Here is a 57,671-nt window from a genome sequence, read left to right as displayed (position 1 = left end):
GGGTCGACGGGGACGTAGGCGCCGCCGGCGAGGAGCACGGCGAGCTGGGCGACGACCAGTTCGGCGCAGCGGTCCAGCGGCAGGGCCACCCGGTCCTCGGGCGCCAGCCCGCCGGCCACCAGCCGCCCGGCCAGCGCCTCGGCCCACGCGTGCAGTTCGCGGTACGTCAGCTCCCGGTCGCCGTCCTGGACGGCGACCGCGTCCGGGGTGCGGCGGGCCTGCTCGGCGAACAGGTCGACGGGGCTGCGCGGGACGGCCGGGCGGGCGGTGGTGTTCCAGGCGGCCAGCAGCTCGCGGTCGGCCGGGGTGAGCAGGTCCAGGTCGGCCAGGTCGGTGTCGAAACCGTCGGCGAGGGCGGTGAGCAGCGCGGCCAGCCGGCCGGCGGCGCGCTCGGCGGTGCCGGGGTCGAACAGGGCGGGGTCGTAGGCCAGGTCGAAACCGAGCCGTTCGTCGAGGTGGGCGCGCAGGCACCAGGCGAAGGTGGTGGCGTCGTCGGCGCGCACCTCCGCCACCCGGACGCCGGTGCGGGCGGTCGCCGACTCGTCCACGGGGTAGTTCTCGAACACCACCATGCTGTCGAACAGCGGCTCGCCGGGCGGGACCTCGGCGACGGCCTGGATGCGGGGCAGCGCGAGGAAGTCGAAGCGGCGGGCGTCGCTCTGCCGTTCCTGGAGGTCGCGCAGCCAGGGCAGCACCGGCCCGGCGGGGATCCGCACCCGGGTCGGCACGGTGTTGACGAACATGCCGATCATGCCTTCGACGCCGGGCAGTTCGGCCGGGCGGCCGGAGACGGTGGTGCCGAACACGACGTCGTCCCGGCCGCCCGAGCGGGCCAGCAGCAGCGCCCAGGCGCCCTGCACCACGGTGTTGACGGTGAGTCCGGCGCGGGCGGCGCCCTCCCGCAGCCGCCGGGACACCCCGGCGTCCAGCTCGTGGCGGACGGCCGCGGCGGAGCGGGCGCGGTGGGCCTCGGCGGGCGTGCGGTCGTACGGCAGCGGGGTGCGGGCGGTGAACCCGGCGAGCGCGTCGGCCCAGTGCCGTTCGGCGGCCGTCTCGTCCTGCGCGCCGAGCCAGTGCAGGAAGTCCGCGAAGGGCCGCCGCACCGGGGGTGCCTCCTGGGGACCGCCGGTGAGGGCCGCGTAGCGTGCGCAGACCTCGGTGAGCAGCTGCCCGGTGCTCCAGCCGTCGAGCACGATGTGGTGGGTGGACCACAGCAGCAGCACCTCGTCGCCGGGCAGGGCGGCCAGGGTGAGCCGGGTGAGCGGCGCGGTGGTGAGGTCCAGGCCGGCGGCGCGGTCCTCGGCGAGCAGCCGCTCGGTGCGCTCGGCGCGCTCGGCGGGCGTGAGGGTGCGCCAGTCGAGGTGGGTGACGGGCAGTTCGGCACGGCGGTGGACGAGCTGGACGGGGTGGGGCAGGCCGTGCCAGTGGACGCTGGTGCGCAGCGCCGGGGTGCGGTCGGCGACCTGCTGCCAGGCGGTGGCGAAGGCGTGCGGGTCGGCCACCCCGGACAGCCGTACGGCCGTGCGGTCGAAGTAGGCGTGCTCGGTGTCGACGAGGCCGTGGAAGAGCATGCCGGACTGGAGCGGGGTGAGCGGCAGCACGTCCTCGATGTGCCGGCCGGTCCCGACGAGCCGGTCCAGCTGTTCCTGGCCGAGTCCGGCGAGGGGGAAGTCGGAAGGGGTACGGCCGCCGGCCCCGGGGTCCGCGCAGTGCGTCACGATCTCGCGCAGGGCGGCGAGGGTGTCCTCGGCGAGCCGGCGGACGGTGGCCTCGTCGTGGACGGCCGGCGGGTAGGTCCAGCCGAGTTCGAGGCGGCCGTGCTGGACCACGCCGGTGATGTCCAGCAGGTAGGGGCGCGGCTCGTCGGGATCGGTGTCGCGGCCGGCCGGGGGCAGCGCGCCGCGGAACAGGCCGTCGGTGCCGTCGGCGTCCCACTGGCCGTGGTAGTTGAAGCCGATCCTCGGTGCCGGGGCGCCGGCGAGGGGGCTGCCGGGCACCAGGTGGCGCAGGGCGCCGTGGCTCAGGCCGCGCAGCGGGACCGCGCGCAGTTGCTCCTTGACCGAGCGGAGGGTGTCGTGCCAGCCGGCGTCCGGGGCGACGCGCAGCGCGAGCGGGTACTCGGCGGTGAACCAGCCGACGGTCCGCGACAGGTCCACGTCCTCGAACAGTTCCTCGCGGCCGTGGCCCTCCACGCCCAGCAGGACGGTGTCGCGTCCGCACCAGCGGGCCAGGGTGCGGCCGAGGGCGCTGAGCAGGACGTCGTTGACCTGGGTGCGGTAGGTCTCCGGGACCCGGCGCAGCAGGGCGTCGGTGGTGGCCCGGTCCAGGGTGACGGTGAGGGTGGCGGCGGTGCCGTGGGTGTTCGGGCCGGGGCGGGTGGCGGGCAGCTCGGCGGGGGCCGTGCCGGTGCGGGTCCAGTACGGCAGGTCGGCGTCCAGGGCGCCGGAGCGGGTGTGCCGCTCCAGGCGGGCGGCCCAGTGGCCGTAGGGGGTGCCGGCGGCGGGCAGGTCGGCGGGCCGGCCGGCCGCCGCCGCCCGGTGGGCGGCCTCCAGGTCCGCGAGCAGGATGCGCCAGGACACCCCGTCGATCACCAGGTGGTGCGCGGTGACGACGAGCTGGCCGGGCCGCTCGGGGCCCCGGTCGAGGAACAGGACGCGAACGACCCGCCCGGCGGTGGGATCGAGGCCGGCCTGTGCCTCCTCCGTCAGCCGCTGGGCCTCCCCCTCCAGTGCCGGGTCGTCCAGCGCGGCCACGTCGTGCCGGGTGAACACGCCGTCCGGGGCGTCGGGCAGCGCCTCCTGGCGCCAGCCGTCGGAGGTGTGGCGGAACCGGGTGCGCAGGGCGGCGTGCCGGCGGACGACCGCCCCGGTGGCCTGCTCCAGGTCCGGGGAGCGGGTGCCGGCGGCGAGCTGCAGGCGCTGGGTCATGGTGAACCGCAGCGGCCGTGCGGGGTCGCGGCCGTCCAGGTACCAGTGCTGGATCGGGGTGAGCGGTGCCTCGCCGGGCTCCTCGGTCGCGGCCTGCCGGGGCGCCGACTCCTTGGCGCGCAGGGCGAGTTCGGCGACGGTCTGGTGCCGGAAGACGTCCTTGGTGGTGAGGGCGAGTCCGGCCTGCCGGGCGCGGGAGACGATCTGGATGCTCAGGATGGAGTCGCCGCCGAGGGTGAAGAAGTTGTCGCGGGCGCCGACGCGTTCCACGCCGAGCACCTCGGCCCAGATGGCGGCCAGGCGTTCCTCGGTGCCGGGCCGGGGGGCGACGTAGGGGGTGGTGCTGTCGGGCTGCGCGGGCGGGGCGGGCAGGGCGCGCCGGTCGGTCTTGCCGCTGGTGGTGCGGGGAATGCGGGCGAGCGGGACGAACGCGGCGGGCACCATGTGGTCGGGCAGGGCGCCGCGCAGCGCGAGCCGCAGGGCGTCGGCGGACGGGACGCGGCCGGCGGCGGGCACGACGTAGCCGACGAGCATGAGCCGGCCGGCGTGTTCGCGGGCGGCCACCGCGGCGTCGGCGACGTCGGGGTGGTCCAGCAGGGCGGCCTCCACCTCGCCGGGCTCGATGCGGAACCCGCGTATCTTGACCTGTTCGTCCACCCGGCCCAGGAACTCCAGCAGCCCGTCCCGGTCCCAGCGGGCCCGGTCCCCGGTGCGGTACATCCGCTCCCCCGGCGCGCCGAACGGGTCGGCGAGGAAGCGGGCGGCGGTGAGGCCGGGCCGGTTCAGGTAGCCGCGGGCGACCTGTGCCCCGGCCAGGTACAGCTCGCCGGGCACGCCGGGCGGCACCGGCCTGAGGGCGCCGTCGAGGACGTAGGCGCGCAGGCCCCCGCCGGGGCGTCCGATGGCGGGGCGGTCGGGCCGGTCGGCGGCGCGGCCGTAGACGGCGTCGACGGTGCACTCGGTGGGCCCGTACATGTTGTACACGGCGACGCCCAGCTCACGGTCGGCGCGCACGAGTTCGCGCCAGTCGGCCGGGGTGACGGCCTCGCCGCCGACGAGCAGCAGGCGCGGGTGGTGGCGGCCGGGGGCGAGCAGTCCGGCGGCGGTCAGTTCGCGCAGGAACGTCGGGGTGACGTTGACCAGGTCCAGGCGGTGTGCGGCGACCTGGTCGCAGAACGCCTGGGGGTCCAGGCGGACGTCCTCGTCCATGAGGTGCACCTCGTGGCCGAGGGCGAGCAGCAGCGGCCCCTCCCAGGAGGTGTCGAAGGAGAAGGAGGCACTGAGCGCGGCGCGCAGCCGGTGTCCGTCCGCGGTGTGCGGGGCGAGCAGGCCCTCGCGGTGGTCGTGGCAGAGGTTGACCAGCTGCCGGTGTTCGACGGCGACGCCCTTGGGGCGGCCGGTGGAGCCGGAGGTGTAGACGAGGTAGGCGGTGTGCCCGGGCAGCAGGGGCCGGATGCGGTCCGCGTCGGTCGGGTCGTGGTCGGGCAGCCGGTCCCAGGGCACCTCGCCGAGGCCGGTCAGCAGGGTGTGCGGGCGGGCGTCGGCGAGGAGGAGGTCCTGCCTCGGCCCGGGGAGCCCGGGGTCGACGCAGAGCAGGGTGGCGCCCGCCTTGAGGACGGCGAGCAGGGCGACCATCAGGTCGGTGGTGCGCGGCAGCCGTACGGCGACCACGTCCTCGGGGCCGGCGCCGCGGGCGATGAGGTGGTGGGCGAGCCGGTTGGCGCGGGCGTTGAGCGCGGCGAAGTCCAGGGTGGTGTCGCGGGCGGCCAGGGCGGTGTGGTGGGGGGTGCGGGCGGCCTGGGCCTGGAAGAGGGCGGGGAAGGTGGTGTCCGGCGCGGGCAGCGGGGCGCCCCGGCCGTGGCGGAGCACCTGGCGCCGTTCGTCGCCGGTCATCAGCGGCAGCCGGCCCACCGCCTGCCCGGGGTCCTCGGCGGCGGCCTCCAGCAGGACGCGCAGCCGGGCGGCGAGGCGTTCGGCGGTGTCGGTGTCGAACAGGCCGGTGTTGTACTCCAGGTGGCCGGTGAGGCCGCCGTCGGTCTCCACGAAGTCGAAGGCGAGGTCGAAGGCGGCGGTGCGGACGGGCGGGGTGACCGGCCGCACCGTCAGGCCGGGCAGCCGGGGCGGTTCGGCGCCGAGGTTGTGCAGGGCGACCATGACCTGGAACAGGGGGGTGCGGCTGGTGTCCCGTTCGGGCTGGACGGCGTCCACGACGCGTTCGAAGGGCACCTCCTGGTGGGCGAACGCCTCCAGGACGGTGGTGCGCACCTCGCCCAGCAGTTCCCGGAAGGGCAGTTCGGGACGGACCCGGGCGCGCAGCACCAGGGTGTTGACGAACATGCCGACCACGTCGTGCAGTTCGGGCCGCTCGCGGCCGGCGGTGACGGTGCCGACGGTGACGTCCTCCTGGCCCGCCCAGCGGGCGAGGAGGACCTGGCAGGCGGCCACCAGGGTCATGTAGAGGGTGGCGTCGGCTTCCCGGCCGCGTTCGCGCAGCCGCTCGGTGAGCGCGGCGGGCAGGGTGAAGGTCAGCAGGGCGCCGGTCCGGGTGCGCACGGCGGGGCGGGGCCGGTCGGTGGGCGGCTCCAGCGGGGTCACGCCCTCCAGGGCCTCGCGCCAGTAGGCGAGGTCGGACTCGGCGTGTTCGGCGCGGGTGCGCTGCCAGGCGGCGTAGTCGGCGTAGCGGACGGGCAGGGCGGGCAGGGCGGGGCGGCGCCTCTCCAGGGCCGCGGTGTACAGCTCGCCCAGGTCCCGGGCCAGCACACCGCCGGACCAGCCGTCGGTGACGATGTGGTGGACGGCGAGGACGAGGACGTGCTCGTCGTCGGCGAGCCGGGCCAGGCGGGCGCGCAGCAGCGGCCCGCCGGACAGGTCGAAGGGGGTGGCCGCTTCGCGTTCCAGCAGGGCGTCCAGGGCGCCGTCGTCCGCGAGGTCGTCCACCGGGAGGTCGACCGGCCGGGGCGGGTGGACGAACTGCCGTGCGCGGCCGTCGTGTTCGGCGAAGGTGGTGCGCAGCGCCTCGTGCCGGGCGACCAGGCCGTCCAGCGCGGTGCGCAGCGCGGTGGTGTCGAGCGGGCCGCGCAGCCGCAGCGCGGACAGGGTGGTGTGGTCGGTGCCGCCCGGCTCGAACCGGTCGAGGAACCACAGGCGCTGCTGGGCGTACGACAGGGGGGCCGGGGCGTCCGGGTCGGCGGCCGGGATGGTGTCGGCGGCGTCGGCGGCGTCGGTGGTCCGGGGTTCGCCCAGCGCGGCGGCGAGCGCGGACAGCGTGGAGTGGGTGAACAGCAGCCGGGGCGAGACGTCGGTGCCGAAGGCGGCGCGCAGCCGGGAGGTGACGCGGACGGCGAGGATGGAGTCGCCGCCGAGGGCGAAGAAGTCGTCGTCGGCGCCGACCTCGCCGGTGTCCAGGACGTCCGTCCAGGCGGCGGCGACCAGCCGCTCGGCCCGGGTGCGCGGCGGGGTGCGGGTGGCGTCGGCGGCGAAGCCGTCGGGGCCGGGCGCGGGCAGGGCGCGCCGGTCGAGCTTGCCGTTGACGGTGAGCGGCAGCGCGGTCATCGGCACATAGGCGGCCGGCACCATGTGCGCGGGCAGCAACGCCTCCAGGTGGGCGCGGAGTTCGGCGGCCGGCGGGGGTGGCACGGGGCGGTCGCCGGTGCCGGTGCCGACGACGTGGGCGACCAGCCGGCGGGTGCCGGCGGCGTCCTCGTACACGCCGACGGCGGCCGCGCCGACCTCCGGGTGGCGGTGCAGGGCGGCCTCGATCTCGCCGGGCTCGATGCGGTAGCCGCGGATCTTCACCTGCTGGTCGGCGCGGCCCAGGTACTCCAGGGTGCCGTCGGCCCGCCAGCGGGCCCGGTCGCCGGTGCGGTACATGCGGCTGCCGGGGCGTCCGAACGGGTCGGCGGGGAAGCGGGCCGCGGTGAGTCCGGGGCGGTTCAGGTAGCCGCGTGCCAGGCCCTCGCCGGCGACGAACAGCTCGCCGACGGCGCCGGGCGGCAGCGGCTGGAGGCGGTCGTCCAGGACGTAGAGCCGGAGGTCGGGGATGCCGGTGCCGATGGGGCTCGCGGTGCCGGCGCGGGCCGCGGCGGCGTCCAGCGGGGCGTAGGTGACGTGCACGGTGGTCTCGGTGATGCCGTACATGTTCACCAGGCGGGGCGCGGTGTCCGCGTGGCGGGCGTACCAGTCGGCGAGCCGGGCGACGTCCAGCGCCTCGCCGCCGAACACCACCGTGCGCAGCGCCAGCCGGGCGCCCACCTCGGGCCGTTCGGCGTCGGCGCGGATCAGCGGGTAGAAGGCGGAGGGGGTCTGGTTGAGGACGGTGACCCGTTCGTCGGCGAGCAGGCGCAGGAAGTCCTCCGGCGAACGGGCGGTGTCCTCGGGGACGATCACCAGCCGGCCGCCGTGCAGCAGCGGGCCCCACAGCTCCCACACCGAGAAGTCGAAGGCGTAGGAGTGGAACAGCGTCCACACGTCGTCGGGGCCGAAGCCGAACCAGGGCCGGGTGCGGGCGAACAGGCGGACGACGTTGGCGTGCGGGACGACGACGCCCTTGGGCCGGCCAGTGGAGCCGGAGGTGTAGATGGCGTAGGCGGGGCTCTCGGGCAGCGCCCGGCGGGGCGGGCCGGCGGCCGGGCGGCGGGCCAGGTCGGCGCGCACGTCCGGGTCGTCCAGCAGCAGCCGGGGCACGCCGGTCGCGGCCGTGGCCTGCCGGGTGGTCACCAGCGCCACCGGCCGGGCGTCGTCCAGCAGGTGCCGGAGGCGGTCGGCGGGCAGGGCGGGGTCGGCGGGCAGATAGGCGGCGCCGGTCTTGAGGACGGCGAGGACGGCCACGACGAGGTCGGTGGAGCGGGGCAGCGCGAGGGCGACGAACGTCTCGGGTCCGGCGCCGAGTTCGGCGAGCCGGTGCGCGAGCCGTCCGGAGCGCGCGTCCAGGGTGGCGTAGTCGAGCCGTTCGCCGCCGCAGGTGACGGCCTCGGCGCCCGGGGTGCGGGCGGCCTGGGCGGCGAACAGGGCGTCCAGGGTGGCGGCGGGCCGGCCCTCCTCGGTGCCGTTCCAGTCCGTCAGCATCCGGCGCCGCTCCTCGGCGGTCGTCCAGGCGAGGGCGTGCGGCGGCCGGTCCGGGTCGTCGGCCAGCTCGGTGAGCAGCAGGCACAGCCGGTCGGCGAGGGAGCGTACGGTCGGGGCGTCGAACAGCTCGGGGTCGTAGGCGAGGTCGAAGCCGAACCGCTCGCCCTGGTAGGCGCGCAGCACCAGCGGGTAGTTGGTGGCGTCGCGGGAGGAGACGTCGGCCAGCCGGATGCCGGTGGTGGCCGAACGTGCCTCGTCGAAGGGGTAGTTCTCGAAGGCGACCATGCTGTCGAACAGCGGGCTGCCCGCGGGTACGTCGCTGAGCGCGGTCAGCTCGGCGAGGGACACGTCGGCGAACCGCCGGGCCTCGGCCTGCTCCTCCTGGAGCCGCCGCAGCCAGTCGGCGGCCGTGCGGTCGCCGTCCACGCGGACGCGGGTGGGCAGGGTGTTGATGAACATGCCCACCATCGACTCGGCGCCGGGCAGGTCGTCGGGGCGGCCGGAGACGGTGGTGCCGAACAGCACGTCCGGCTCGCCGGCGTAGCGGGACAGCAGCAGCGCCCAGGCGCCCTGCACCACGGTGCCGAGGGTGAGCCCGGCGCTCCGGGCGGTGCGGGCGAGCCGCGCGGAGACCTCAGGGGACAGCCCGGCCGTGTGCACGCCGGCCGAGCGGGTCTCGTGGCCCGGGCGGCGGACGCGGTCGGCGGGCAGCGGGGTGGGCGTGGCGAACCCGGTGAGGACGGCCCGCCAGTGCTCGCGCGCGGCCGAGGAGTCCCGGCCGGCCAGCCAGTGCACGTAGTCGCCGAAGGGGCGGCGCGCCGGGGGCCGGGGCGGGGTGCCGGTGGTGAGCGCGGCGTACTCCTCGAAGACGTCGGTGAGCACCTGGGCGAGGCTCCAGCCGTCCAGGATCAGGTGGTGGGAGGTCCACAGCAGGTGCAGCCGGGCGTCGGGCAGCCGGACGAGGGTGAGCCGCATCAGCGGTGCCGTGCCGAGGTCCAGGCCGCGCGCGAGGTCGTCGGCGCGCAGCCGCTCCAGCCGGGCGGCCCGCTCCCCCGCGTCCAGCTCCCGCCAGTCCGCCTGCTCCACGGGCACGGTGACGTGCCGGTGGACGACCTGGAGCGGCACCGGTACGCCCTCCCACACCACGCGGGTGCGCAGGGCCGGGGTGCGGTCGGTCACCCGCTGCCAGGCCAGGGCGAGGGCGTCGGGGTCCGTGACGCCCTCCAGCAGGAGGGCGGCCTGGTCCACGTACACGTCGTCCGGGCCGCCGACCAGCCGGTGGAAGAGCATGCCCTCCTGGAGCGGGGTGAGCGGCAGCAGGTCCTCCACGTCCCGGCCGTCGCCGGCCAGGCGGTCCACTCCCGCCTGGTCCAGGCGGGCCAGCGGGAAGTCGGAGGGGGTACGGCCGCCCGCGCCGGGTGCGGCGCAGTGTTCGGCGATGGCGGCGAGCGCGGTCACCATGCCGTCGGCCAGCCGCCGTACGGTGCCGGCGTGGTGCACCTGGTCGCTGTAGTGCCAGGTGATCTCCAGTTCGCCGTCGGCGACGAGGGCGGACACGTCCAGGAGGTGGTCCAGGGGCGCGCCGGGGTCCATGTCGGTGCCGGGCACGTCGGCGACGGGCGTGAAGTCCCCTCCGGCGGACGCCTCCCACTGGCCGTGGTAGGTGAAGCACACCTGGGGCAGCGGGAGTCCGCCGAGCGCCCGCGCGTCGGGCAGGGGCGAGCCGAGGTGGCCGAGGGCCTGGTAGCCGAGGCCCCGGCGGGGCACCGCCCGCAGGCGTTCCTTGACGGCCTTGAGGGTGGTCCCCCAGTCGTCCGGGCCGGCCGGGGCGAGGGTGACGGGGTACTGGGTGGTGAACCAGCCGACCGTGCGGGACAGGTCGGCGCCCTCGGCCAGGTCCTCCTCGCGGCCGTGGCCCTCCAGGGCGACGGTCACCCGGTCGGCGCCCGTCCAGTCGGCCAGCACCCGGCCCAGCGCGCTCAGCAGCACGTCGTTGACCTGGGTGCGGTAGACGCCCGGCACCCTGCGCAGCAGGGCCTCGGTGGTGGCCCGGTCCACCCGGGTGCGGACCGTGCGCACGGATCCGGCGAGCGGGGTGCCGGGCAGGTCGACGGGGAGCGGGGTGCGCGGTTCGGCGGTCTCCCGCGTCCAGTGGGGCAGGTCGTCGTCCAGGCCGCCGGCCCGGACCCGTTCGGCGAGGTCGCGCGCCCAGGCGGTGAACGGGGTGTGTTCGGGCTCCAGTCGCGGTTCCCTGCCCAGCGCGGCCTGCCGGTAGGCCGTCTCCAGGTCGGCGAGCAGGATCCGCCAGGAGACGCTGTCGACGGCCAGGTGGTGTGCCGCCAGGAAGAGTCGCGGGCGGTCCGGGCCGGTGAGCAGGGCGGCGCGCAGCAGGGTGCCGGTGGCCGGGTCCAGGGCGGCGCGGGCGGCGCGGGCCGCCTCGGCGGGCGGGGTGCCGGGGGCGCAGCGGGTCAGCAGTCCGCCGGCCGGGCCGGTGCCGGGGTGCTGCCGCCAGGTGTCCCCGGTGCGGGTGAAGCGGGTGCGCAGGGCGGGGTGGCGGGCCACCACGGCGTCCAGCGCCCGTTCCAGTGCCTCCGCGTCGAGGTCGTGGGGCAGGTCGAGCAGCATCGACATGGCGAAGTGGCGCAGCGGCCCGTGGGTGGCGAAGAACCACTCCTGGACGGGGGTGAGCGGGGCGGGCCCGTCCTCGTGCGGGCGCCGGGGCGCGGGCACGGCGGCGGTGCGGCGGGTCGCGGCGGCGGCCAGGCCGGCGACCGTCTGGTGCCGGAAGACGTCCTGGGAACCGATGCCGAGGCCGGCGGCGCGGGCCCGGGAGACGGCCTGGATGCCGAGGATGGAGTCGCCGCCCAGCTCGAAGAAGTTGTCGGTGACGCCCACCCGGTCCACCCCGAGCACCTCGGCCCAGATGCCGGCGAGCGTCTCCTCCTCCGGGGTGCGGGGCGCGGTGAACTCCCTCTCCCGCACCGGGTTCTCGGGGGCGGGGAGGGCACGGCGGTCGAGTTTGCCGCTGGTGGTCAGGGGCAGCGAGTCCAGCGGGGTGAAGGAGGACGGCACCAGCGCCTCGGGCAGCACCCGCAGCAGGGCCGCCCGCAGGTCGGCGGGGGCGGGGCGGGGCGCGCCGGGCGCCGGGACGACGTAGGCGGCCAGACGGGTGTGGCCGTGCGGGTCGCGCACGGCGACGACCGCGGCGCCGGCGATGCCGTCCAGCGCGAGCAGGGCGGCCTCGATCTCGCCGGGTTCGATGCGGTGGCCGCGCACCTTGACCTGGTCGTCGGCGCGCCCCAGGTAGTCGAGGCGGCCGTCGGCGGTCCAGCGGGCCAGGTCGCCGGTGCGGTACATCCGCTCCCCCGGCGCCCCGAACGGGTCGGGGAGGAAGCGGGCCGCGGTCAGGCCCGGCCGGCCGGTGTAGCCCCGGGCGAGCTGCGGGCCCGCGAGGTACAGCTCGCCGCCCACGCCGGGCGGCACCGGCCGGAGCCGGGCGTCCAGCACATAGGCCCGCAGGCCGGGCAGGGGGCGGCCCACCAGCGGGCGGTCGCGGTCGTCGATCCGGCAGGACAGCGCGTCGACCGTGCACTCGGTGGGGCCGTAGAAGTTGTGCGCCGTCACGTCCGGGTGGGCGGCCAGCTCCCGCCACAGCGCGGGCCCGACGGGCTCGCCGCCGAGCATGAGGACGCGGGGGCGGTGCCGGGGGTCGGTGAGCAGTCCGGCGGGCAGCAGCTGGCGCAGGTAGGAGGGGGTGACGTCGAGGAAGTCGATCCGGTGCTCGACCACGTACTCCACCAGCGCGGCCGGGTCCATCCGGGTGACCTCGTCGACCAGGTGCAGCGGGTGGCCGTCGGCCAGCAGCAGCACGCCTTCGAGGGAGGTGTCGAAGGAGAAGGACGCGGTGAGCGCGACCCGCAGCGGGCCGCCGCCCGCCTCGGCGACGAAGCCGGACCGGTGCGCGGCGAGCAGGTGGGCCGCCGCGCGGTGCGGCACGGCGACGCCCTTGGGGCGGCCGGTGGAGCCGGAGGTGTGGATGACGTACGCGGTGTGCTCCGCGTCCAGCGGGGCGCGCCGGTCGGCGTCGGTGGGGTCGGTGTCGGGGGCGGTCGCGGGTACGGCGCCGAGGGCGGCCTCGTCCAGGACCAGGGCCGGGCGGGCGTCGTCCAGCAGGTACCGGACGCGCTCCTCGGGCAGCGCCGGGTCCAGCGGCAGATAGCCGGCGCCCGCCTTCCACACGGCGAGGATCGCGGTGATCATGTCGGCGGTGCGCGGCAGCCGCAGCGCGACCAGCCGCTCGGGGCCGGCGCCGAGCGCGATGAGGTGGTGGGCGAGCCGGTTGGCGCGGGCGTTGAGGGTGGCGTAGTCCAGCCGTTCGCCGCCCGCGACGAGCGCGAGGGCGCCGGGGGTACGGGCCGCGCGGCGCTGGAAGATCTCCGGGTGGGTGGCGTCGGGCAGGGGCTGGAGCGGGCCGGCGCTCCAGTCGCGCAGGATGTGCCGTGTCTCGTCCCGCGAGAGCAGCGGCAGGCTGTCCAGCGGGCGGTCCGGCGCCTCGGCCGCGCCCTGGAGCAGGCGCAGCAGTTGTCCGGCCAGCCGCTCGGCGGTGCCGGCGTCGAACAGGTCGGTGCGGTACTCCAGCAGCCCGGTCAGGCCCGCGCCGTCCGGCACGAACTCGATGCTCAGGTCGAAGGTGGCCGCCCGCCGGGGCACGGCGACCGGGGTGGCGGCGAGCCCGCGCGGGGCGGTGGCGGCGGGCGGGGCGGGGTGCAGCAGCACCATCACGTCGAACAGCGGGTTGCGGCCCGCCTCGCGGGGCGCGCCCACCGTCTCCACGATCCGCTCGAACGGCGTGTCGCCGTGGGCGAAGGCGTCGCCCACCGTGTCGGCGGCCTTCGCGAGCAGATCGCGGAAGGACGCGGAGGCGTCCACCGGGGTGCGCAGCACGACGGTGTTCACGAAGAACCCGACGGTCCGTTCGAGGTCGGTGCGGGGCCGGCCGGGGGTGAGGGAGCCGACGGCGATGTCGTCCTGCCCGGACCAGCGGGCCAGCAGCGCCTGGACGGCGGCGACCAGGGCGGTGTGCAGGGTGCTGTGCCGCTCGGCCGCGAGGTCGCGCAGGCGGGCGGTCAGGGGGGCCGGGACGGTGAAGGCGTGGACGGCGCCCTCGCCCGCCTCCTCGCCGCGCCGGGGCCGGTCCAGGGGCAGTTCGGGTGCCACCGTCCCGGCCAGCCTGGCCTTCCAGTGGGCGAGTTCGCGGTCGAGGCGGGGGCCGGAGAGCTGGGCGCGCTGCCACACCGCGAAGTCCGGGTACTGCGTCGGCACCGGGGGCAGCCGGGGGGCGGTGCCGCGCGCCAGGGCGTCGTAGGCGGCGCACAGTTCGTCCAGGACCACGCCCATCGACCAGCCGTCGGTGACGATGTGATGGGCCGTCAGCAGCAGCACGTGCGCGGCCGGTGACTCGCGCAGCAGCAGGGCGCGCAGCAGCGGGCCGTGCCGCAGGTCGAAGGGGCGGGAGTACTCGGCCAGCAGGTCCGCGTCCAGGTCGCTCGTGTCCCGGACCGGCAGCGTGACCGGGGCCGCCGGGTGGACGCGCTGCGCCGGACGGCCGTCGGTCTCCTCGAAGGTGGTGCGCAGGGCGTCGTGCCGGGCGACGACGGCGGCGAGGGCCGCGCGCAGCGCCTCGTGGTCCAGCGCGCCGGTGAAGCGGACCGCGACCGCGCTGTTGTAGCGGGCGTCGCCGGGCCGCAGCCGGTCCAGGAACCACAGGCGCTGCTGCGCGAACGACAGCGGCAGCGGCCGGTCGCGGTCGGCGCGCGGGATGCCCGGCCGGGCGGCCGGCGCGGTGCCGCCGGCGGCCCGGCCGGCGAGGCGCCGCCGCAGCGCCTCCCGCATCTCCTCGGGCAGTGCCTCGGCACGGTTTCGCCGGGAGGAACCGGAGGAAGCGGCGGGCCGGGCCGGGCGGGCGGCGCCGGAGGAGGAGTCGGTGGGGCCAGAGGAGCCGGAGGAGGGGGAAGGGGTCGAAGACGTCATGGTCGTCGGATCCTCACCGTTCGTCGTGGTCGGGGCCGCCGTACGCGGCGTCTTCGTGGCTGGGCCCGCCGTGTGCGGGGTCTTCCTCGCTGTGCCCGCCGTACGCGGGGTCCTCGTCGGGATCGCCGTACGCGGCCCCTTCCTCGGGATCGCCGTACGCGGCCGCCTCGAGTTCGCTCAGCACCTGCTCCTCCACGAGTTCCGCGAGGGCGGCGATGGTGCGGGAGGCCAGGACGTCGCGGGGGGTCAGCGTGACGCCGAACGCGTCGTTGGCGCGGGAGGCGATGAGCAGGGCGCGCAGGGAGTCGCCGCCGAGGAGGAAGTAGTCGTCCTCGGCGCCCGCGGGCGTCTGGAGGGTCTCCTCCCAGATGGCGGCCAGCGCCTCCTCGGTGGGGGTGCGGGGCGCCACGTACTCCGCCGCCTCCCGTTCCTCGGCCGGGGCCGGGGCGGGCAGGGCGGCCCGGTCGGTCTTGCCGTTCTCGGTGAGCGGGAAGCGGTCCAGCACCACGAACGCCGACGGCACCATGTATGCGGGCAGCGAGCGGGCGGCCAGCTCGCGCAGGCGGGCGGCGGTGGGCGGCTGGGCGCCGGGGGCCGCGAGCAGGTGGGCGACCAGGCGCGGCAGGCCCGGTTCGTCCTCGCGTACGGTCACCACCGCGTCCAGCACGCCCGGGTCGCGGGTGAGGACCGCCTCGACCTCGCCCGCCTCGATGCGGTGGCCGCGCAGCTTGAGCTGGTGGTCGGTGCGGCCCAGGTAGTGCAGCTCGCCCGCGCCGTCGCGGCGCACCAGGTCGCCGGTGCGGTACATGCGGGTGCCGGGCGGCCCGAACGGGTCGGCGCGGAACCGGGCGGCGGTCAGCCCGGGCCGGCCGAGGTAGCCGCGGGCCAGCGCCGGTCCGGTCAGCCACAGTTCGCCGGGGACGCCGTCGGGGACCGGCCGCAGCCGGGCGTCGAGGACGTAGGCGCCGGTGGCGGGCAGCGGGCGGCCGATGGGCGGCGCGGTGCCGTCCGGCTCCAGCGGGGCGGACCAGGTGGCGACGACGGTGGCCTCGGTGGGGCCGTAGGAGTTGACCATGCGGTGGTGCGGGGCCCAGCGGGCGACGAGTTCGGCTCCGCACGCGTCGGCGCCCACGATCAGGGTCTTCAGGTCCGGCAGGGTGCCGGGGGTGTCGGCGGGCAGGGTGGCGAGGGCGGCCGGCGGCAGCAGGGTGTGCGTGACGCGCTCGGCGCGCAGCACGCCGGCCAGTTCGGCGCCGAGCAGCGGGCCGGGCCGGGGGACGACGAGCCGGGCGCCGTGCGGCAGGGACATGCACAGCTCCAGCACGGAGGCGTCGAAGCTGGGCGTGGCGAAGGCCAGCACCCGGTCGCCGGGGGCGACCCGGTAGTGGGCGGCCTCCGCCGCGCTGAACGCGGCGATGCCCCGGTGGGTGACGACGACGCCCTTGGGGGTGCCGGTGGAGCCGGAGGTGTAGATGACGTAGGCCGGGTCGTCCAGGTCGAGCGGGCGGGTCCGGTCGGCGTCGGTGGGCCGGTGTCCCGGGGTGCCGTCCGGGGGCGCGGTGAGCAGGGCGGCGATCTCCTTGGCGTCCAGGGTGAGGGCGGGGGCGGCGTCGCGCAGCATCAGGGCGATCCGCTCCTCGGGGTAGGCGGGGTCCACCGGCAGGAACGCGGCGCCGGTCTTCGCCACGGCGAGCTGGGCCAGCACCATGTCCGCCGAGCGGGGCAGCAGCAGCGCGACGAGGTCGCCGGGTCCGGCGCCCCGGGCGATGAGCCGGTGCGCCAGCCGGTTGGCCCGTGCCTCGGCCTCGGCGAAGGTGAGCAGGGTGCCGGGTGCCTGGAGGGCGGGGTCGGCGGGCCGGCGGTCGACGGCGGCCTCGACGAGGGCGGGCAGGGTGGTGGCCGCGACCGGTGCGGACGCGGGCCGGGACGGGCCGCGCAGCAGCCGTTCCCGGTGGGCGGGCGGGAGCACGTCGAGGTCGTCGAGGCGGGCGGTGCCGTCCGTGGCGGCCAGCGCGTGCAGGGTGTGCAGCAGCTGGCCGGCCATCGAGTCGGCGGTGGCCTGCTCGAAGTACCGCGGGTCGTAGCCGAGTTCGACGGTGAGCCGGTCGCCGGGCGAGACGACCACGGTGATCGGGTAGTTGGTGGCCTCCCGGGCGTCCAGGTCGCGCAGTGCGAGCCCGTGCGCGCCCGCGGTGGCGTCGCCGACCGGGTAGTTCTCGAAGACCACCAGGCTGTCGAACAGGGAGGTCGCGGGCGGGAGTCCGGTGTAGGCGTGCAGCTGGGACAGGGGCAGGTGGTCGTGGCGGCGGTCCTCGGCCCGCGCCTCCTGGAAGGCGCGCAGCCAGGTGTCGCAGCGGGCGGCGCCGTCCACCTCGGTGCGGGCGGGCAGCGTGGTGATGAACAGGCCGGTGATGGTGTCGGCGCCGGGCAGTCCGGCGGGCCGTCCGGAGACGGTGGTGCCGAAGCAGACCTCCCGCTGCCCGCTCCACCGGGCCAGCAGGAGCGCCCAGGCGCCCTGCACCAGGGTGTTGAGGGTGAGGCGGTGGCGGCGGGCGAACTCCGTCAGGCTCCGGGACCGTCCGGGATCGAGCCGCCGGGACAGCCAGGTGCCGGAGCGGGCGGTGGTGCCGGGGGCGGGCCGCCGGTCGTACGGCAGCGGGGTCGGGGCGCCGAGGCCGGCCAGGGCGCCGCGCCAGTGGTCCTCGGCGGCGGCGGTGTCGCGGGCGGCGAGCCAGGCGGCGTAGTCCGCGAACGGCCTGCGCCCGGGCAGCGGGGGCCGCTCGCCCCGGGTGAGGGCGGCGTGCGCGGCCATGACGTCGGACAGGACGTGGAAGACGCTCCAGCCGTCCAGCAGGACGTGGTGGAAGGTCCACACCACCCGGACCGCGTCCGGGCCGAGGCGGACCAGGGCGAGCCGCAGCAGCGGGGCCCGGTCCAGGGCGAGGCCCCGGGCCCGCTCGTCGGCGAGCAGCCGCTCCAGCTCCGCCGCGTGCCGCGCGGCCGGCAGGGCGCTCCAGTCGTGCCCGGTGACCGGCAGGGTCACGTGCCGGTGGACGATCTGGAGCGGCACCGGTACGCCGTGCAGGGCGATCGAGGTGCGCAGCACGGGGGTGTCGTCGACCACGTGCTGCCAGGCGGCGGCCAGGGTCGCGACGTCCTGGGCGCCGTCGGCCACGAAGGTGATCTGCTCGACGTACAGGCCGTGTCCGGCCTCGTCCAGGCCGTGCATCACCATGCCTGCCTGGGTGGGGGTGAGCGGGTAGACGTCCTCGACGTCCGCCCCGTCGCCGACGAGCCGGTCCACGGCCGCCTGGTCCAGCGGTGCGAGCGGGAAGTCGGAGGGGGTGCGGCCGCCCGCGCCGGGTTCGGCGCAGTGCCGGACGATCGCGCGGAGTTCGTCGGTCAGCTCGGCCGCCAGCCGGACCACGGTCTCCCGCCGGTGCAGCCCGTTCGAGTACGACCAGGTGAACTCCAGCCGGTCGTCGGTGACCTGGCCGAGGACGTCGAGGAGGTGCGGCCGCTGCGCCGAGCGGTCCATGCCGCCGGTGAGGCCGCCGTGCGGTGCGTGCAGCAGGCCGCCCGGGGCGGGTGCCGCGTCCGGCCGGCCCAGGTAGTTGAAGCAGACCGGCGGCAGGGCGGGCAGAGCGGGGCCGGCGGTGGGGTGCAGGTGGCGCAGGGCGCCGTAGCCGAGTCCGCCGTGCGGTACGGCCCGCAGGGTCTCCTTGACCGACTTCAGCACGGCGCCGGTGCCGGCGTCCCGGGGCACGTCCAGGGCGACCGGGTACATCGCGGTGAACCAGCCGGTGGTCCGGGCGAGGTCGGTGTCCCCGAACAGGTCCTCGCGGCCGTGGCCCTCCAGGGTGACCGCCACCCGGTCCCGGCCGGTCCAGCGGGCCAGGACCCGGCCGAGCGCGGTGAGCAGCACGTCGTTGACGCGGGTGCGGTACGCCTCCGGCACGTCCTGGAGCAGCCGGCGGGTCTCCTCGGCGTCGAGGCCGGCGGTCACGGTGTCCTCGTCGGCGACGGTGTTCGCGCCGCCGGGACGGTCGACGGGCACCTCGGTGCCGGTGTCCAGCCCCTGCCAGTACGGGAGTTCGCCGTCGAAGCCGCCCGCCCCGGTGTGCGCGGCGAGCCGCCGCGCCCAGTCGCGGAAGGAGGTGCTCTTCGGGGCGAGGGCGGGACGTCCGCCGTCCCGCAGGGCGCGGTAGGCCGTGTCCAGGTCCTCCAGGAGCAGCCGCCAGGACACGGCGTCCACGACGAGGTGGTGGGCGGACAGCAGCAGCACCGGGCGGGCCCCGCCGGCGGGGCGGCACAGCGCGGCCCGCAGCAGCGGCCCGCGGGCCAGGTCGAAGCCGGCGCCGAGGGCACCGGCCACCGTGTCCGGGTCCGCGCCGTGGTGCACCTCCAGGTGCGCCTCCCGGTCGCCGGGGGCGGTGCCGTACTGCCGCCACTTCCCTTCCGGGGTGCGCTCGTAGCGCATGCGGAGCGCGTCGTGGTGTTCCAGTACGGCGGTCAGGGCGGCCCGCAGCAGTGTCTCCTCGGGGTCCGCGGCCAGCTCGTGGGCGACCGTCTGGCTGAAGTGGGCCGCGTCGCCGGTGAGGGTGGACAGCAGCCAGTGCTGGACGGGGGTGAGCGGGGTGTCGCCGGTCACCGGGCCCTGCTCGGCGGTGACGGCCGAGGCCGGCAGCCGTTCGGCCGCGGCGGCCAGCTCGGCCAGGGTCTGGTGGGTGAACAGGTGCCGGGGGGTCAGCGCGAGACCGGCCCGGCGGGCGGCGGAGACGATCCGGATGCCGAGGACGGAGTCGCCGCCGAGCGTGAAGTAGTTGTCGTCCGCGCCGACCTCGGGCACGCCCAGCACCTCGGTCCAGATCGCGGCGAGGGTCCGCTCGGCCTCGGTGCGCGGCGGCCGGCCGGCCGTCCCGGCGGCCGGCGCTCCCCACGCGGGCACGGGCAGCGCCCGCCGGTCGAGCTTGCCGGTGGCCCCCAGCGGCAGCCGCTCCAGCGGTACGACGAGCGCGGGGACGAGGTGGTCGGGCAGGCTCCGGGCGAGGAAGGCACGCAGTTCGGCGGGGTCGGGCAGGCCGCCCGGGTCCGGCGAAGTGGTCGTCCCCGGTGTTCCGGGGCCGTCCGCCGGGGCCGGCGTGCGAGGCACCGCGTATCCCACTAGGCGGCGGTGGCCGTCGTGTTCGAGGACGCGGGCCGCCGCCGCGGCCACGGCCGGGTGGCGGGCCAGGGCGGCCTCGACCTCGCCGAGTTCGATGCGGAAGCCGCGCACCTTCACCTGGTCGTCGCCGCGGCCGAGGTAGACGAGGTCGCCGTCGGCCGTCCAGCGGACCAGGTCGCCGGTGCGGTACATGCGGCCGCCCGGCGGACCGAACGGGTCGGGCAGGAAGCGGGCGGCGGTCAGGCCCGGGCGGCCGAGGTAGCCGCGGGCGACACCGGTCCCGGCGAGGAACAGCTCGCCGGGCACACCGGCCGGCACCGGCCGCATCCGCTCGTCCAGGACGAGGGCGCGGGTGCCGCCGATCGGCCGGCCGATCGGCGGGTCGCGGTCGGGGTCGGCCGGGTCGCAGGTGAAGGCGGTGGCGTAGACGGTGGCCTCGGTGGGGCCGTAGATGTTGCGCACCTCGCTGCCCGGGACGGCGTCGCGGACCCGGCGTACGGTCCGGGCGGGCAGCCCCTCCCCCGCGAGGACGACGGTGTCGGCGGTGATCCGTACGGCGTCCTCGGCGAGCAGCCGGTCCAGCGCCGAGGGCACCGCGCTGAGCAGTCCGGCCCGCCAGGGCCCGGGGCGCTCGGCGAGGGCCAGCAGGTCGCGGACGATCTCCACGCAGCCGCCGGACAGCAGCGGCGCGAAGATCTCGAAGACCGACACGTCGAAGTTGAGCGAGGTGGAGGCCACCACGTGGTGCAGTCCCCGGCCGGCGAACTCGGCCGCCGCCCAGTCGGCGAGGGCGAGGACGGAGGCGTGGCTGACGACGACGCCCTTGGGGCGGCCGGTGGAGCCGGAGGTGTGGATGACGTAGGCCGGGTGGCCGGGCAGCAGGGTGCCGTGCCGTTCGTCGTCGCCGACCGGGGTGTCCGGCGCGCCGGGGTCCGCGTCCTCCAACAGGATCCGGGTGAAGGGTCCTTCGGGCAGCCGGCCGGCGGTCCCGGCGGCGGTGATCACGGCGTCGGGCCGTACGTCCTCGAAGAGGAACGCGACCCGCTCGGCCGGGTACTGGGGGTCGACGGGCAGGTAGCCGGCGCCGCTCTTGAGCACCGCGAGGAGGGCCGTGACCAGGTCGGCGGTGCGGGGCAGGCAGAGCGCGACGAAGCGTTCGGGGCCGGCGCCGGCGGCGATGAGCCGCCGGGCCAGCCGGCTGGAGCGGGCGTCGAGTTCGCGGTAGGTGAGCAGGTGGTCGCCGTGCCGGACGGCCGGGGCGCCGGGGGTGCGTTCGGCCTGCCGCCGGAACGCGTCGGGCAGGGTGCCCCGGGGTGCCTCGGCGGTCCGCCCGCCGAACCGGGCCACCAGCGCCCGCTCCTCGGCCGGGTCCAGCAGCGGCAGTTCGGCCAGGCGGCGGTCGAGGCCGGCGGCCATGCCGGTCAGCAGGGCGCGCAGGGACTCGCCGAGCGCGGTGACCGTCGTGGCGTCGAAGGCGGCGGGGTCGTAGTCCAGGTTCACGGTGAGGGTGTCGCCCGGCGCGACGACCACGCTGAGCGGGTAGTTGGTGGGCTCCAGGTCCCGTTCCTGCTCCATGGCGAGGCCGTGCCGGGCGAGCGCGCCCGCGTCGAAGGGGTAGTTCTCGAACACCACGAGGGAGTCGAACAGCGCGGTCCCGCCCGGCACTTCGCTCCAGGACTGCACCTGGGCCAGCGAGACGAAGTCGTGGCGGCGGGCCTCGGACTGGGCGGCCTGGAGCTCCTCCAGCCATTCGGGCAGCCGGCGGGATCCGTCGACGCGGACCCGGGTGGGCAGGGTGTTGATGAACAGGCCCACCATCGAGGTGACGCCGGGCAGTTCGGCGGGCCGGCCGGAGACGGTGGTGCCGAACACCACGTCGGTGCCGCCGCCGTAGCGGGACAGCAGCAGCGCCCACGCGCCCTGCAGCACGGTGTTGAGGGTGAGCCCGGCGCGCTGGGCCGTCTCCCGCAGCCGCGCGGAGACGTCCGGGCCGAGGGTCATGCGCACGGAGCCGGAGGAGGAGGCGCGGTGGGCCCCGTCGGGGCGCCGGTCGCGGGGCAGCCCGGTGGGGGCCTGGAAGCCGGCCAGGGTGGTGCGCCAGTACCGCTCGGCGCGGCCGGTGTCGCGCCCGGCGAGCCAGCGCAGGTAGTCGGCGAAGGGCCTGCGTTCGGGGGTGTGCGGGCGGCGCCCGGAGACGAGGGCGGCGTACCGCTCGCAGACCTCGTCGAAGACCTGGGCGGCGCTCCAGCCGTCGAGCAGGACGTGGTGGAAGGTCCACACCAGGCGGACCCGGTCCGGGGACAGCCGGATCAGGGCGAGCCGCATCAGGGGCGCGGCGCCGAGGTCGATGCCCCGCTCGCGGTCCTCGGCGAGCAGCCGGTCCAGTTCGCGTGCGCGGCGCTCCCCGGGCCAGGCGGACCAGTCGTGGTGGGTGACGGGCACGGTGGCCCGATGCCGGACGACCTGGAGCGGTTCGGGGGTCTCCTGCCAGACCAGGCGGGTGCGCAGCACCGGGTTGGCGTCGGCGGTGTGCTGCCAGGCCGCGGCGAGCGCGTGCGGGTCGGTGACGCCGGCCAGCACGAGCTGGACCTGGTTGACGTAGGTGCGGCCGGCCGGTTCGAGCAGGCTGTGGAAGAGCATGCCCTCCTGCATCGGCGTGAGCGGGTAGACGTCCTGGACGTCCCGGCCGTCGCCGGCGACGCGGTCCACGGCGGTCTGGTCGAGCCGGGCCAGCGGGAAGTCCGACGGGGTACGGCCGCCCGCGCCGGGGCGGGCGCAGTGGGCGACGATGTCACCGAGCGCGGTCAGCATGCCCTCGGCGAGGGCGGTGACGGTCTCCTCGCGGTGCCGTCCGCTGCCGTAGTACCAGGTGATCTCCAGCCGGTCGTCCTCCACGCGGGCGACGACGTCCAGCAGGTGCGGCCGTTCGGCGTCCGGCGCCTCCGCGCCGCCCAGGCCGCCGGGCACCGCCCGGACCAGGGCGGCGTCCTCGGCGGACCAGTCGAAGCGGCCCAGGTAGTTGAAGCTGATGCCGGGTTCGGGGGCGTCGGTGAGGCGTGGGTCGCCGAGGAGGTGGCGCAGCACGCCGTAGCCGAGCCCCCGGCCGGGCACGGCCCGCAGCTGTTCCTTGACCGCCTTCAGGGCGGTGCCCCAGTCCCCCGCCGGAACGGTCAGGGCGACCGGGTACAGGGCGGTGAACCAGCCGACCGTGCGGGACAGGTCGACGTCCTCGGCCGACCGGTCCTCGCGGCCGTGTCCCTCCAGGCCGACGGCGACGGTGGCGCGTCCGGTCCAGTCGGCGAGGACCCGGCCCAGCGCGGTGAGCAGGACGTCGTCCACGCCGGTGCGGTAGACGCCGGGCACGCGGCGCAGCAGGGCGTCGGTGCGCTCGCGGTCGAGCCGTACGGTCACCTCCCGGACATCGGCCGTGGTGTTGCCGCCCGTGCCGTCCACGGGCAGCGGGTCGGCCGAGACCCGGGCGGTGCGCTCCCAGTGGGCGAGCTGGCCGCCGACGTCGAGGCCGCGCAGTCGGCGGACCCACTCGGCCGCGGAGGTGGTGCGGGCGGGCAGCCGTACGGGCTCTCCGGCGGCGGCCTGCCGGTAGGCGGTCTCCAGGTCCTCCAGCAGGATCCGCCAGGAGACGCCGTCGACCACCAGGTGGTGGGCGACGAGCAGCAGCCGGGCGGGCCGGCCGTCGTCGGCGGTGAACAGGCGGGCGAGGAACAGCGGACCGTTCCCGAGGTCGAGTCGGGCGTGGGTCGCCGCCGTGACGGCTTCCTCCTCCCGCCGGTCGTGGCGTCCGAGCAGTTCGGGGACCGGGCCGTCGTGGGCGGCGATGTCCTGCTGCCAGGCGCCGTCGCCGGCGCGGCGGAACCGGGCGCGCAGGGCGTCGTGGTGGGTCCACAGGGCGGTGAGGGCGCGGCGCAGGGCGTCCTCGTCCACCGGTCCGGGCGTCTCCACGACGACGGACTGGTTGAAGAAGGCGGGGTGCGCGGGTGCCGCGTCCAGGAACCAGTGCTGGATCGGGGTGAGGCCGGCCGGTCCGGCGACCGGTGCGGTGCCGGCGACGGCGGGTGCCGCGCCGCCGCCGGCGGTGGCCAGTTCGGCCACCGTGGGGTGCCGGAACAGGTCGCGGGGGGTGAGGGCGAGTCCGGCGGCGCGGGCCCGGGAGACCACCTGGATGCTGAGGATGGAGTCGCCGCCGAGCATGAAGAAGTTGTCGTCGACGCCGACGCGTTCGACGCCGAGCAGCTCGGCCCAGATCCCGGCGAGGATCCGCTCGGTGCCGGTGCGCGGCTCGCGGTGGGTCCGCTCGCCGCCCGCCGACCAGTCGGGGGCGGGCAGCCGCCGCCGGTCGACCTTGCCGTTGGCCGTCAGCGGCAGCCCGGGGACGGTGACGAACGCGGCGGGCAGCATGTAGTCGGGCAGTCCGGCCGCCAGGTGGGCCCGCAGATCGGCGGCGGAGGGCACCTCGGCGCCTTCGGCCGGTACGAGGTGGGCGGCGAGCCGCTTGCGTCCGGCGTCCTCGTACAGGGAGACGACGGCCTCGGCGACGGCGGGGTGGGCGGTGAGCCGGGCCTCGATCTCGGCGGGTTCGACGCGGAAGCCGCGGATCTTGATCTGGTCGTCGGCGCGGCCGACGAAGTGCAGTTCGCCGTCGGCGCTCCAGCGCACCAGGTCGCCGGTGCGGTACATCCGGGTGCCGGGCGGGCCGTAGGGGTCGGCGACGTAGCGGGCGGCGGTCGCGCCCGGTCGGCCCGCGTAGCCCCGGGCCAGGCCCGCGCCCGCGATGTACAGCTCGCCGGGGATGCCGGGCGGCTGGGGCTGGAGGGCGGGGTCCAGGACGTAGACGCGGGTGTTGTCCAGGGGGCGGCCGATGGGCAGGACGGCGGGCAGCGGGTCGCCGGAGCGGAAGACGCGGCGGGTGGCGAAGGTGGTGGTCTCGGTGGGGCCGTAGCCGTCCACGACGGTCAGGCCGGGGCAGGCGTCCAGGACCCGGCGGACCACCGCGCCGGGCACGGCCTCGCCGCCCGTCCACACCTCGCGGGCGCCGCGCAGGCAGCCGGGGTCCTCCTGGGCCAGCAGCCGGAACAGGCCGGCGGTCAGCCACAGGCAGCGCACGCCCCGCTCGGTGACGGCGCGGCGGACCTGGGCGGCGTCGAGTCCGGTGGGCGGGGCGAGGACGGCCGTGCCGCCGCGCAGCAGCGGCACCCACACCTCGTAGGTGGCGGCGTCGAAGGCGTGCGGCGAGTGCACCAGGACCCGGTCGTGCCCGGCGAAGGCGCGGTCCAGGGCGAGCGCGACGACGTCCCGCTGGCGCACCGCGACGCCCTTGGGGGTGCCGGTGGAGCCCGAGGTGAACATCAGGTACTGGACGTTGTCGGGGTGGACGGCGGACACCGGCGCGCCGTGCGCGACGGAGGTGTCGTCGACCCGCAGGACGCCGTCTGCGGGCAGCAGCTCCCGGGCCGTCCGCTCCCGGCCGGCGTCGGTGAGCAGCAGGTCCGCGCCGGCCTCGGCCAGCGTCCGGCGCAGCCGTTCGGCCGGGGCCCTGCCGTCCAGCGGCACGTAGACCCCGCCGGTGCGGACCAGCGCGAGCTGGGTGACGATCAGGTCCGCGGACCGGTCCATGAGCACGCCGACCGGGCGTTCCGGCCGCACTCCGAGCCCGGCCAGCCGGCCCGCCAGCGCCTCGGCCCGGGCGTCGAGTTCGCGGTAGGTGAGCCGGTCGTCCCCGGCCTCCAGGGCCACGGCGTGGGGGGTGCGGCGCACCTGCGCGGCGAAGAGGGCGGCGACGGTGGTGTCGGGCAGGTCGGTGGCGGTGTCGTTCCAGGCGCGCAGCACCTGCGCGCGGCGGTCGGGGGTGAGCAGCGGCAGCCGGGCGGGCGGGCGGAGGGAGCCGGCGGGCAGGTGGGTGAGCAGCACGGTCAGGTACTCGGCCATGCGCTCGGCGGTGCCGGTGTCGAACAGGGCGGGGTCGTAGCCGAGCCGCAGGGCGAGCTCCGGGCCGGGGTAGGCGGTGAGGCTCAGCGGGTAGTTGGTGGTCTCGACGCCCTCCAGGCCGCTGAGGCGCAGCCCGTGGGCGGCGGCGAGGCCGTCGTCCACCGGGTAGTTCTCGAAGACGACGATGCTGTCGAACAGCCCGGTCCGTTCGGGGAGTTCGGTGAACGTCTTCAGCCGGGTGAGGGGCAGGTGGTCGAAGCGGCGGTCCTCGCTCTGGTCGTGCTGGAGGGCGCGCAGCCAGTCCAGCAGGGTGCCGTGGCCGGGGACGGTGACCCGGGTGGGCAGGGTGGTGATGAACAGGCCGGTCATGGTGTCGGCGCCGGGCAGCTCGGGCGGCCGGCCGGCGACGGTGGTGCCGAACACCACCTCTTGTCGGCCCGCCTGCCGGGCGAGCAGCAGCGCCCAGGCGCCCTGCACCAGGGTGTTGAGGGTGAGTCCCGAGGTCCGGGCCAGCTCCTGGAGCGCCCGGGTGGCGGCCGGGGGCAGTGTGCGGCGCACGGCGTGGGTGGACTCGGCGCGGTGGGCCTCGCGCGGCTCGCGGTCGTAGGGCAGCCGGGTGGCCTCGGTCAGCCCGGACAGGCGTCGCCGCCAGTGTCCCTCGGCCTCGGCGGGGTCGCGCTGCCCGAGCCAGGCCACGTACTCCCGGTGCGGCGCGCGGTGCGGGAGGGCGTCGGGGCCGGTTCCGGCGTGGTGGGCGAAGACGTCCGAGAGGACCTGGAACATGCTCCAGCCGTCCAGCAGCAGGTGGTGGAAGGACCACACCACGCGCACGGCGGTGCCGGACAGGCGGATCAGGAGCAGGCGTTGCAGCGGGGCCCGCCCGAGGTCGATGCCCCGCGCGCGGTCCCGGGCGAGGACGTCGTCCAGCCGGGTGCGGCGCTCGTCCCCGGTCAGGTCGCGCCAGTCCAGGTGGGTGACCGGCAGGCGCGGGTGGGCCTCCACCACCAGCAGCGGTTCGGGCACGTCCTGCCAGACGACCCGGGCGCGCAGCGTCTCGGTGCGGTCGGTCACGTGCTGCCAGGCGGCGGCGAGGGCGCCGGGGTCGGGCACGCCGTCCAGGACGAACGTCAGCTGCTGGAGGTAGACCGCGCGGTCGTCCTGGGACAGGCCGTGGAAGAGCATGCCCGCCTGGGTCGGGGTGAGCGGGTACACGTCCGCCACCGCCGCCGGGTCCGGGCCGGTGATCCGGTCGACGGCGGCCTGGTCGAGCCGGGCCAGCGGGAAGTCGGACGGGGTGCGGCCGGCGGCCTCCGGCCGGGCGGCGTGGCGGGCGAGGTCGGCGAGCGCGTCGGCGAACCGCCGGGCGAGACCGGCGACCTCCTCCTCCCGGTGCGGTCCGTCCGCGTAGAACCAGGTGAACTCCAGCCGTTCGTCCGTGAGCCGCCCGACGACCTCCAGGGCGTGCGGGCGGGCAGCCGCCGGGTCGGCGTCCAGCTCCAGGGGGCGTACGGTGCCCCGGTAGAGGCCGTCGGGGTCCTGCGGCAGTTCCATCCGGCCCAGGTAGTTGAAGCTGATCCGCGCCCGCGGGGCGGGTGGCGGCGCCTCCCCTCCGGCGAGCCGGCGCAGGGCGTCGTACCCGAGGCCGTGCCGGGGTACGGCGCGCAGCTGCTCCTTGACCCGCTTCAGCACGGTGTCCCAGCCGGCGTCCTCGGGGACGGCGAGCGCGACGGGGTACCGGGTGGTGAACCAGCCGGCCGTGCGGCTGATGTCGAGGTCGGGGAAGAGTTCCTCGCGGCCGTGTCCCTCGACGTCGACCAGCACCCGCTCCAGGCCGCTCCAGCCGCACAGGGCCCGGCCGAGGGCGCCGAGCAGGACGTCGTTGGCCTGGGTGCGGTAGGTGTCGGGCAGGGTGCGCAGCAGCGCCGAGGTGTCCTCGGGGCTCAGCCGCACGGTGACCGCGCGCTGTTCTGCGTAGGTGCCGGCGGGGCCCGTCGGCGGCGGGGGCGCGGTCGCGGGCAGGGCCCGGGCCCAGTAGGCGCGTTCGTCGTCGAAGCCGCCGTCCGCCGCGTGGGCGGCGAGCCGGCGGGCCCACTGGCGCAGCGGCGAGGACTTGGCGGGCAGCGCGGCGGCGCCGTCGCGGCCGGCCCGGCGGGCCCGGTAGGCGCGGTCCAGGTCCTCCAGCAGCAGCCGCCAGGAGACGCCGTCGACGACCAGGTGGTGGACGGCGAGGTGCAGCACCGGGGACGGGCCGGTGCCGGTGTCGTGCAGGACGGCCCGCAGCAGCGGTCCCCGGGCGAGGTCGAAGGGGCCGAAGTGGGGGGTGTCGGTCTCCGGACCGGTGTGCCGGTCCAGGCGCAGGCGGGGCACCCGCTCCTCGACGCTCCAGACGGGGGCGCCGTCCGGGCCGTCGGCGGTGAAGCGGGAGCGCAGGGCGTCGTGGTGGGCGACCAGGTCGTTCAGCGCGTCCTGGAGCGCCGCCGGGTCCAGGTCGCCGGGCAGCCGGAGGGACAGCGCCTGGGCGTAGTGGCCGGCGCGTCCGGCGGCGGCGTCGAACAGCCAGTGCTGGATGGGGGTCAGGGGGGCGGTGCCGGTGGCCGCCTCCGGTGCGGGGGCGGCCTCGCGCGGGCCGCCGGCGGCGTCCGCGCGGCGGGCCAGGGCGGCGACGGTCTGGTGCTGGTAGACGTCCCGCGAGGTCAGCGGCAGGCCCTCCTGCCGGGCGCGCGCCACCACCTGGATGCTGAGGATCGAGTCGCCGCCGAGTTCGAAGAAGTTGTCGTCGACGCCGATCCGGTCCACCCGCAGCACCTCGGCCCAGATCGCGGCGAGGGCGCGCTCGGTGGGGGTGCGGGGCGCGACGTGCCGTACGGCGCGCGCGGCGGGCCCGGGGTCGGGGAGCCGGCCGCGGTCGACCTTGCCGTTGGGGCTGAGCGGCAGGGCGTCCAGCACGACGACGACCGACGGGACCATGTAGTCGGGCAGGGTGCGGCCGAGTTCCCGGCGTACGGCCTCGGGGTCCGTCCGCTGTCCGGGGGCCGGGACGGCGTAACCGACCAGGCGCCGGTGGCCGTCGCCGTCGGTGGCGGCGACGGCCGCGGCCTCGGCCACGCCGGCGCAGCCGCGCAGCGCCTCCTCCACCTCGCCCAGCTCGATGCGGAAGCCGCGCACCTTGACCTGCTGGTCGGTCCGGCCGACGTACTCCAGCGCGCCGTCGGCGCGGCGGCGCACCAGGTCGCCGGTGCGGTACATGCGCTCCCCCGGCGCGCCGAACGGGTCGGCGACGAACCGGGCGGCGGTCAGCCCGGGCCGGTTCAGGTAGCCGCGGGCCAGGCCGGCTCCGCCGAGGTACAGCTCGCCGGTGATGCCGACGGGCTGCGGCCGCAGGGCGCCGTCCAGGACGTAGGCCCGGGTGAGTGCCACCGGGGCGCCGATGGGCGGGGCCTGCTCCGGCAGCCGGTCCCCGGCGAACCAGGCGGTGGCGTACACGGTGGCCTCGGTGGGGCCGTAGATGTTGGCGATGCGGCAGCCGGGCAGGGCGGCGCGCAGCTCGTGGAGCGTCTGGGCGGGCAGTGCCTCGCCGGCGAGGACGACGGTGCCGGCGGTCACCGGCGCCGTGCCGCCCGCGATCAGCCGGGAGACGACGGAGGGCACGCCGCTGAGCAGCCCGGCCCGCCGGGGTCCGGTGCCGTCGGCGAGGGCCGACAGGCCGGCGACGACCTCGACGGTGCCGCCGGCCGTGAGCGGGCAGAGCAGTTCGAAGACGGAGACGTCGAAGTTGAGGGAGGTCGCGGCGATGACATGGGCCAGTCCCCGGGCGCCGAACCGCTCCCCCGCCCACCGGGCCAGCGCGGCGACCGTGCGGTGGGTGACCACGACGCCCTTGGGGCGGCCGGTGGAACCGGAGGTGTAGATGACGTAGGCGGGATGGTCCGGCAGCAGCGGGCGGAGCCGGTCGGCGTCGGTGAGGTCCGTGTCGGGCACGGCCGGGTCGGCGCAGTCCTCCAGGTACAGCGGGTCGCAGTCCGGTGGCAGGGCGGGGGCGGTCTCCCGGGTGGCGACGACGAGGGCGGGCCGGGCGTCGGCGAGCATGAACCCGACCCGCTCGGCGGGATAGCCGGGGTCGACGGGGAGGTAGGCGGCGCCCGAGGCGAGCACCGCCCACAGCACGGGCACGAGGTCGGCGGTGCGCGGCAGGCACAGCGCGACCAGGGTCTCCGGGCCCGCGCCGCGCGCGACGAGCTGCCGGGCCAGCCGGCCCGCGCGCCGGGCGGCCTCGGCGTAGTCCAGCCGGTCCGGGCCGCAGATCACGGCCGTGCGGTCCGGGGTGCGGGCCGCCTGGGCGTGCAGCAGGTCGGGCAGCGTGGCGTGGCCGGTGTCCCGGAGCCGGCGGGCGGGCGGGTTCCAGCTGTCCACCAGGGTGCGCTGTTCCCCGGCGGAGAGCATGGGCAGTTCGGCCAGGGTGCGGCCCGGGCCGTCCGCCATGCCCTCCAGCAGGCGGTGCAGATGGGCGGTCATCCGGGCCACGGTCGCCGCGTCGAACAGGTCCGTGTTGAACTCGGCGGTCAGCACCGAGCCGCCGTCCGCGTCCGGGGTGAACTCCAGGACCAGGTCGAAGCGGGCGGCCGGGCGGGGCAGCGGATGCTCGGCAAGGCGCAGCCCCCCGGCGAGCGGCGGCACGGGCAGCGCGCTCTGCTGGACGACGAGTGCCTGGATCAGCGGGGTGCGACTGGGGTCGCGGGGCGGGGCGAGTTCCTCCACCACCCGGTCGAACGGCACGCCGTCGTGGGCGAAGGCGTCCAGCACGGTCGTGCGCATGCTCTCCACGAACCGGTCCACGGTGGCCCGCTCGTCCACCTCGCCGCGCAGCACCACGGTGTTGGCGAAGAACCCGGGCACGTCCTCCAGGTCGCGTCTGCCGCGGCCGGTGGTGACGGTGCCGAACGCGATGTCCCGCTGTCCCGAGTAGCGCGAGAACAGCAGGGCGGCCGCGCCCGCGAACAGGGTGAACACGGTGGTGCCGCGCCCGGCGGCCAGGTGCCGCAGCCGGGCGATCAACGCGGCGGGCAGGACGTGGCGGTGGGCCGCGCCGGCGGTGGTGCGCACGGCGGGACGCGGCCGGTCCGTGGGCAGCTCCAGTTGCTGAAGGCCCGTCAGGTGCCGCTTCCAGTAGGCCAGGTCGGCACCGTCCGCGTCGCCGGCCCGCCGCCGTCGCTCCCACACCGCGAAGTCCGGGTACTGCACGCCGGGTTCGGGCAGGCCGTCGGGGGTGCCGGTGGCCTCGGCGTGGTAGAGGGCGGCGAGTTCGCGGGTGAGGACGCCGACGGACCAGCCGTCGGTGACGATGTGGTGCTGGGCCAGGAGGAGTACGTGCTCCTCGGCGCCCAGCCGGACGAGCAGGGCCCGGGTGAGCGGGCCGGCCGCCAGGTCGAAGGGGCGGTTCAGCTCCTCGGTGAGCAGCGCCTCGACGGCTTCCTCCGTGCCGGGGGCGCCGGCGAGGTCGGCCGTCCGCAGCGGCAGTTCGGGTTCCGCCGCGATCCGCTGCACGCCCTGGCCGTCGGCGGTGGCGAACGTGGTGCGCAGGGAGGCGTGCCGGGCCGCGAGCCGGCGCAGGGAGCGGCGCAGCGCGTCCGTGTCCAGGGCGCCGCGCAGCCGCAGGGCCACGCCGGTGTTGTACTCGGTGCCGCCGCCGGAGAGGTCGTCCAGGTACCACAGCCGTCGCTGGGCGCTGGACAGCGGCAGGCCGTCCCCGGCCGGGGCGGGTGAGATCGGTTCCGGGGCGGCGGCGGCCGACGGGTCGGCCAGCAGGGGGGCGAGGGCGGCGACGGTCCGCGCGGTGAACACGTCCCGTACGGTCAGCCGGACGCCCAGCTCGTCCCGGATGCGGGCGAGGAGCCGGGCGGCGAGGAGGGAATCTCCGCCCAGGTCGAAGAAGTCGTCGGTCACCCCGACCGTGCCGACGCCCAGCACCCGGGCCCAGATAGCGGCGAGCGCCCGCTCCCGCTCCGACCGGGGCGCCACCTGCCCGCCCGTGACCGTGCGTCCCGGCGCGGGCAGCGCCCGCCGGTCGATCTTGTGCTGCGGGGTGAGCGGCATCCGCTCCAGCACCACGACGGCGGCGGGCACCATGTGCGCGGGCAACAGGGCGGCTACGGCGCCGCGCAGGGCGGCGGGGTCGAGCGGGCCTGCGGGGTCCGCGGGGTCGAGCGGGCCTGCGGGGTCCGCGGGGTCGCGCGGGCCGGACGTGTCGGCCGGTACGGCGGCGTCGCGGGGCCCGGCGGCGTCACGGGGGCCCGCGGAACCGGCCGGGGCGGCGGGAACCGGCGGTTCGGCGCGACCGGCCGGCGCGGCGGAAGCGCGCGGCCCGGCGGAGCCGGCCGGGCCGTGCGGCTCGGCCGCGTCGGCGGGGTCACGCGACTCGTCGGCGCCGTCCGGGAAGGCGGTGCGAGGCGGTTCGGCGGCGGCCGGTGCGGCGACGTCGGCCCCGGTGGCGCCGGCCCCGGTGACGTTTCGCGGCGCGGCGGCGTCGGCCGGGGCTACGGCGTCAGCCGGTACGGCGGGGGCCCTCCGGTCCGCCGGGGTGACGTACGCGACGAGGCGCTGGTGGCCCGGTTCGTCCTCGCGGACCACGACCACCGCCTCGCCGACCGACCCGCCCCCGGCGCGGCGCAGGGCCGCCTCGATCTCGCCGGGCTCGATGCGGAAGCCGCGGATCTTCACCTGCCGGTCCAGCCGCCCCAGGTACTCCAGTTCCCCGTCGGCGGTCCAGCGCGCCCGGTCCCCGGTGCGGTACAGGCGGGCGCCGGGCGCGCCGAAGGGGTCGGCGACGAACCGGGCGGCGGTCAGGCCCGGACGGCCCAGGTAACCGCGGGCCACCGCGTCGCCGCCGATGTACAACTCCCCGTCCGCGCCGGGCGGTACGGGCCGCATCGCGGCGTCGAGGACGTACACCCGGGTGTGCGGCAGGGCGCCGCCGATCGTCGGGGTGCCCCGGCCGGCGCCGAGCGGCCCGGTCCAGGTGGCGACGATGGTGGACTCGGTCGGCCCATAGGAGTTGATCATGCGGCGGCCGGGCGCCCAGCGGTCCACGAGCCCCGCCGGGCAGGCCTCGGCACCCACGATCAGCGTGCGCAGACCACGCCCCGCGCCCCGCGCCGGATCGGGCAGCGTGGCCAGCGCGGCGGGCGGGATGAGGGCGTGGGTGATGCCGAAGTCGTCCAGGACGGCGGCGAGTTCGTCGCCCAGCCAGGGTCCGTGCGGCGGTACGACGAGCGTGGCGCCGCACAGGACGGAGACGCAGAGTTCCAGCACGGAGGCGTCGAAGCTCGGCGAGGAGAACTGGAGCACCCGGTCGCCGGGGCCCACCGCGTACCGTTCGGCGGCGGCCGAGGTGAAGCCGCCGAGCCCGCGATGGGTGACCGTGACGCCCTTGGGGGTGCCGGTGGAACCCGAGGTGTAGATGACGTACGCCGCGTGGTCCGCGCCGGTTTCCGGCCGCGGCGCACTGCCGTCCCCGGCGGCCTCCGGCTCTCCCGTGTCCAGCAGTGCGCCGACCTCGCGCGGATCGTCCAGGGTGACGGCCGGGCCGGCGTCGGCGAGCATCAGCGCCCGTCGCTCGGCGGGATAGGCGGGGTCCACGGGCAGGAAGGCGGCACCCGCCCGCGCGACGGCCAGCTCGGCCGCGATCAGTTCCATGGAGCGCGGCAGGACCAGGGCCACGACCCGGTCCGGACCCGCTCCCCGCCGCGTCAGGTGCGCGGCCAACCGGTCGGCGCGGGCGGCCAGTTCGCGGTAGGTCCAGGTCCGCCGCCCGTCGGTGAGGGCCGGTGCGTCCGGGGTACGGGCCACCCAGGCGGTGAACAGCTCGCCGAGCGTCGGGTACGCCGTCGCCGCGCCGCTCTCCGGCGAGCCGGCGGCGGGGCCGGACTGCGGCAGGGGGGACGCCGGAGCGGGCTTGTCGTGCAGGTCCGTCATGGGTCGAGTCCTTTGGAGAGCGGGACGATACGGCGCGGGGCGACCCCGGTGGGCGTCGGGGCGGGGAGCGGGAGCGGGTCACCGGGGATGCGTGACGGGGTGGCGGTGCGGGGCGGCGGGGCCTGGTGCCGGGCAGCCGTGTCCGGTGCCGGGGCGGGACGGCCGGTCACGGAGGCGCCGGGCGAGGCCCGGGCCGCCGGATCCGGGGCCCGTCCGCCGCCCGGGCAGCCGGGCACCGGACGGGCCGGCACCGGTCTTCGGCGACGCCCGGGCCGTCGCACCGGACCGCGGCCGAGGCCCCGGCCGGACCCGGAGCCCGGGTCCACGACGGCCACCGGTGCCCGGCGGCCGCACCCACGCAACCGGCCGCGCCAGGACGCCGGGACCGGAACGGAAGCGGGACGCGAAGGCGAACCGGAACCGGACCGAAACCGGCGCCGGGCCCGAATCGGCACGGCGGCACGGCGGCACGGCACCTACCGGTACCGGCACCGATGCCGGTACCGGCGGCGCGCCGCCTCAGCCGTCGTCGGTGCGGCGGGCCGTGCGCCCGGAGATCTGTACCCGGTCGACCCGGCCGGTGGCCGGATCGCGGTGGAACCGCCCGCCGGGTTCGAGGCGCCCGGTGGCCGGATCGCGCAGATCGCAGGACAGGTCGGCGTAGCAGACCAGCGGCAGCGGCAGGTCCCCGTCCACGGACAGCGCCGGCGTGCCGTCGGGGCCGGGCGCGACGCGGTAGGTCGTGGTGCCGTTGCGGTACGTGCCCTCGCAGCCGGGCAGGGCGACGGGCCGGCCCCGGTCCGGCGTGGGCGCACCGGCCGGTACCGGGATGCCGGTGAGCCGGGTCACCTCTTCGGCGAGGTCGTGCCAGAGGGCGGTCGCAGCGCCGGCGTTGCCGGTGAAGGCCACGACGGTGCCGCCGGCCGCGTCGGCCCGCAGGTGGCAGGACGTGCCCTGGGCGTTGCCGTCGTGGCCGCACCAGATCCGGTCGTCCCGCCGGTACAGGGCCAGGCCGGGACCCCAGCCGTCGGCCAGCGTGCCGGGGCGGGCGGCGCGCTCGGGGCGGCGCATCTCCTTGGCGACGGCGGGCGGCAGCAGGTCGGAGCGGCCGGTGAGCGCGTTGCCGAACGCGATCAGGTCCAGGGCGCTCGCGAGCAGCGCGCCGGCCGGCGCCTCCAGCGGCGCGAGGTTCTGCCGGGCCGGACGGGCCTGGCCGGTCGCGGTGTTGACGGCGTGTCCGGCCGCCACGGGGCGGGCGGGCGCGGTGTCGCCGGTGAACGCGGGCCGGATGCCGAGGGGTTCGAGGAGCAGCGCCCGGACCGCCTCGGGCCACGGCATGCCGGTGACCGTCTCCACCAGCCGTCCGGCGGCGACGTAGCCGGCGTTGGAGTAGGAGAAGTCGGTCCCCGGCGCGAAGAGCAGATCGCGGTCGGTGCAGACGGTGGCGAGATACCGCGAGGCGGTGGTCGCGGCGGCGGTGTCCGAATCCGGGCCGGTGGGTAACCCGCCGGTGTGGGACAGGAGGTGACGTATCGTCACCTCGGGTATCCCGGCCAACTCCGGGAGCTGGCCGGCGGCGGGCTCGTCCAGGTCGAGGTCGCCGTCGTCGGCCAGGAGCAGGACGAGCGCGGCGGTGAAGGGCTTGGTGAGCGAGCCCAGCGGGACGGCGGTGTCCGCGGTGAGGGGGCTGCCGGTCGTGACGTCGGCGGTGCCGGTGTGCACGGCGATCACGTCCGTGCCGGTGTCCAGGGCCAGTTGGGCGCCGGGCACCCGGTGGGCCCGGGCCAGCGTGTCGAGCCGGTCCTGCAGCTCCCGGTGCAGGTCCTGCGGCTCCCGGGGGGACGGGGACGGTGTCCGGGAGGCGGCCGGGGCGGCGGGGATGGTGTACGGCATGAGAGGGGGACTCCGTTGGGTGGGTCTCAAGTGCGGGTGTGCCGGTCCGGCCCTGACGAGCGGTACGGGGCCGGCCGGGGGGCGCTGCGGCGCGCCGGGGCTACGGTCTGCGCACCTCGACGGGCAGCTGCCGTACGCCGACGATGACGGCCGGGTTCTGGTAGGCGATGTCCTCGTAGGAGGGGATCGTCAGTATGCGGAATCGTTCATGCAATGTACGCAGGGCGATCCGCGCCTCCAGCCGGGCCAGGGGTGCGCCGAAACAGAAGTGGATGCCGTGCCCGAAGGTGAGGTGGGGATTGGGGTTGCGGGTCACGTCGAAGGCGTCGGGTGCGGTGAACCGGGCGGGGTCCCGGTTGGCGGCGCCCAGGTGGGCCATCAGCAGGGCGTCCGCCGGGATGTCGTGGCCGCCGAGGACCACCGGGCGGGTGACCCGGCGGCCCAGCTCGGGGAAGGGCGGCAGCCAGCGCAGCACCTCCTCGACGGCGGCCGGGATGCGCGCGGGGTCGGCGCGCAGCGCGGCGTCCGTGCCGGGGTGCCGGTCGAAGGCGACGACGGCGTTGCCGAGCAGCGCGGTCGTGGTGATGTGCCCGGCGACCAGCAGCAGCGCCACGAAGCCGACCATCTCCTGGTCCCGCAGGCGCACCCCGTCCACCTCGGCGGCGATCAGCCTGCTGGTGAGGTCGTCGCCGGGGTCGGCGCGCCGGGCGCGGATGTACTCCAGCATGTAGCCGTTCATCTCGCGCACCGTGGGGGCGATGGCCTCCAGGGCCCGCTCCAGGTCGGCCATGTCGGGTGCCTCGCCGAGCTGGTCGCCGCCGAACAGGACGCCCGCCCACTCCTGGAAGAGGCGGTGTTCCTCGGCCGGGATGCCGAGGAGTTCGGCGATGACGATGATCGGCAGCGGGTAGGCCAGCGCATCCACCAGGTCGAACCGGTCGCGGTCGGCGACGGCGTCCAGCAGCCGGGCGCAGACGGCCTCGATCCGGGGCCCGAGTCCCTGAACGACCCGGGGGGTGAAGGCCTGGCTGACCAGGGCGCGGAGCTTGCGGTGTTCCGGTGGGTCCATGCCGACGAAGTTGCCCTGCGTGAAGGTCTCGAAGTCGGGCTGGGTGGGGGTGAGGGCGGACAGGTCCGAGGAGTAGGTCGCCGGATCGGCGAGCACGGTGGCGACGGTCTCGTGGTCCACCACCTGCCAGACGCCCTGTGCCTCGTCGTGGCGCACCGGTCCGTCCTCGCGTAAGCCTCGCCAGCGGTGGGGCAACTCCTCCAGCAGGAGGCGTTCGCCCGTCGGTTGCTTGCTGATCACCTTGTCTCCTTGCTAGCGGCTGGCGCGTGCGGGCACAGGGGGTCATGCGTGCGGTGGCCGTCGGACACCGGGCCCGCGTCCGGTTCCGGACACGGCCGGGCCGACGCTTTCGGGACATCGGACGGGGGGCGGCGCGTGGCCGGCGCGGCCTTTGGGCGCGCGGCGGTACGTCAGCCGCCGGCCCGTCGCCGGGGCGGGCCGGCGGCCCTCAACACGTGCGGTGCAGGACGCGGCGACCGCGCGGCCGGCCACGGCCCCGCGGCGAGCCCGGTTGCATGGCGCGCCAAACCGACATATCCCATCCCCTCGGCGATACCTCCCGCGCAGCGATCGCACGGGCCCCTCCCGGCTCCTGTACGGACAGCGGGGCCCCCAGCCCCGGCCGTTCGAAACGAGGTTCGAGATGACGCGTTATCGGCGTCCGCCACCCCGTGATGTGCATGGTGCGCACCCCGGGACACCTTCGTTTCGAGGGAACTCGGCCACAGTCTTCACGGTGCGTCACCCGCAAGCAACCCCCTGAAGTTGAACGCAGAGTACTGTGCCGCTGATTTTGCGTCATCGTTGGGCCATTCCACCGGCTTCCCCACCGGCCGGAAGGCGGCGTCCGCTTAGCGGCCCCGCGTGTGCCCCGGCGCCTCGTCCGCAAACCGGCTCGCGGGAGAAAAGATGCCGAAGTGACGTGTGGGGGGCGGTTGTTCGTCCGCCGGACACGCGGACCGGTGCCTACCGTCCAGTACACCGGGTTGGCCGAACCTCGCCTGATCTGGGATGACGATTCGGCCAGGGAACACGCCCGGCAGACCGCCGCGAGGCCGGCGCGACACGCCGTGGGCGGACCCGGCCCCGCCGCCGGCACACCGGGGCTGCCCCGCCCTTCCCCGTTCCGGCAGCGGACCGCGCCGGGATCCGGAACGCGCCGAACGCTTTTCCCCCGCATGCTTTCGGCCATCGTGGCGTGACCAGGGGCGCACAGACGGCAACGCGTTCACCACCCGCGCCTTGCGTGCCCGCCCGTGCGCCCCGCTCCGCCGGGCCCGCCGCATCGGGCCGCACCCCCGCCGAGCCGCGCCCCCCGGCGCCGGCCGGCCGCCCCCTTCCCCGGCACCACCGCTCGTGGGAGCGAACGGACGACAGCGCGAGGAGCCGGTCCCGGGGCCGCTCGCCGTGCGCGGGGCGCCGCCCCGAGGGAGTCTTGTGCCCTGGACGCGGCGCGACCGGAGGAGGTGGTCGGCGTGTCCGACGGGCCGGACCCGGCACCGGCGGCGGAGGGGGCGGTGGCCGCCCAGCCGGTGCTGTCGCTCGCGCTGGTGTCGATGATGCACGAGGTCCGCGCGCACTCCGGCGCGGTGTACCTGCTCCCGTCCGACGAGCCGGTCCTGCGGATGGCGGTGCACGCGGGCATGCCCCGGGCCTTCGCGGCACCGTGGGAGCGGGTGGGGCTGAGCGCCCCGCTGCCGGTGGCGGACGCGGTGCGCGAACGGCGCCTGGTGTGGGTGGGCGGCGAGGAGCAGATGGCCCGCTGCTACCCCCGGATCGCGGTCGTGCTGCCGTACCCGTTCTCGCTCGCCGCGCTGCCCGTGGCGACGGAGCGGCGCGTGTACGGCGCGGTGTTCGTGACCTGGCCCGGCGGCCACGCGCCGGAGCTGTCCGACGCCGAGCGCGGCCACCTGTGGGCGGCCTGCGAGCGGCTGGCGCTGCGGCTGGAACGGTCGGTGGCGCGGGACGGGCCGCTCGGCCGGGAGGAGGACGTGACGGCGTCGGCGGTGGCCGGGGCCGCGACGGTGGCGGAGACGCTGGGCTCGGTCGAGGCGGCCCGGCTGGTGTCCCGGCTGCCGTACGGGCTGATCTCGCTGGACCTGCACGGCCGGATCGGCTTCGTGAACCCGGCCGCCGCCGAGCTGCTCGGCCGGCCGGCCGGGAAACTGCTGGGCACGCCCCTGTGGGCGTCGGTGCCCTGGCTGAACGACCCGATGTACGAGGACCGGTACCGGGCGGCGCTGCTCAGCCAGCAGATGACGTCGTTCGTGGCGCTGCGCCCGCCCGGGGACTGGCTGCGGTTCCGGCTGTACCCCGGCACCACCGGGCTGAGCGTACGCGTCAGCCGGGCCCGTTCGGTGACGGAGATCCCGCACGGGGCCCGGCAGGCGGGCCCGGTTCCGTCCCGGCTGGTGACGATCTCCCAGGTGCTGAGCCTGGCGGGCGCGCTGACCGAGGCGGTCGGGGTGCGGGACGTGGTGCGGCTGGTCTGGGACGAGGTGGCCACGGCCGTCGGCAGCCAGGCGATGGCGATCCTCGGCTCCCAGGGCGGGCGGATGCACGTGCTCGGGCACCACGGCTACCGGGACCCGCACATCGTGGAGCGGTTCGAGGGGCTGCCGCTGGCCGAGCGGACCCCGGGCACCCAGGCGCTCAGCACCGGGGTGCCGGCGTTCTTCGACTCCCGGGCGCACCTGGAGCGGCTGTATCCGAGCCGGCACGAGACCCCGGACGGCTTCGCGGCCTGGGCGTACCTTCCGCTGATCGCGTCCGGCCGGCCGGTGGGCACCTGTGTGCTGGCGTACGCCGAGCCGCATGTGTTCCCCGCCGACGAGCGGGCGGTGCTGACCTCGCTCGGCGGGATGATCGCACAGGCCCTGGACCGGGCCCGGCTCTACGACGCGAAACACAGCCTGGCGCACGGCCTCCAGCAGGCGCTGCTGCCCCACTCGCTGGCACCGCCGCCCGGCATCGAGGCGGCGGCCCGCTATCTGCCGGCCACGCACGGCATGGAGATCGGCGGCGACTTCTACGACCTGGTGCCGGCCCGGCCGCTGGCGGCGGCGGTGATCGGGGACGTCCAGGGGCACAACGTGACGGCGGCGGGCCTGATGGGGCAGATCCGCACCGGCGTCCGGGCGTACACCACGGTGGGGCAGGCGCCGCACGAGGTGATCGGCAGCACCAACCGGCTGCTGATCGATCTCGGGGCCGAGCTGTTCGCCAGCTGTCTGTATCTGCGGCTGGACCCGGCGCGCGGACGGGCCGTGATGGCGCGGGCGGGCCATCCGCCGCCGCTGCTGCGCCGGCCGGACGGGAAGGTGCGGGTGCTGGACCTGGCCGGGGGTCCGCTGCTCGGCATCGACGCCTCGGCCGTCTACCCCACGACCGAGGTGCCCCTGGCCCCCGGCTCACTGCTCGTCCTGTACACCGACGGACTGGTGGAGTCCCCCGGTGTCGACATCGAGGACGCGCTGGCGGACCTCGGCGCGCTGCTCGCCGATGCCGGCGACCGGCCGCTGGAGAGCCTGGCCGACGAGGTGATCCGGCACAGCACGGCGGCCCGCGCGCGGGTGGACGACGTGGCGGTGCTCCTGCTGCGCGCACGCGCCGACGGCTGAACCCCGCCCGGGGACGCGCCTGGCCGCCGGGGCCCGGCCCACCGCCGGGCGCCGGCGGTGCGGACGCTCCCGCCGGACGACGGGGTCCGCGCAGGCCGCCCGGGGGTGCGGGTCCGGCCCTCCCGCCGGAGGGCCGGACCGCTCCCCGCCGGCTGGAACCGAGGGGGGCCGGCCGGGGAGTCTGAGGGGCGCACCGGTCCGCTCAGCGCGTACCGGCCGGGGACGACGGCCCGTCGTCGTCCGCCGCGCCTGAACCGGAGGCGCCCGTGCTGTTGCCGACCCGGCGGACGACCGCGCCGGCCCTTCCCGCCCGGGCGGCGGCGTCGTCGCCGGCCACGTTGGCGACGAGTTGCTGCCGCGCGCTGTCGTAGTGGGAGCCGGCCAAGGCGTCGCCGAGGATCCTCCGCAGCCGCGTGCCGAGGTCCGGTGCGTCCGTGGCCCTGAGGGTCCTCGCGGCGCCGAGGGCGCCGGACGCCCGGCCGCCGTCCCCCGGGTCACGGGAGGCGTCGGCATGGGGCAGCAGGAAGGCCGCCGCGCCGAGTGCCGCGACACCGCCCACCGCCATCGCGGCCCTGTGCCTGGGCTTTGGACTCAACCTTCTCGACCTCCTGGGGCGGGGGCCCGCCGCCCGCGGGCGGTGCGGACCGGGGCGCATGGCGCGGCGCCTGGACAGCCGTACGTACGCACCGCGGGCGCGGTGTGTTCAGTTCCGGTTCCGTACGGCCGCGGCGGCGCGGCGAACCGGCCACGTTCCGCGTGCCGCGAGGGACGGGCGGGAACAATCACCCCCATGACGATGACCATCGCCGAAGCCGACGAGATCCTCTCCTCCCGTTTCGCCCCCTGGGTGCGGGAACTGGGGCTGGCGGTCGAGGCGTTGGGCGAGGACCGGGCCGTGCTGCGGCTGCCCTGGTCGGACCGGCTGGCCCGGGAGGGCGGCGGGCTGTCGGGGCAGGCGCTGATGGCCGCGGCCGACACGGCGACGGTCGTCGTGGTCTCGGCCGCCCGGGGCTCGTTCGTGCCCATGACGACCGTGCAGCAGTCGACCTCGTTCCAGCGCGCGGTGTCCGGCGCGGACGTCCTCATCGAAGCGGTCCTGACGAAGCTCGGCCGCCGGATGGCCTTCGCGGACGTGACGCTGACCGACGCCGGTTCGGGTGCCCTCGCGGCCCGCGCGAGCACGGTCTACGCCCTTCTGGGCTGACCACCCGGGGAAACGGCCGGCCGCGATCGATCACCGTCGGCCATCGGCAGGTGACGATCAGTTGCCGACGCGAAGCGGAATCCCCCCTTCAGGGAATCTGCACATCGATTACCCAGGCACCTCACCGGCCCCCGGGGATCTGCACATCCGCGCGGGCCCCGGACACGTCTTTGGCGAGGAGTGCCGGATTCGCGGCCCGGTGGGCAAGACACCCGCCGCGACGATGCCGTGCGGCATGTGAAGGAGTCGCCGACACGACGTGCGCACACCTGCACGGATGAGGCCGTTCCCGAGCCAAGTTCCCAGGTGAGAGCCCTGGTTGATTGGAAGCGCCCCCCGCGTGCGTGCTTTGATCCATCGCACCGCAGAGGTCCGGCGGGCTCCCTGACCGGGAGCCCGGCGCCCGCGGTCGCGGCCGTCCGTCTGTCCCCAGAGGGGGCCGCTCCCCCCTTGTGAAGTCATCCATATGAAGGGAAGTTCCACCATGAACTCCACCCCCCGGGTCGAGACCGTCGAGATCTCGGACGCCGAGCTGGACAATGTCTCCGGCGGCCTGTCCGTGAACACCCTCAACAGCACCCTCGGCACCGTGAACGAGATCGCCCCCGGCGTGACCGGTCTGGTCAACACGGTCGTCGGCACCGTCGAGGGTGTCACCGGCCTGAACACCGCCCCGGTCAACGGCCTGGTCGCCGGCCTCTGATCGCACCCCGGTGCCACCGAAGTCCCGGAGCCGTCCCCCGGCTCCGGGACTCTCGGACGTCCGGCACCGGATGTGTCACCCCGTCGTCACCCCATGCGTCACCTCATGCGTCTGACCCACAGGTGAGGGAAGTTCCGTGCAGTTCCGCCAACAGGCCCTCGCCAAGCTCCAGTCGCCGGAGGAACTGGACCTTCCGGTACGACTGGCCCGTCCGCAGGGCTGGCTCGCGCTCGGCGTCACCGTCGTCGTGCTGGCCGCCGCCTCCGTGTGGGCGGTGACCGGCTCGGTCGCCTCCACGGTGAGCGCGCCCGCCATCCTCACCCACGGGCAGGGCAGCTATGTGCTCCAGAGCCCGGTGGCCGGACAGGTCACCGCCGTCCTCGCCCGGCAGGGCGAACGGCTGCCCGCGCACGCGCCCGTCGTGAAGGTCCGCACGGAGCACGGCGACGCGGTCGTCCGGACCGTCGCCGCCGGCCGCGTCACCGCACTCGCCGCCTCCCTCGGGCAGATCATCCGGACCGGCGGCGACGTCGCCGCCGTGGAGAAGGTCGCCCACGCCTCCGACCCGCTGTACGCGACCGTGTACGTGCCCGCCGAGAACGCCGCCGCCATCCCGGCGCACGCCGCCGTCGACCTGACCGTGTCCTCGGTCCCGGCCCAGCGGTACGGGGTGCTGCGCGGCACGGTGAAGTCGGTGGACCGCGGCGCGCAGTCCGACCGGTCGATCGCCGCGTTCCTCGGCGACCCCCAGCTCGGCGAGCAGTTCACCCGCGACGGCCGCCCGGTCGCCGTGCTGGTGGAACTCGCCGAGTCGCCGTCCACGAAGAGCGGTTACCGCTGGTCCAGCGCCGACGGGCCGCCGTTCCGGCTCGACTCCATGACCCTCGCCACCGGCTCCGTCCGGCTCGCCGACCAGCACCCCGTCGATTGGCTGCTCCCGTGACCACCACCCAGGAAACCCGTGGCCGCAGACGGGCGGCCCCCGCCGGGCGGCCGGCCCCCAAGTCCCGCACCGGCAGGACCCGCACGCCCACCGTGCTGCAGATGGAGGCCGTCGAGTGCGGCGCCGCCTCCCTCGCGATGGTCCTCGCCCACCACGGCCGGCACGTGCCGCTGGAGGAACTGCGCATCGCCTGCGGTGTCTCCCGCGACGGCTCACGCGCCTCCAACCTGCTGAAGGCGGCCCGCGGTTACGGCCTGACCGCCAAGGGCATGCAGATGGACCTGGCCGCCCTCGCCGAGGTGCGGGCCCCGGCCATCCTGTTCTGGGAGTTCAACCACTACGTCGTCTACGACGGCATGGGCCGCCGCCTAGGCCGGCGCGGGGTGTACGTCAACGACCCCGCCAAGGGCCGCCGTTTCGTGCCCCTGGAGGAGTTCGACGGCAGCTTCACCGGTGTGGTGCTGGTGCTGGAGCCCGGCGAGGACTTCACCCGGGGCGGGCGCCGCTCCGGGGTGCTCGGCGCGCTGCCGGCCCGGCTGCGCGGCACCGCCGGCACCCTCCCGGCGGCGGTGCTGGCCAGCCTGCTGCTGGTCGCGGTCGGCGCGGCCGTGCCCGCGCTCAGCCGCACCTACATCGACATGTTCCTCATCGGCGGGCAGACCTCCCTGCTGGGAGTGCTGTTCACCTCGATGGCCGCCTGTGTGCTGCTGACACTGGTGCTGACCTGGCTCCAGCAGGCCAATCTGCTGCACGGCCGGATCATCTCCTCCACCCTCTCCAGCGCCCGCTTCCTGCGCCATCTGCTGCGGCTGCCGGTGACGTTCTTCGCCCAGCGCTCCCCCGCCGACCTGGTCCAGCGCCTGCAGTCCAACGACCAGGTCGCCGAGACCCTGGCCCGCGACCTCGCGGCGGCCGGCGTGGACGCGATCGTGGTCGTGCTGTACGCGGTCCTGCTCTACACCTACGACCCGCAGCTGACGTTCGTCGGCATCGCCGTGGCCCTGCTGAACGTGGTGGCCATGCGGCTGGTCGTACGGCTGCGCGCGACCCGCACGGCGAAGCTGCGCGCGGACACCGCCCGGCTCACCAACACCTCCTACACCGGCCTCCAGCTGATCGAGACGCTGAAGGCGACCGGTGGCGAGGACGGCTACTTCCGCAAGTGGGCCGGGCAGCACGCCACCACGCTGGAGGAGCAGCAGCGGCTCGGGGTGCCGAGCGCCTGGCTGGGCGTGGTCGCGCCGACGCTCGCCACCTTCAACAGCGCGCTCATCCTGTGGATCGGCGGGCTGCGCGCGGTCGAGGGACACCTCTCGGTCGGCCTGCTGGTGGCCTTCCAGGCGCTGGTCGCCCGCTTCACCGCGCCGCTGACCCGGCTGAACGGCGTCGCGGGCCGCATCCAGGACTTCGCGGCCGACGTGGCCCGGCTGAAGGACGTGGAGAACTTCCGCACCGACCCGCTCTACGCCCGGCCCGGCGGCGACTCGGCCCGGCGGCTGCACGGCCACGTCGAGCTGGAGGACATCACCTTCGGCTACAGCCCGCTGGACCGGCCGCTGCTGACCGGCTTCGACCTGAGGGTCGGTCCCGGACAGCAGGTGGCACTGGTCGGCGGATCGGGCAGCGGCAAGTCCACGGTCTCCCGGCTGATCTCCGGCCTGTACACGCCGTGGGAGGGGGTGATCCGCATCGACGGCCGCCGGCTGGAGGACATCCCGCGCGGCACGCTCGCCGCCTCCGTCTCCTTCGTCGACCAGGACGTCTTCCTGTTCGAGGGATCGGTCCGCGACAACGTGGCCCTGTGGGACCCGTCCATCCCCGACGAGGCGGTGCTGGAGGCGCTGCGGGACGCGGCGCTGTACGACGTGGTGGCCCGCCGGCCCGGCGGCATCCACAGCAGGGTCGAGCAGGACGGCCGGAACTTCTCCGGCGGGCAGCGCCAGCGCCTGGAGATCGCGCGGGCCCTGGTGCGCCGGCCGAGCATCCTGGTGCTGGACGAGGTGACCAGCGCGCTGGACGCGGAGACCGAGCTGGTGGTGATGGACAACCTGCGCCGGCGCGGCTGCGCCTGTGTGGTGATCGCCCACCGGCTGAGCACGGTCCGCGACAGCGACGAGATCGTCGTCCTGGAGCACGGCACGGTCGTCGAGCGCGGGCGGCACGAGGAACTGGTGGCGCGCGGCGGCGCGTACGCGGCGCTGGTCAGGGAGCGGTGAGATGACATCCGTGCGGGAAGGCGACCTCGTCCTCGAAGCGCTCGGCTCGCTGGGCACCCGGCTGGACTGCGCCGGGCTCGGCCGCCTGGAGCTGGCGGGCCCGCAGGTGCTGTGGCTGGTCGCGGCCGGCGCGCTGGACCTGTTCGCGGTGGACGCCGCCCAGCAGGGCCACTGGCACCACCTGGGCCGGCTGGAGGCGGGCACGCTGCTGCTCGGCCCGGTCGCCGGGCCGCGGCACACGCTGGTGGCCCGCCCGGTCCGCGACTGCGTGGTGCACCGCGTCGGCCTGCGCGAGCTGTACCAGCCGGCCCCCGCGCAGACCTGGTCCCACGACGAGTACGGCATCCCCCAGTACGTGCCGCCGGCCTCCAGCCCGCTGGAGTACGCGGTCGCGCTCGGTGTCGGCCGGGGCCTGTCCGTCCTCTTCCAGGCGCCGATGGCGGGCGAGCGCACCGCGGCGCCCGCCGACGACGACGTGTTCTGGATGCAGGTCCCGCCGGGCAGTGTGCAGTACGGCTCGCTGTACGGCGCCGAGGCCGCGGCCGATCTGCTGATGGATCCGGCGGTGTGGCAGGGCATGGTGGACCAGCAGTACCGGCTGCTGACCGCGCTGGACCGGTGGATCGAGGAGCTGGAGCAGGCGCACGAGACGCGTACGGCCGCCGGGATCAGGGCCGGTGAGGCGGTGCGCGCGCAGGCCGACCAGACCCTGCTGGCCGCCATCGGCAAGCGCTCGGCCCGCCGTACGACGGCCGCCGACGCGGACGCCACCTACACGGCCTGCCGGCTGGTCGCCGAGGCGGCCGGGATCACCCTCGCCGAGCCCGCGCACAGCGGCACCGCGAGCGAGCGGCTGGACCCGGTGGAGCGGGTGGCACTGGCCTCCCGGGTACGCACCCGGGCGGTCCGCCTCCAGGGGCGCTGGTGGCGGGAGAACACGGGCCCGCTGGTCGGCCGGCGGGCGCTGTCCGGGACGCCGGTGGCGCTGCTGTGGCGGCGCGGCGGCTATGTCGCCGTCCACCCGGGCACCGGCCGCCGGATTCCGGTCGGCAAGGCGAACGCCGGGGAGTTCGAGCCGCGCGCGGTGATGTTCTACCGGCCGCTGCCCGACAAGCCGCTCTCCCCGCTCGGGCTGCTCCGGTTCAGCCTCCGCGGGACCCGCGGCGATCTGCTGAACCTGCTGCTCGCGGGCCTGGTGACGGTGGCCGTCGGCGCGCTGGTGCCGATCGCGACCGGCAAGGTGCTCGGCGAGTACGTGCCGCGGGCCCAGGAGGGCCTGATCGCCCGGGTGTGCCTGGCGGTCATGGTGAGCGGGGTGGTCGCGGCGGCGTTCACGCTGCTGGAGAACCTGTCCATCCTGCGCCTGGAGGGCCGGATCGAGGCGGCGCTGCAACCGGCCGTGTGGGACAGGCTGCTGCGGCTGCCCACCCGGTTCTTCACCCGGCGCTCGACGGGCGAGCTGGCCGGCGCGGCGATGGGCGTCAGCGCGATCCGCCGGCTGCTGGCGGGCGTCGGCCCGGTCGTCGCCCAGTCGGTGACCGTCGGCGCGATGAACCTGGGGCTGCTGCTGTGGTACAGCGTGCCGATGGCGCTCGCGGCGGTCGGGATGCTGCTCGTCGTCGCGGTGGTGTTCGCGGGGCTCGGGCTGTGGCAGGTGCGCTGGCAGCGGCGGCTGGTGACGCTCGGCAACAAGCTGAACAACCAGGCGTTCCAGACGCTGCGCGGGCTGCCCAAGCTGCGGGTGGCGGCGGCCGAGAACTACGCCTACGCCGCCTGGGCCCGAGAGTTCGCGCGCGGCCGGGAACTCCAGCAGAGGGTCGGCCGGATCAAGAACCTGACCACCGTCCTGGGCGCGGTCTACCTGCCCGTGTGCACCCTGCTGATGTTCATGCTGCTGGCGGGGCCGGCCGAGGGCGCGATGTCGGCGGCGGACTTCCTGGCCTTCAACACCTCGGTGACCATGCTGCTGACCTCGGTCACCCAGCTGACCGGCGCGTTCGTGTCGGCGGTGGCGGCGCTGCCGCTGTTCGAGGAGATCAAGCCGGTCCTGGAGGCCAGGCCCGAGGTCCGGGCGGCCAGCACCCGCCCGGGGCCGCTGTCGGGCGCGCTGGAGGCCCGTCGGCTGTCCTTCCGGTACGCCGACGACGGCCCGCTGGTCCTGGACGACGTGTCCTTCGCCGTACGGCCCGGCGAGTTCGTGGCCATCGTCGGCCCGAGCGGCTGCGGCAAGTCCACACTGCTGCGCCTGCTCATCGGCTTCGACCGGCCGGTCTCCGGCAGCGTCCTGTACGACGGCCAGGACCTGGCGGCGCTGGACCAGTCCGCGGTGCGCCGCCAGTGCGGGGTCGTCCTCCAGCACGCGCAGCCGTTCTCCGGCTCGATCATGGACGTCATCTGCGGCGCGGAACCGTACACGCCGGAGGAGGTGATGGCGGCGGCCGAGCTGGCGGGCCTCGCGGAGGACATCCGGCGGATGCCGATGGGGCTGCACACCATCGTCGCCGGCAGCGGCGCGGTATCCGGCGGCCAGCGGCAGCGCCTGATGATCGCCCAGGCCCTGATCCGGCGGCCGCGGATCCTCTTCCTCGACGAGGCGACCAGCGCCCTGGACAACGACACCCAGCGCGTCGTCATCGACAGCACCCGCAAGCTGAACGCCACCCGGATCGTGATCGCCCACCGGCTGACCACCGTCCTGGACGCCGACCGGGTGATCGTGATGGAGGACGGCAGGATCGTCCAGCAGGGCACCCCGGCCGAACTCCTCGCGGACACCGGGGGCCGGCTCCACGAACTGGTGCGCCGGCAGCTCGCCTAGGACGCGTCCCGCTCGTCGGTGCCGTCCGTCCGCTCCGGCTGGTGGTGGGAGGGCATCCAGTGGTGCTCGGTGAACCAGCGGCCGAACAGGGCACCGCCGTAGATGACGAAGCCGACGCCGATCAGCCAGGACTCCACGACGAGGACGGTGCCGACGGCGCCGTAGCTGAGGGCGTTGGTGACGATGAGGGGGGTGAAGACCAGGTAGGAGAAGGCCCGCAGCCCGATCAGGCCGACGACGGTGGCCACCGCGCCCGGCAGCAGTGCCCGCCAGCGGACCTGGCCGCCCAGCAGGAACCGCTGGCCCCACCAGAAGAACAGCACACCGCTCAGCGTCGACAGGGTGATCCGCTGCCCGCCGTGCAGGGTCGTCTTCGTCGCCGCCTCCTGGTACAGGTACGCGGTCAGCACCACCAGCCAGGTCGCCTGCCGCCACACCCGGTGCCAGGGGCCGGACGCCAGGCCCCAGATCCTCTCGTAGGCGTTCTGCACGCTGCCGCCGAAGGCCACGCCGAAGACGGCGAGCAGGACACCGCTCCAGACGCTGGTGGTGCCGATGACCTTGCGCGGCGGGCTGATGACGTCGGTGACCGCGCGCGCGGACCGGCCGGACAGGCCCATGCCGTCGGTGAGCCAGGAGGCGAAGCCGCCCCGCACCAGGGGGTCGGCCGCGGCGACCACGATCAGCAGCGGCGCCAGCGTCACCAGCGACAGGGTGGCGAACCCCATGGCCCGGTGCATCAGTTCCAGTTCCCGCCCGTGCTCGAACAGGGCCCGGACCCGCAGCCACTGCCACGCGCGGTGCAGGCCGCGCCGCAGCCGTCTCACGGCTCCTCCCCTGCTCGCCGCCCGGTTGCCCCGGGCGGCCGGGGGGCGGTTTGGGCGCCGCGGCGGCGGAGAATCGTCAATCCGTGCGGAGCACCGACCACGAGACGCCGGACGGCCGGCGGCGGACCCTGATCGTCAGCGCGAGCATGGGCGCCGGTCACGACACCGTGGCCGCCGAACTCGCCCGCCGGGCCGAGGCCCGGGGCGGGCGGGCCGAGGTGGTCGACGTGCTGCGGCTGCTGCCGTACGGCCTGGGCACGGGCCTGCGCCGCGGCTACCAGGCGTCGGTGCGCCACCTGCCCTGGCTGTACGCCGGGGTCTACGGCGCGTTCCTGCGCGAGGGGCGCGGCCCGCGGCCCAGCGGGGTGCCGCTGGCCCGGCTGGCCGGGGACCGGCTGACCGACCTGGTGGACCGGGTGCGCGCCGACGTGGTGGTGTCCGTCTTCCATCTGGCGGCGCAGCTCACCGGGCATCTGCGGGCCCGGGGGGCGCTGCGGGTGCCGAGCGCCGTCTTCCTGCTGGACTTCGCGGTGCACCGGCAGTGGCTGCACCCGGGCAACGACCGGTACCTGTGCCTGACGGAATCGGCGGCGGCGCGGGTGCGCCGGGCGCTCGGCGCGCCCGTGGTGACCACCGGGCCGGTGGTCGCGCCCGCCTTCCGCGCGCCGGCCCCCGGCGCGGCCCGGTGGCAGGAGCGGTTCGCCGCGCGGGCGCCCGGCCGGCCCCCGGTGCTGCTGTCCGCCGGCGCCTGGGGGGCGGCGTCGCGGCCCGCCGCCACGGCCCGGCTGCTGGCCGCGGGCGGCTGGCTGCCGGTGGTGCTGTGCGGCCGCAACGAGCGGCTGTACGCGCGCATGTCCCGGGAGCCGGCCGCGCTCGCCCTGGGGTGGGTCGACGACATGCCCGGGCTGCTGGGCGCGGGGCACGCCCTGGTGGACAACGCGGCCGGCCAGACGGCCGTCCAGGCGCTCGCGGCGGGCCTGCCGGTGGTCGCCCACCGCCCGCTGCCCGGCCACGGCGCGGAGGGCGTCCGCCGGATGGCCGACCTCGGGCTGTGCGCCCCCGCCCCGGACGGCCCCGCGCTCCTGAGGACGCTGGACGGCCTCCGCGCGGGCACCCCGGAACGCGCGGCCCGGGTCGCCCGGGGGCAGGCGCTGTTCCGCGGGGACGCGCTGGACCGGCTGGCGGACCTGTGAGCCGGCGGCCCCGCGCACACCCCCGCCACCCCGGCGGGCGCGCCGTCCCCACGCCGGGGCACCGCGACCGCACCGGCGCCACCCGCTCCCCCGCCTGCGACGGGCCCCGCACCCCCGCACCCGCGCACGCACTGCGGCACGGCACGACCGGCACCGCCGCCCACCCGGGGCCACCCGCCGCGCGCCCGGTCCCGCACGGCGGGCCCCGCACCGCCGCGGGTCCGCGGCCGTCCGCCGGGAGCGTGCTCCGGGGCGGCGGGGCCGGTGACGCCGGCTCATCGGCGCGGTCGTCCCCCGGCCACGCGCTGCGGTGCGGCGGGCCGGGGGGAGGTCGGTGCCGGTGGCGCGTCGTGTTCGCGGAGCGGGCCCACCGTCATCCCCGCCTCGCGGCAGTCCCGGACGACGGCCGGCAGTGCGCCGAGCGCGGCGTGCCAGCAGCCGGGGGCCGAGTACCGGTCGGCGTCGTGCAGCAGCACGGTGCCGCCGCCGCGCAGGTCCGCGGCGACCCGGGCCCGTACCGACGCCGGTGTGGCGTCGGCCGTCCAGTCCCTGCCCCACGCCGACCACAGCACCGTGCGCAGTCGGGCCCGCCGGGCGGCCCGGACGCGGCCGGCGGTGAGGATGCCGTAGGGCGGGCGGTACCAGCGCGGGCGCCGTCCGGTGAGGTCGTGGACGACCCGGACGGTCCGGGCCACCTCCTCGGCGTCGCGGGCGAACGCGGGCCGCCAGGGCCGGTCGTGGCGCCAGCCGTGCACCCCCAGCTCGTGCCCGCGCCGCACCGTCTCGCGCACCACCCCGGGGTGGCGCACCGCGTGCTCGCCGACCACGAAGAAGGTGGCCCGCACGCCGAGCCGGTCCAGTGCGTCGAGGAAGCGCGGGGTCGACTCCGGGTCGGGTCCGTCGTCGAAGGTGAGCGCGACGTGCCGGACGTGGCCGGTGCCGGCGAGGCCGGGGAAGAGCAGCGGCCGTACGCCCGGCAGCCAGCTGGCCGCCGGGACGATGTGCGCCGCGGCGGCGCCGGCCGGCAGCAGCACGGCGGCCGTCCGCCAGGAGCGGCCGGAGACGGGGGACATCGGTGACCTACCTCCTCGGTGTGCGCGGAAGAGCGGCGGCGGAACCGGGTGACGGCGCCGGACCGTCCTCGTCCCACCGGCCGCCGACGGACGGGGCGCGGGCGAGACCGATGCTGCCCGCGCCGATCAGGGCCACGCCGACCGCCTCCGGCAGCACCCGCAGCCCCAGCTGGATCGTCTCGGCGAACAGCACCCAGCCGAGGACGACGCTGCCGAGCGCGTCGCCGAGGGTGAGCGCGGGCTGGGAGGCCGTCAGCGGCCCGGCGGCGAGCGCGCCCTGCAGCAGCACGAAGGCGACGAGTCCGGCGGCCCCCGTGGCGTACGGCGACCAGTGTCCGAACATCGCGCCGGGCCCGTGCTCCAGCCGGCCCACGGCCTCCTTCAGCAGCGCGGCCGTGGTGGCGAAGCACAGCGCCGAGGCGAGGCCGAGCAGCGTGGCCCGGGACGCGCCGCGGACCGGGCGCGCGGCCAGCCAGAGCAGGGCGACCGCGCCGAGCACCCCGCCCCCGCCCAGCAGCCAGGCGCCCGGGCGCGCGGTCTCCTGCCCGGCGGTCGGGGCGGCGGCCAGCAGGAACAGGGCCAGCCCGCCGGCGAGGGCCACGAACGCCAGCCAGGTCCGGGCGTCGGGGCGGCGCCGGAAGACGACACTGCCCACGGCCAGGGTGAACAGCAGCTCGGCGGCGAGCAGGGGCTGCACCAGGGACAGGCTGCCCGTGGCCAGCGCCCCGGCCTGGAGCAGACCGGACAGCAGCAGCAGCGCGGCACCCGCCAGCCAGACGCGGCGCCGCAGCAGCTGCGGGATCCGGCGCAGGATGGACTCCTGCCCGTCGCCCTGGTCCGTCTCCTCGACGGCGGCCCGCCGCTGGAGCACCGAGGCGGAGGCGTTGGCCAGGGCCGCGAGCAGGGCGAGCAGCACCGTGACCGCGGTCATGGCCGCTCACCCGAAGCGGGCGGCGAGCCGCCGGTAGAGTCCGGGCGCGGCACCGCGCACCAGGGCGGGCAGCCGTAGCCAGCCGGGGACGTACACCTCGTCCCTGCCGTGCCGCACGGCGGCGCAGACCGCGTCCGCCACCCGCTCGGCGGGCACGGGCCGGGGCCAGGACCGGGTGTAGGGGTTGCCCCGCCGGTCGAAGAACGGCGTGTCGACCACGCCGGGGATGACGTGGCTGACGCCCACCCCGGTGCCGCGCAGCTCGTAGCGCAGGGAGTCGGCGAAGGTGCCGAGGGCGGCCTTGGCGGCGGAGTAGACGGCCTCGCCGCGCACGCCCACGCTGCCGGCCATGGACCCGATGAGCACGACGCGGCCCGTGCCGGCGGTGACCATGTGGGGCAGCAGGGCGCGCACCAGGCGGACGGTGGCCAGCAGGTCGACGCCCACGATCTCGTCGATGCGCGCGGCGGGCATGCCGGTGAAGTCCCCGGCCCAGCCGACACCCGCGCCCGCCACCAGCAGGTCGACCCGTCCGAGGTGGTCCAGGGCGAGGTCGGTGAGGTGGCGGCCGGCGCCGGGCCGGGCGAGGTCGCCGGGCAGCGCGACCGCGCCGGACTGGCCGGCCACCTGCTCCAGTCGGGTGATGTCGCGGCCGTTGAGCGCCAGCCGCCAGCCGCCCTCGGCGGCCAGCCGGCGGGCCACGGCCGCGCCGATGCCCGAGGACGCGCCGGTCACCAGGGCGGTGCCGCCCCGGCCGCCGGGCGGCGGGGCGGCGCGCTCCTGGGGGGCCGGGGCCGGGGCGGGCCGGGTGCCGTTCGACGGTCCTGCGGGAGACGGGGCATGGGACATGTGACGACCTCACTGCGACGGCGTGCGGGCTCGCGAACTGTCGGGGCCGAACCCTCGGGGTGTATCCAGGGCGCCACACACTGAAACACCGCGCACGGCGGGACCCGTCCCCCACGTCCGGGCGGGGGCTGTCCGGGGCCGCGGCCGGTGGGCGCGGCCGGACGCTTGGGACGGCGCCGCCGGGTAACCCGCAGGGGAGATCACCCCATCGGTGGAAGGAGAGGTCATGTCGGGTGGGAACGGCCGTGGCGACCACGAGGACCGGCCGGAGACGGCCGTGGAGGAAGTGCTCCGGGAGGTCGAGGAGGCCGGGAAGCGCGACGGGGACAAGACCTCGGGCGAGGCCGGGGACGCCATCACCCCGAACACCGGGGCGCAGGAGCAGGCGGAGGGCGACTGAGCCGGCCGGCCGGTCCGCCCCGGGGAGCCCGCCCGAGCCGCCCGGGCGGGCCGTCCCCGCGGCCGCGCCCCGAGGCGCTCGGTCCGGTGCGCCGGGCGCCCCTTCGAAGGGCGGCGGACCGGAGCGCGGGCCCGGCAACCGCCCGGTGCCCAGCCGGCACAGTTGATCGACGGCGGCGCGGGTACACGTGTCCCATGAGTCACCACCAGCGAGAACCCCGGCTGCCCAGCCCCCGAGGCCCGCTCACCGCCGCGCTGACCGCGTACCTGCGCGGTACGGGCCCGCTCCCCCGCCCCGCCGACGCCGGGGCGGGGGACCCGTACGGCGACGACCTCCAGCTCGCGCTGTACGTGTGCTACGAGCTGCACTACCGCGGCTTCGCCGGGGTGCCGGCGGAGCGGGAGTGGGACCCGGGGCTGCTGGCCGTGCGGGCCGCGCTGGAGCAGCGCTTCCTGGCCGCGCTGCGCGCCGACACCCCGGTCCACGACAGCCTGGACGACGCGCTCGGCGCCCTCCTGGCCGAGCCGGCCGAAGGCGCGGGGATCTCCGGCTTCCTCGAACGGGAGGGCGAGTTGTGGCACCTGCGGGAGTACGCGGCGCTGCGCTCGCTGTACCACCTGAAGGAGGCCGACCCGCACGCCTGGGTGCTGCCGCGGCTGTGGGGCCGGGCGAAGGCGGCGATGGCCGCGGTGGAGTTCGACGAGTTCGGCGGCGGCCGGGCCGACCGGGTGCACGCGCGGCTGTTCGCCGACCTGATGACGGACCTGGACCTGGACACCGCCTACGGCCGCCATCTGGACGCGGCCCCGGCCGAGATGCTGGCCGTGGTCAACCTGATGTCGCTGTTCGGCCTGCACCGCGCGCTGCGCGGCGCGCTGGTGGGCCATTTCGCCGAGGTGGAGATCACCTCCTCGCCCGGCTCGCGCCGGCTCGCCGGGGCGATGCGCCGCACGGGGGCCGGTCCGGCCGCGGAGTTCTTCTACGACGAGCACGTGGAGGCGGACGCGGTGCACGAGCAGGTGGTCCGGCACGAGGTGATCGGCGGGCTGCTCGCCGAGGAGCCGGAGCTGGCGCCGGACATCGCGTTCGGGATCGACGCGACCGAGTACCTGGAGGACCGGCTGGCCCGGCGGGTGCTGGCCGACTGGCGGGCGGGGCGGTCGTGCCTGCGGGTGCCCCTGGGGACGACGGAACACCGGAAGGCGGAGCGACAGGCGGCCCATATATCATGATTCGCGGGGCATTCGAGTGAGGTGAACCTTTTGCTGCTTCCGGGTGTGTACGCCCCTCAGGACGACACGGAATTGCTGGTGGAGGCCCTGCGCGACGAGGCCCCGCCCCCGGGTACGCGCGTGCTGGACGTGGGGACCGGAAGCGGGGCGCTGGCACTGGCGGCGGCCCGGCAGGGCGCCCGGGTGACCGCGGTGGACGTGTCCCGGCAGGCGGTGTGGACGGCCCGGCTGAACGCCTGGCTGAGCCGGCTGCCGGTGCGCATCCGGCGCGGCAACCTCTTCGCACCGGTCCGGGGCCGCACCTTCGACCTCATCCTGGCGAACCCGCCCTATGTGCCGGCGCCCGAGACGGGGCGCGGGCCGCGCGGCCGGTCCCGGGCCTGGGACGCGGGGCACGACGGCCGACTGCTGCTGGACCGGATCTGCCGGGACGCCCCGGCGCTGCTGGGGCCGGGAGGGGTGCTGCTGATCGTGCACTCGGCGCTGAGCGGCCCCGAACACACCCTGGAGCTCCTGGGAGCGGCGGGCCTGACGGCCGAGGTGGTCCGGCGCCGCCGCGTCCCCTTCGGCCCGGTGCTGCGCGCCCGGGAGGACTGGCTGCGCCGACGCGGGCTGCTCGCGCCGGCCGAGGACAAGGAAGAGCTGGTGGTCATCCGTGCCGAACGACCCCGCTGACAGCGCGCCGTGCGGACCGGCGGACGACACGCCGTACGAAGCGGCGGGTGATCCGCCGCGCGACCCGGCCGGGGCCGCCCGGCGGATCACCCTGCAACGGCGCGGGCCCCTCCTGGTGGAAGGGCCCGTGGAAGTCGAGCTGGAGGACGGGACCACGGTCCGCTCGGACCGGTTCCGCGTCGCTCTGTGTACCTGCCGGCGCAGTCGCCGCTACCCCTGGTGCGACACGAGCCACCGGCGCAGGGCGCACAGCCCTGGTTGAAACCGCATGTTTTTCGCCGCTCCCCGGACGGCCCCCCACGGACCGGCCGGGGAGCGGCTGTGTGCCCGGAGCCGGCGGGCGGCCCCACTCCGCCCGCCTGCCCCGGTGCGAGATCGCTGGTTCCCCGCTCCAGGGGCCGCACTCCCCAGTTGCGGGCCTGATCCGGCGTTCCACGGGGTACCGTGCGATCCCGGTCTAGAACGCGAAGAGGCTGCCGCCGACGGCATCCCTCGCGCACGCGTTGCCGAAAGTGCGCTCGTAGGAGACGCGCTGGCCCTGCCAGACGCCCTGGACCGTGACCACGACGGGGTCGTACACCTTGGTGCACATCACGCCGTCGGCGTCCTTGAGGGCGTAGAGGTCGCCGTTCAGGCCGCGCAGTTCGGCGCAGGCCTCGGCGGGGGCCGGGTGGGTCCCGGTGGGCGTCGGGGCGCAGCTCAGGGTGACGGCGCGCTCCGGAGTGGCCGTGGCCACGTCGTTGCCGTGGCCGGTGGTGAGCACCAGCGCCGAGGGGGCGTAGAGCGACGACGGGGCGGCGCCCGGTGCAGCGACGGCGGCCCCGGTCAGGGGTCCGCAAACGGCGGCGGCCGTGAGGCCGAAGGCCGCTGCCCAGCGCGCGGTGTTCCGCATTGTGTGCATCCTTCCGCTCGAACAGACGGGGTGCCGGCTCCAGACCGGTCGGGTGCCGGAGCGGCGTGCGCCACTCTGCCGAGTCCACCGCCGAAACTCACATCGAACCCACGGGTTTCGGTAACCTTTCGTGTTGAATCAGTGGCGTGAAGTCACGGAAACCGAACGACGGGACCCCGTAACAGAGCGGTTCCCCCGTTCGAGAAGCGGCCGGATGGCCGAAAATCAGCGCGTCGTTAATCGTCCTGAAACATTCCGGCTCCGCCCGCCCGGAGTCCCTTCATGACTCCCTGTGTTCACGAAGTGATCACCACGGGGACGGTTCAGGTCCAGCGCTGTCCGGCGGAGCCGTCCCGCACCTTGACGACGACGTCGGAGCCCGGCCGCCCGGCACCTGCGGCGAGCGCGAGCGCGCGGTCCCAGCGGGGCGTCAGCTCGCCCCCCGCGCCGAGGTCGTAGCGCACGTCGGCGCCGCGTTCCGCGCCGGCGCCGACGCAGTCGCCGAGGAGCACCACGCCCGCGTCGGCGTGCGAGTCCAGGCACAGGCCGGCGCCGGCCGCGCTGCGCAGCACCCCGTCGGTGCCGTAGGTCCACCGCTGGGTGGCCGCGGCGGAGCACACGGCGAGGACGGCCCCCGCCCCGGCGCGCGGCGGGCCCTCGATGTCCAGGCACAGGCCGGTGCCGTTGCGCAGCCGCCCCGGCCGGGCGGCGATGGGCAGACCCGCGGGGGCGGAGGCGGACGGCGAGGGGCCGCCGGTGGAGACCACCGGGCCGGTGCCGCCGGCGCCGCCGCCGTCCGGCCACGGGGAGACCGCCAGGACCGTGGCCAGCAGCCCGGCCGAGACCACCGCGAGTGCGGCCGGCAGTGTCCGGGACGAGCGGGCGGCGGCTCCCGGCAGGCGGCGCGCGGCCGTCCGGAAGGGGAAGCGGCCCGGCCTGCCGCCGCGCCGGCGTCCGGCAAGGCGCCGTGGGCCGCCGCCCGCGCGGGCGGGCCCGGGGCGGCGGCCGGGGCGCGAGCCGAGGTAGCGGCGGGCACCCCAGCCGAGCACGGCCTCGGCGAGCAGCACGCCGAGGCCGTGCTCGACGTGGCCGAGCTGGTCGGCCGCGTGCCGGCAGTGGGCGCAGCCGGCCAGATGCTCCCGGACCTCGGGCAGCAGCGCGCCGCCCCGGCGTATCGGGACGTCGAGGAGGCGGTTGTGGTAGCGGCATTCGCGGCCGGGCGCGCGTTCCCGGTGGGCGCGCACCAGGCCCTCGCGGAATCTCTCCCGGGCCCGTTCGAGCGCGGCCGCCGCGCTGCCGGCGTCGATGCCGAGCAGTGCGGCGGGCACGGCGGGCGGCTCGGCCTCGACCTCGGTGTGCCACAGCAGTGCCTGTTCCGGCCGGGAGAGGCCGTGGAACGCGCTCTCGGCAAGAACGCGGTTCTCCGGTACCGCCGGGGTGCGCGCGGCGCGCATGCCGCGCCCGCCGGCCGGTTTCGCGAGCCCGGGCAGTACGGCGGTGATCCGGTCCGCTCCGGACCAGTTCACGACCGTGTCCCGGACCGCCACCAGCAGGCGTGGCCGCAGCGCGTCGGCGCTTTCGCCGCGGGCCAGCCGGGCGAGGACCTGGTGGCAGGCGGCGGCCGTGACCATGTGGGCGAGGGGACCGGAACCGGCCAGGCAGATGACCGCGTACTCGTGCGCGGGCTGCCAGTGCCGGGCCATCAGCAGGGCGGCGGACCGGGAGGCCTCGGAGCCGGAGCCGGCCCGCAGCGGCCCGGCGAGGAGTTCGTCGGGCTCCCCGGAAGCGGCGCCGGACGGCGGGCGGGAGGGACGAGGGGGGCGGGGGGTGGGCACGGGGCGGATTCCTCCGGCGCGTGGTGCGAGCGGAAATTCACCGAGGGGGAACCCTCGCACACCTTCCACACCAGCAACAAGGCGCCCGCAGGAGTCGACCGTTGAAAGGAAGCCAGGGCCGGGGGGGGGGGGGGGGGGGGGGGGGGGAGAGGGGGGGTCGGTGTACGCTTTGCCGGGTTCCCTTGGGTAGCCCTGCCGCCCA

The 57,671-nt window shown here is 76.5% G+C and carries 22 protein-coding genes (1 of these 22 only partly in view); 11 read left to right on the top strand and 11 right to left on the bottom strand.

The annotated features are described in order from the left end of the window. The 4 genes from ACZ63H_RS16555 to ACZ63H_RS16540 form a co-directional block, all read right to left on the bottom strand. Window positions 1-14,021 carry the 5' portion of a non-ribosomal peptide synthase/polyketide synthase gene (locus tag ACZ63H_RS16555; RefSeq protein ID WP_469865532.1) on the bottom strand. The gene continues 6,040 nt to the left of window position 1, outside the view, so only the first 14,021 of its 20,061 coding nucleotides appear in the window; the start codon lies at window positions 14,019-14,021; its stop codon lies beyond the left edge, outside the window. Window positions 14,022-14,034: 13 nt separating this feature from the next. Continuing rightward, complete coding sequence (locus ACZ63H_RS16550; protein ID WP_469865530.1) at window positions 14,035-33,096, bottom strand: non-ribosomal peptide synthetase; 19,062 nt, start codon at window positions 33,094-33,096, stop codon at window positions 14,035-14,037. 519 nt (window positions 33,097-33,615) lie between these two features. After that, window positions 33,616-34,989, bottom strand: a complete 1,374-nt coding sequence (locus tag ACZ63H_RS16545) for a serine hydrolase domain-containing protein (protein ID WP_469865528.1) — start codon at window positions 34,987-34,989, stop codon at window positions 33,616-33,618. A gap of 100 nt (window positions 34,990-35,089) precedes the next feature. Beyond that, window positions 35,090-36,298 (bottom strand): cytochrome P450, encoded by a 1,209-nt coding sequence (locus ACZ63H_RS16540; protein ID WP_469865526.1) that lies wholly within the window; start codon window positions 36,296-36,298, stop codon window positions 35,090-35,092. A gap of 1,226 nt (window positions 36,299-37,524) precedes the next feature. On the opposite strand from ACZ63H_RS16540, the gene ACZ63H_RS16535 reads away from it, so the two are divergent. Next, window positions 37,525-39,678, top strand: a complete 2,154-nt coding sequence (locus ACZ63H_RS16535; protein WP_469865524.1) for a SpoIIE family protein phosphatase — start codon at window positions 37,525-37,527, stop codon at window positions 39,676-39,678. A gap of 202 nt (window positions 39,679-39,880) precedes the next feature. Here ACZ63H_RS16535 and ACZ63H_RS16530 read toward each other — a convergent pair whose 3' ends face one another. Further along, complete coding sequence (locus ACZ63H_RS16530) at window positions 39,881-40,273, bottom strand: hypothetical protein (RefSeq protein ID WP_469865522.1); 393 nt, start codon at window positions 40,271-40,273, stop codon at window positions 39,881-39,883. A gap of 195 nt (window positions 40,274-40,468) precedes the next feature. On the opposite strand from ACZ63H_RS16530, the gene ACZ63H_RS16525 reads away from it, so the two are divergent. From ACZ63H_RS16525 to ACZ63H_RS16505, 5 genes are all read left to right on the top strand, one after another. After that, a complete protein-coding gene (locus ACZ63H_RS16525) occupies window positions 40,469-40,882 on the top strand; it encodes a PaaI family thioesterase (RefSeq protein WP_469865520.1) in 414 nt (137 codons plus the stop codon). 484 nt (window positions 40,883-41,366) lie between these two features. After that, window positions 41,367-41,585, top strand: coding sequence for a type A2 lantipeptide (locus ACZ63H_RS16520; protein ID WP_467932074.1), 219 nt, complete (start codon window positions 41,367-41,369; stop codon window positions 41,583-41,585). Window positions 41,586-41,721: 136 nt separating this feature from the next. Beyond that, window positions 41,722-42,528: a hypothetical protein gene (locus ACZ63H_RS16515; RefSeq protein ID WP_469865518.1), complete on the top strand. Its 807-nt coding sequence runs from the start codon at window positions 41,722-41,724 to the stop codon at window positions 42,526-42,528. After that, window positions 42,525-44,744, top strand: a complete 2,220-nt coding sequence (locus ACZ63H_RS16510) for an NHLP family bacteriocin export ABC transporter peptidase/permease/ATPase subunit (protein ID WP_469865516.1) — start codon at window positions 42,525-42,527, stop codon at window positions 44,742-44,744. Before ACZ63H_RS16515 ends, ACZ63H_RS16510 begins: the two co-directional genes overlap by 4 nt. A 1-nt stretch (window position 44,745) precedes the next feature. After that, entirely contained in the window at window positions 44,746-47,562 is a 2,817-nt protein-coding gene (locus ACZ63H_RS16505) for an NHLP bacteriocin export ABC transporter permease/ATPase subunit (RefSeq protein ID WP_469865514.1), read from the top strand. On the opposite strand, the gene ACZ63H_RS16500 is transcribed toward ACZ63H_RS16505, so the two are convergent. Continuing rightward, the gene (locus tag ACZ63H_RS16500) at window positions 47,559-48,389 is read right to left on the bottom strand and encodes a ribonuclease BN (RefSeq protein WP_469865512.1); all 831 of its coding nucleotides are present in this window, start codon (window positions 48,387-48,389) and stop codon (window positions 47,559-47,561) included. The two genes, ACZ63H_RS16505 and ACZ63H_RS16500, sit on opposite strands and share 4 nt — an antisense overlap. A gap of 146 nt (window positions 48,390-48,535) precedes the next feature. Between ACZ63H_RS16500 and ACZ63H_RS16495 the strand changes: the two genes are divergently transcribed. Beyond that, complete coding sequence (locus ACZ63H_RS16495; protein ID WP_469865637.1) at window positions 48,536-49,582, top strand: MGDG synthase family glycosyltransferase; 1,047 nt, start codon at window positions 48,536-48,538, stop codon at window positions 49,580-49,582. A 275-nt stretch (window positions 49,583-49,857) separates the two neighbouring features. Here ACZ63H_RS16495 and ACZ63H_RS16490 read toward each other — a convergent pair whose 3' ends face one another. Genes ACZ63H_RS16490 through ACZ63H_RS16480 form a run of 3 tightly spaced genes read right to left on the bottom strand, consistent with a single transcriptional unit; the run spans window position 49,858 to window position 52,435 of the window. Continuing rightward, entirely contained in the window at window positions 49,858-50,655 is a 798-nt protein-coding gene (locus tag ACZ63H_RS16490) for a polysaccharide deacetylase family protein (protein WP_469865510.1), read from the bottom strand. A 7-nt stretch (window positions 50,656-50,662) separates the two neighbouring features. Continuing rightward, window positions 50,663-51,586 (bottom strand): DMT family transporter, encoded by a 924-nt coding sequence (locus ACZ63H_RS16485; protein WP_469865508.1) that lies wholly within the window; start codon window positions 51,584-51,586, stop codon window positions 50,663-50,665. 6 nt (window positions 51,587-51,592) lie between these two features. Further along, a complete protein-coding gene (locus tag ACZ63H_RS16480; protein WP_469865506.1) occupies window positions 51,593-52,435 on the bottom strand; it encodes an SDR family NAD(P)-dependent oxidoreductase in 843 nt (280 codons plus the stop codon). A 226-nt stretch (window positions 52,436-52,661) separates the two neighbouring features. Here ACZ63H_RS16480 and ACZ63H_RS16475 point away from each other — a divergent pair, with 226 nt between their 5' ends. The 4 genes from ACZ63H_RS16475 to ACZ63H_RS16460 all read left to right on the top strand — a co-directional run bounded on the left by ACZ63H_RS16475 (window position 52,662) and on the right by ACZ63H_RS16460 (window position 55,004). Beyond that, entirely contained in the window at window positions 52,662-52,835 is a 174-nt protein-coding gene (locus ACZ63H_RS16475) for a hypothetical protein (protein WP_469865504.1), read from the top strand. 194 nt (window positions 52,836-53,029) lie between these two features. Then, the gene (locus ACZ63H_RS16470; RefSeq protein WP_469865502.1) at window positions 53,030-54,067 is read left to right on the top strand and encodes an iron-containing redox enzyme family protein; all 1,038 of its coding nucleotides are present in this window, start codon (window positions 53,030-53,032) and stop codon (window positions 54,065-54,067) included. Between the two features lie 33 nt (window positions 54,068-54,100). Continuing rightward, window positions 54,101-54,742, top strand: a complete 642-nt coding sequence (locus ACZ63H_RS16465; RefSeq protein WP_469865635.1) for a HemK2/MTQ2 family protein methyltransferase — start codon at window positions 54,101-54,103, stop codon at window positions 54,740-54,742. An 85-nt stretch (window positions 54,743-54,827) separates the two neighbouring features. Next, window positions 54,828-55,004 (top strand): CDGSH iron-sulfur domain-containing protein, encoded by a 177-nt coding sequence (locus ACZ63H_RS16460; RefSeq protein ID WP_467932410.1) that lies wholly within the window; start codon window positions 54,828-54,830, stop codon window positions 55,002-55,004. A gap of 195 nt (window positions 55,005-55,199) precedes the next feature. Here the strand turns inward: ACZ63H_RS16460 and ACZ63H_RS16455 are convergent, their stop codons facing one another. Together ACZ63H_RS16455 and ACZ63H_RS16450 are read right to left on the bottom strand one after the other, a co-directional pair. Continuing rightward, on the bottom strand, window positions 55,200-55,634 hold the full coding sequence (locus ACZ63H_RS16455) for a subtilase-type protease inhibitor (RefSeq protein WP_469865500.1): 435 nt from the start codon (window positions 55,632-55,634) through the stop codon (window positions 55,200-55,202). A 323-nt stretch (window positions 55,635-55,957) separates the two neighbouring features. Then, on the bottom strand, window positions 55,958-57,469 hold the full coding sequence (locus tag ACZ63H_RS16450; protein WP_469865498.1) for an RICIN domain-containing protein: 1,512 nt from the start codon (window positions 57,467-57,469) through the stop codon (window positions 55,958-55,960). Between the last annotated feature and the right edge of the window lie 202 nt (window positions 57,470-57,671).

The sequence above is a fragment of the Streptomyces sp. NPDC104831 genome (assembly GCF_055583025.1).
This window is presented reverse-complemented; position numbering and strand designations above follow the sequence as displayed.

Coding starts and splice junctions, on each gene's coding strand:
- ACZ63H_RS16550 (WP_469865530.1), bottom strand. CDS start 33,096: ATGACGGACCTGCACGACAAGCCCGCTCCGGCGTCCCCCCTGCCGCAG.
- ACZ63H_RS16545 (WP_469865528.1), bottom strand. CDS start 34,989: ATGCCGTACACCATCCCCGCCGCCCCGGCCGCCTCCCGGACACCGTCC.
- ACZ63H_RS16525 (WP_469865520.1), top strand. CDS start 40,469: ATGACGATGACCATCGCCGAAGCCGACGAGATCCTCTCCTCCCGTTTC.
- ACZ63H_RS16520 (WP_467932074.1), top strand. CDS start 41,367: ATGAACTCCACCCCCCGGGTCGAGACCGTCGAGATCTCGGACGCCGAG.
- ACZ63H_RS16505 (WP_469865514.1), top strand. CDS start 44,746: ATGACATCCGTGCGGGAAGGCGACCTCGTCCTCGAAGCGCTCGGCTCG.
- ACZ63H_RS16495 (WP_469865637.1), top strand. CDS start 48,536: ATGGGCGCCGGTCACGACACCGTGGCCGCCGAACTCGCCCGCCGGGCC.
- ACZ63H_RS16490 (WP_469865510.1), bottom strand. CDS start 50,655: ATGTCCCCCGTCTCCGGCCGCTCCTGGCGGACGGCCGCCGTGCTGCTG.
- ACZ63H_RS16485 (WP_469865508.1), bottom strand. CDS start 51,586: ATGACCGCGGTCACGGTGCTGCTCGCCCTGCTCGCGGCCCTGGCCAAC.
- ACZ63H_RS16480 (WP_469865506.1), bottom strand. CDS start 52,435: ATGTCCCATGCCCCGTCTCCCGCAGGACCGTCGAACGGCACCCGGCCC.
- ACZ63H_RS16475 (WP_469865504.1), top strand. CDS start 52,662: ATGTCGGGTGGGAACGGCCGTGGCGACCACGAGGACCGGCCGGAGACG.
- ACZ63H_RS16470 (WP_469865502.1), top strand. CDS start 53,030: ATGAGTCACCACCAGCGAGAACCCCGGCTGCCCAGCCCCCGAGGCCCG.
- ACZ63H_RS16455 (WP_469865500.1), bottom strand. CDS start 55,634: ATGCGGAACACCGCGCGCTGGGCAGCGGCCTTCGGCCTCACGGCCGCC.